The organism is Stappia taiwanensis (assembly GCF_014635285.1).
GTDB classification, from domain to species: domain Bacteria; phylum Pseudomonadota; class Alphaproteobacteria; order Rhizobiales; family Stappiaceae; genus Stappia; species Stappia taiwanensis.
In genome coordinates this window covers 1-57671 of the sequence record NZ_BMCR01000011.1, presented here as the reverse complement: position 1 = coordinate 57671, position 57671 = coordinate 1, and the positions used below count along the sequence as shown (strand labels likewise).

The following is a 57671-nucleotide window of genomic DNA, read 5'->3' as shown; positions in this document are numbered from 1 at the left end:
AAGCTGACCGGCAAGCTCAATGACGGCATCACCGCCACCGACCTGGTGCTGCGCGTCGTCGAGATGCTGCGTCAGAAGGGCGTGGTCGGCAAGTTCGTCGAATTCTACGGCCCGGGCCTCGACAACCTGTCGCTCGAAGACGCCGCGACGATCGCCAACATGGCACCGGAATATGGCGCGACCTGCGGCTTCTTCCCGGTCGATGGCGACACCATGCAGTACCTGCGCTCCACCGGCCGCGACGCCGACCGCATCGCGCTGGTCGAAGCCTATGCCAAGGCGCAGGGCATGTACCGCGAAGGCACCGAAGAGCCGGTCTTCACCGACACGCTGGAACTCGACATCTCCACCGTCGTTCCCTCGATCGCCGGCCCGAAGCGCCCGCAGGACCGTGTTGCCCTGACCGAAGCGGCGGCGAAATTCGCCGAGGCCCTGACCGAGATCAAGGGCGGCGGCAAGGACACCTCCGCACTTCCCACCTCCAATGGCGAAGCGCGCTACATCAACGAAGGCGCGACCGGCGTCCTCGACGCACCGCATCAGCGCTATGACGTCAATGGCAAGGAGCATGGTCTGGCCGATGGCGACGTGGTGATCGCGGCCATCACCTCCTGCACCAACACCTCGAACCCGAGCGTGCTGATCGGCGCCGGCCTCGTCGCCCGCAACGCGCTGAAGAAGGGCCTCAAGGTCAAGCCGTGGGTGAAGACCTCGCTCGCGCCGGGCTCGCAGGTGGTGACCGACTATCTGGAAAAGGCCGGTGTGCAGGGCGATCTCGACGCGCTCGGCTTCAACCTGACCGGCTACGGCTGCACCACCTGTATCGGCAACTCCGGTCCGCTCGACCCGGAGATTTCCAAGACGATCAACGACAACGATCTGGTCGCCTGTTCGGTGCTCTCGGGCAACCGTAACTTCGAAGGCCGCGTCAATCCGGACGTGCGGGCGAACTACCTCGCCTCGCCGCCGCTGGTCGTCGCCTACGCGCTTGCCGGTTCGATGAACGTCAACATCGCCACCGATCCGCTCGGCGAAGACCAGGACGGAAACCCGGTCTATCTCAAGGACATCTGGCCGACCAACGAGGAGATCACCGATCTCATCCGCTCGTCGATCACCGAAGAGATGTTCCGCGAGCGCTATTCCGACGTCTTCAAGGGCGACGAGCACTGGCAGGCGATCAAGGTCGAAGGCGGCATGACCTACGGCTGGCCGGCCGGCTCGACCTATGTCCAGAACCCGCCCTACTTCGAGGGCATGACCATGGAGCCGAAGCCGCTTGAGGATATCGAGAGCGCGGCGGTGCTGGGGCTGTTCCTCGACAGCATCACCACCGACCACATCTCGCCCGCCGGCTCGATCAAGGCCGACGCCCCGGCAGGCACCTACCTGCAGGAGCATCAGGTCGCGAGGAAGGACTTCAACTCCTACGGTTCGCGCCGTGGCAACCACGAAGTCATGATGCGCGGCACCTTCGCCAACATCCGCATCAAGAACCAGATGGTTCCGGGCGTCGAGGGCGGCGTGACCCTCAAAGACGGCGAGCAGAAGTGGATCTACGACGCGGCCATGGACTACAAGGCCGAGGGCACCCCGCTCGTCATCTTCGCCGGCAAGGAATACGGCACCGGCTCGTCCCGTGACTGGGCGGCGAAGGGCACCCGGCTTCTCGGCGTGCGCGCCGTGATCGCCCAGTCCTTCGAGCGTATCCACCGCTCCAACCTGGTCGGCATGGGCGTTCTGCCCTTCACCTTCAAGGACGGCGAGAGCTGGCAGAGCCACGGCATCACCGGCACCGAGAAGGTGACCATCAAGGGTGTCACCGAACTGAAGCCGCGCCAGATGGTCGATGTGGAAGTGACCTATGCCGATGGCACCACCAAGGTGATCGAGGTGCTGTGCCGCATCGACACCGAGGACGAGCTGGAATACGTCCGCTCCGGCGGCATCCTGCACTACGTGCTGCGCAACCTCGTCGCCAACTGATCCGGACCCGGCGGGATCTCCTCCCGCCGGTGCCGATCGAAACAGGAAAAGGCCGGCGGAGCGATCCACCGGCCTTTTTCTTTGAAATCATTAGTGAATTTTCCAGACCTTGGGCCAAAGCCCTCAGGTCGCGATCACCCGGCGAGGATCGCCTGCAGCAGCCGGGCATAGATCCGCTCGACCGTTTCCGCCGCAGCGCCGCCAAGCCGGTGCGCATAGGACAGGCCAGGCGCCGCATTCACCTCCAGCACCACCGCTGAGGGTCCCTCCACCAGGAGATCGACGCCGGCAAAACGCAGGCCCAGCGCCGCGGCTGCCCGCACCGCCGTCTCGGCAATCCCCGGCGCCAGCGCTTCCGTCACCTCCACCGCGCCGCCGCCGGTCGACAGATTGGCATTGGGCAGAAGCGCGATCCGCTCTCCGGCGCCCGGCACCATGTCGAGATGCAGGCTGTGTGCCGCAAGATGGGCGGAAATCCGGGGATCCTCGGGTGCAATCCGCGCACCATGACCGCCCTCGGCGAAGCCTGCTATTGCCGCGCCCGCCAGCGCCCGCAGCGAGCGGATGCCATCGCCGGTGACGGTGAAGGGGGTGCGATGGAACGCGGCCAGCACCGCGCCATCGAGCACCACAAGGCGGAAATCCTCGCCCACCACCGCCTTTTGCACCAGCACCCGGTCATGGACCTCAAAAAGATCGCCGAGCGCGGCGACAAGCGCGCGCTCCTCGCCGACCTTCACCACCCCATCGCCTTCCGACCCCTCGTTCGGCTTGACGAACAGCGGATAGCCGCAGGCCGCCGCGAAGGCGCGAGCTTGCGGAACGCCGGCCAGCCTTGCGGCCACCTGCGGGTTCTTCAGACCAAGCGCGGCGGTCCGGCGCGGGGCATGAACCAAAAGCGCCTGCGGCACCGCAAGACCTTCCGCCGCCAGAAAGCGGGCGGCGTAATCCTTGTCCTTTGCGAGCGCGGCGGCGCCGGCGCCGTTGATGTCGAAATTGGTGCCCTTGAACATGTGCCGCCGGCCATCGGCGCCGGTGATAGACCCGGCATAACCATACTCCGGCTCGACGGTCAGCACCGCGCCATGAGCCGTGCACAGGCGCTCCAGAATGGCCACCCAAAGCGGCGGGCGCACCGCCCCGGGGGAGGGGGCGGGCGCGGTCAGTTCGGTGACAATTTCGGCGGAATCGACGACAATTTCACGCATTTCCGTCGCGGTCGCGCCGTTATTTGCCGCGCCGCTGCATGGTGTTGGCGTTGTAGTCGATCTTGAACAGCTTCGGGTTGGTCGGGCCGTTGACCTTGGTGTTGTAGATCGCCACCGAGGTGTCATAGCCCTGCGCGTCGGTCACCGTCCATTGCTTCAGGGCGATGGTCTCCGCATCGAAGATCAGCGTCAGCTTGCCCGAGCCGAAGGTGCTGTCATCGGCCAGCACCACGGTGACCAGATCCGGCTCCACCGAGACACCGTAGACCTGCGCGTCCTTCTCCAGATTGATCTGATCCGCCAGGAGGAAGCGCAACGGGGTTTCCGACAGCGGCCAGATATCCTGGGTCGCCATCTTCCGGTCCTTCACCGACACCGACTTGCCATCGGCGACGATATCCACCTTTGACGGCGGATTGTAATAGAAGCGGATCCGCCCCGGCCGGGCCATGTAGAACTTGCCTTCCGCCCGTTCGCCATTCGGACCGAACTGGATGAAGTCGCCATGCATGGTCTTCAGCGAGTTGAAATAGGCGTTGACCTCGGCAAGCGAGCGCTTCTGCTCCGACGACAGCGACGCGGCCATGGCCGGGGCCAGACCGGCGACCGCCAAGAGGGCGGCACCTGCCGCCAGAGCGGCGGTCTTGCGAAGAAACGAACGGCGGGCGAGTGACATGCGGAAAACTCCGTCGATAGGGCGCGGCCCAATGAGAATGCCAGTTTCGGAAACGGCGCGCCAGTTGCAAGCCTGATCCGGGAAACCGGCGGAGAGATGGCACGGGACTGCGGCGAAAGCCTGTCCTGTCAGTGCCGAACCGGCTGGCCGGTGATCCGGCGGGCGGGCGGGGAGGGCCGCGGCTCCATGCCCCGCACCGGCTTCAGGTTACCTAACTCTAGCAAAGGCCTGTGGCGAAGTTGCGGCCAGCGGGATATCAAAAGTCGTCCTCGACCCCGTTCTTGACCAGGATTTCCCGCTTGCCGGCGTGATTGGCCGGGCTGACCAGCCCTTCCTGCTCCATCCGCTCGATGATCGAGGCGGCGCGGTTATAGCCGATCGACAGCCGGCGCTGGACATAGGAGGTGGAGGCCTTCTTGTCGCGCAGGACGATCGCCACCGCCTTGTCGTAAAGGTCGTTGGCGTCATCGCCACCACCGCCGCCGGACTGGTCATAGGGGCTGTCGGACGCATCGTCCTCCTCGGTCACCGCCTCCAGATACTGCGGCGTGCCCTGACGCTTCAGATGGGTGACGATATGCTCGACCTCATCGTCGGACACGAATGGACCGTGCACGCGCTGGATCCGGCCGCCGCCAGCCATGTAGAGCATGTCGCCCTGGCCCAGAAGCTGCTCCGCGCCCTGTTCGCCAAGGATCGTGCGGCTGTCGATCTTCGAGGTCACCTGGAAGGAGATCCGGGTCGGGAAGTTCGCCTTGATCGTGCCGGTGATGACGTCGACGGACGGACGCTGGGTCGCCATGATGAGATGGATGCCGGCGGCACGGGCCATCTGCGCCAGCCGCTGGATCGCCCCTTCGATGTCCTTGCCGGCGACCATCATCAGGTCGGCCATCTCGTCGACGATGACGACGATGTACGGCATCTTTTCGAGCGGCAGCTCCTCGTCCTCGAAGATCGGCTCGCCGGTCTCCCGGTCGAAGCCGGTCTGCACCGTGCGGGTGAACACCTCGCCCTTTTCCAGCGCCTGGGTGACCCGGGTGTTGTAGCCGTCGATGTTGCGAACGCCCATCTTCGACATTTTCTTGTAGCGCTCTTCCATCTCGCGGACGGTCCATTTGAGCGCCACCACCGCCTTTTTCGGATCGGTGACCACCGGCGTCAGCAGGTGGGGAATGCCATCATAGATCGACAGTTCCAGCATCTTCGGGTCGATCATGATCAGCTTGCACTGCTCCGGCTCCAGCCGGTAGAGCAGTGACATGATCATGGTGTTGATCGCCACCGACTTGCCCGAACCGGTGGTGCCGGCCACCAGCAGATGCGGCATCCGCGCCAGATCGGCGATCACCGGCTCGCCGCCAATGGTCTTGCCCAGGGTGAGCGCCAGCTTGGCCTTCGACTTCTCGTAGTCGCTCGCTGCCAGCAATTCGCGCAGGTAAACCGTCTCGCGCCGCTGGTTCGGCAGCTCGATGCCGATGGCGTTCTTGCCCGGGATCACCGCCACACGGGCGGAAATCGCGCTCATGGAGCGGGCAATGTCATCGGCGAGGCCAATCACCCGGCTCGACTTGATGCCCGGCGCCGGTTCCAGCTCATAGAGGGTGACGACCGGACCGGGTCGCACCTCGATGATCTCGCCGCGCACGCCGAAATCCTCCAGTACCCCTTCCAGGATTCGGGCGTTCTGTTCCAGCGCATCGGTGTTGATCGCGGTCTGCCGGCCACCGCCCTTGGGCTCCGCCAGCAGGCGCAGCGGCGGCAGTTCATAGCTTTCCGTCGGCCGCAGGAAGGAGGGCTGCGCCTCGACCGCCACCCGTTTGCCCGGCTTGGGCCGGGCCGCCGGCGGCACCACCCGGTTCGGCGTCTCGGCCCGGCTCGCCGGCCCGGCAATGCTCTTAGGTAGCGATGTGCCGAATTCGGCCAGCGGCCCCTCATCGTCAAGGTCGGGCAGATCGTCGATGGTTCCCCCGGAGGTGACCACACGCGGCCCACGCCGCTCCCCGGGCGCGTCCGGCGTTTCGTCCGGATAATAGTCATCGAGACCATCATCCTCCTTCGGCATCAGCCGTTCGGCCAGCCGCCGCCGCAAGGTGCCGAACCGCACCCGGCCGCCGCTCCGATGTGCATCCTCCGGCGCGTCATGGTCCTCCTCGGCGCCCTCTGGATAGTCATCCTCGGCGAAGTCCCGCTCCATGCGCGGGTCGTCGTTCTCCGCCGGATCCGCATAGTCCGGATAATCGTCGTCCTCATAAACCGGCTCCGCCGCGCGGGCCGGCCGGCGCAGACGCCGGCGCAGGGTCGCCCGCGCCAGCAAGCCCCAATGGGCCAAGGCCCCAGCGGCGGCGGCCCAGCGGCTGTCGCGCTCTTCCTCGTCCTCCTCATCGCCATAGTCGGGCACCGCACCGACGGAGCGGGCATGGCGCGAGGGTTCCGGAAGCGGTTCGAACACCGGCTCCGGATCGGCCCCAAGCCAGCCGGCTGCGCGCAACAGCAGAATCACCGCCGGCACACCCAGCCCGAGCCCGCCGACGATCATCGCCATGCCTTCGGTCAGCTCGCCGGTGACCATTTCCGGCAGCTTGTAGACAAAATCGCCGAGAAAGCCGCCAAGGCCGGTTGGCAACGGCCAGGAGGAGGGCACCGGCAGGGCGGCCAGCGCCCCGGCGCCGAGCAGCGTCCCGGCGATCCAGGCCACCAGCCGACGCAGGGCGATCCGCGTCGCCTTGGCCGAAAGAAGCCGCCAGCCCCACAGCACCACTGGCACCAGGAACACCGCGACCGACAGGCCAATCGCCTGCATCAGGATATCGGCGACCACCGCCCCCGGCAGGCCCAGCGCGTTGCGCACCGGTGCCGAGGTGGCATGGCTGAGGCTCGGGTCGGTCGCCGACCAGGTGGCCAGCGCCGCCGCCAGCGCCGCGCACAGGGCGATCAGGCCCAGACCACTGGCACCGATCAGATTGCGCTTCAGGAACCGCTTCAGCGGCGCTTCCGTGTCATCGAGCCCCAGGGCCGCGGCCCGTCCGCTGCGCATGGTGGTGGCGCGTCGCATGGCTTAGTCTCCCAACACCGCGAGAACACAGGCAAGCCCTGCCTCGACCGTCGCCGCATCATCGACCAGCGCCAGCCGGATATAGGCCTCACCCGGATTGCCGCCGGGCTGGTCCATCGACAGGAAGGCGCCGGGCAGCACCTTCACCCCGGCCTCGGCCCACAGGCGCCGGCTGACCGTGACGCCGCCGCCCCAGCGGGAGACATCGAGCCACAGGAAGAACCCGCCGGCCGGGGTCACCGGGCCGAACAGCGGCGCCAGCTCGCGCTCGGCAATGGCGAATTTCTCATTGTAGAGCCGGCGGTTTTCCTCAACATGCGCCTCGTCGCGATAGGCAGCGGCGGCCACCGCCTGCAGCGGCATCGACACCTGCGGCGCGCTGAGGCCCCGGAACCGGGTCCAGGCGGTCAGGAACGCCGGATCGCCTGCGGCGATGCCACAGCGCAGCCCGGCCAGGTTCGAGCGTTTCGACAGCGAATTGATCGACAGCACATTGGCAAAGCCCTCGCCCATGGCAAGGGCCGCTTCCAGCACGCCAGGCGGCGGCGTGTCGCGGTAGATCTCCGAGTAACACTCATCGGCGATCAGCAGGAACCGATGCCTGCGGGCCAGCTCGATCAGCTTGCTCCACATCTCAAGATCCACCGCCGCCCCTTGCGGGTTGGCGGGCGAGGCCAGGAAGAACGCAACGGTGCGGTCCAGCAGAGCCGGATCGAGTTGGTCGAGATCGGGCAGGAACCCGGTCTGCGGCCCCGCATCCAGATAAACCGCTTCCGCCCCGGCCACATGCGCCGCCGCCGCATAGGTCTGGTAGAACGGGTTCGGCATCAGTACCGCCGGCCGCGCGTCGGTCTTGGCGAAATAGTCGCGTGCGCCCAGCGCGGCGAAGGTCAGCCCCTCGCGCGAGCCATTGAGCGCCACCACGCCCTTCGACGCAGGCAGCGCACCGCCGAGCCGATAGCGGGCATCGAGCCAGGCGGCGGCGGCGGCACGGAAGTCCTCGGTGCCGGTGATCGCCGGATAGCGGCTGAATTCGGCCAGATGCGCCTGCAGCACCTCACCGGTGAAGCCGGGGATCGGATGGCGCGGTTCGCCGATCGTCATCACGATCGGATCGGCGCCGGGGGTAATGCCCTCCAGCACCGCGGCCAGCCGCTGGAACGGGTTGTCCGAGGGCAGGGCGGAGGCAGGGGAACGCGGGGCGATGGTGGCGGTATCGGACATGCGAACCAAAATTCTCCCTAGATCCGAAGGCCTTGGCCCGGATCGTCCAGAATATCTGCCGCAAGCCTATCGCCGGTTGGTAAATCCCTCATTAACCATCGGGCATTTGCCGGGGTCAGACCGGGGCCAATCCCGCCGCGCCACCGCACCGCCGCTCAGAAGTCGCAGGCGATGCCCTTGATTTCCCAATCGTCGTAGCGGGCCGGATCAAGCCCGCCGCGCCCGTCGATTTCCCGGGCCATCGCCTGTTGCCTTGCATCGATCTCCGCCCGCCGGGCCTCAGCTTCCGCCAACGCCCGCTGCGCCGCCGGCGGCAGATCCTCAAGTCGGCGTCCCGTGGGGGCTGCCTGATCCTCGCTCAGGGGGGAAATGTCCGTATCGCTCGTCACTGCCGCTCTCCATTTGCCGCGCGTCGCACCGCTTCCATCTTGCATAGCGGCCACCTCCCGCCAACATATAAGACCAACGCCCACGCCGGCGAAGCCCCTTGAGCGGATGCCGGGGACCAAATGCCGCGGGGCAGACTTTCGCAAGGGGCGGCGCTTGCGCGCGCCGCGCCACACCGCACCAGGATCGAACCGGACAGGATCGCGAACCGACATGAGCTACTTCCGCACCGCGTTGCTTCTCGCGGCCATGACCGCACTCTTCATGGGGATCGGCTTCCTGATCGGCGGCCAGAGCGGCATGGTGATCGCCTTCCTGATCGCCGCCGCGATGAATGTCTTCAGCTACTGGAACTCCGACAAGATGGTGCTGCGCATGCACCATGCCATCGAGGCGCACGAGCATCAGGCGCCGGAGCTGTTCCACATGGTGCGCCAGCTCGCCGCCAATGCCGGCCTGCCGATGCCCAAGGTCTATCTGATCGACAATCCGCAACCGAATGCGTTTGCCACCGGCCGCAATCCGCAAAACGCCGCCGTCGCGGCGACCACCGGCCTGCTCGACACCCTCAGTGCCGAGGAGGTGGCCGCCGTGATGGCCCATGAGCTGGCCCATGTGAAGAACCACGACACCCTGATCATGACGATCACCGCGACCCTCGCCGGCGCGATCTCCATGCTGGCCAATTTCGCCTTCTTCTTCGGCGGCAACCGCGACAACAACAATCCGCTCGGCTTCATCGGCGTGCTGCTGGCGATGATCGTCGCGCCGCTCGCCGCCATGCTGGTGCAGATGGCGATCAGCCGCACCCGGGAATACGCCGCCGACCGCATGGGCGCGGAAATCTGCGGCAATCCCATGTGGCTCGCCTCGGCGCTCGCCAAGATCGCCGGCGGCGCGGCACGGATCCCCAACGAGGATGCCGAGCGCAACCCGGCGACCGCGCATATGTTCATCATCAACCCGCTGTCGGGCCAGCGGATGGACAACCTGTTCTCCACCCACCCGAACACCGAAAACCGCATCGCCGCCCTGCGCGATCTGGCCGGCCACATGGCGCCGGCGGGCGCCGGCGGGTTCGCCGGAACCGGGCTGCATGAGGACCGGGCGCCGCGCACCGACCCGCCCGGCCCCTGGGGCCGGCGCGAGCGCTCCGACCGTCATCCGCCATCGCGCGGTCCCTCCAAACGTGGACCATGGGGCTGACGACGCCGGGGACGGATAGCCCGCCAACGCAAGGGCGATGGCATTTTCGCTTGTCCTGCAGGGCGCTGAGGGGCATATCCGGTCCCTCGCACCGTCGCAGAACAAGGATATAACGACCGTGGCCCGCTCGCCCCATCCGCCGAAACGCCCGCCCAGGAAGGACGCGCAGCGCCCTGCGAGAGAGGCAGCACGTCCGGGTAGCCCGCATGCGAAGGCCGAGCAGCCCAGCGGTCTGGCCGTGCGCAAGGCAGCCGCCGATATTCTCGGCCGGGTGCTGCGTGCCCAGCGCCCGCTCGATGAGGAGCTGGACGCCGAGCACGGCCATCCGGGGGTACGCGAGCTCGACGCCCAGGATCGGGGCCTGCTGCGCGCGCTTCTCGGCACCGCCCTGCGCCATCGCGGCCAGATCGCCGCCATCCTCGATCATCTGCTCGACCGGCCGATCCCGGACAAGAGCGGCGCGGCGATGGATATCCTGCATATCGCCGCCGCGCAGATCCTGTTCATGGAGGTGGCCGATCACGCCGCTGTCTCCCTCGCCGTGACCCTGGCCGATCAGGACCGCAAGGCCCGGACCTACAAGGGGCTCGTCAATGCGGTGCTGCGCCGGATCGCGCGCGACGCCGAGGAGCTGCGCGCCCGCTTCAACGAGCCCTGGCGCAACACGCCGGTCTGGCTCTTTGCTGCCTGGCAGAAGGCCTATGGCGAGGAACGGGCGTTGCAGACCGCCGCCATGCACCTTCACACCCCCAATCTCGACCTCACCGTGAAGCGCGATCCGGACGATTGGGCCGCGCGGCTCGGCGGCCGGCGGATCGCCGGCAACAGCATCCGTCTTGCCGATCATGCGGGCCGGGTCGACCGGCTGGAGGGGTTCGAGGAGGGGGCCTGGTGGGTGCAGGATGCCGCCGCCGCGCTGCCCGCCCGGCTGCTGGGCGACGTCACCGGCCTGCGGGTTGCCGACCTGTGTGCGGCCCCCGGCGGCAAGACCGCCCAGCTCGCCGCCGCCGGGGCGAATGTCACCGCCGTTGATATCTCCGCCCGCCGGCTCGCCCGGCTGCGCGCCAATCTCGACCGGCTGTCTCTTGGCGCCGAGATCCGCGTCGGCGATCTGCGCAGCTTCGAGCCGGAGGCGCCGTTCGATGCGATCCTGCTGGACGCGCCCTGTTCGGCCACCGGCACCATTCGCCGGCATCCGGATGTGGCCTGGAGCAAGCGCCCGGAAGACATCGCCGCCCTGACGCAGATCCAGGCGGAGCTGCTCCAGCGGGTCAGCGGCTGGCTGGTGCCGGGCGGCACCCTCGTCTATTGCACCTGCTCCCTGCAGCCGGAGGAGGGGGAAGCGCAGATCGCCGCGTTCCTTGCCGCCAATCCCGGCTTTGCCCGCCTGCCGGTCAGCGAAGACGAGATCGGCATTCCCGGCGCCATCACTGCGGATGGGGACCTGCGCACGCTGCCATGCCTGCTGCCGAGCACGCCGCCGGGCGAGCCTGAGCGGCTGGGTGGCCTCGACGGTTTTTTCGCCGCCCGTCTGAAGCGCCTGTAACCGGCGTTTTCGGTGGACGGACGAGCATCTCCGGGCATCTCCGTCCGCCAATCGTAACGAAACGCTAACGTTAATCCCCGAAAGTCGGCACAGGACACAACGCGGATCGCGGTGGGGTGCCGGCACGGATTCAGGTTTTCGGAGGGTAATTGGCGGCGATGACGCTTGGCTCGGTGACCGAGCGGGCTCGGGTATGGCATCTTCTTGCGCATACAGCCTGGCAATCGGTACTGCGATGGGTCCATGGGGGGCCGCTGTTTCGCTGGAGCCCCTTCACGGGCGCGCCCGCGCGCCTGCTCATCGCCCCGCAGGACCTGCGCACCGCCGACGGCACCAATGCCGCCGATATCTATGCCGGACGCTTCCTGTTCGCCGGACAGCTCGTCGAGGCCAACGGCCAGTCGCCCTTCGAGGTGATCCCGCCCTCCGCCGACTGGGAACGGGCGCTGCACGGCTTCGGCTGGCTGCGTCACCTCAAGGCCGCCGACACCATCGTCGCCCGTCAGAACGCCCGCGCACTGGTCGAGGACTGGATCCGCTATTGCGGCTACTGGCACGAAACCGGCTGGGAAGAGCAGGTGGTGTCGCGCCGGGTGATGGCCTGGCTGTCGCAATCGCCACTGATCCTGGAAGGCTGCGACCACGATTTCTACCGCCGCTTCCTGCGCTCGCTCGCCCGTCAGGTGCGCTATCTGCGCCGGACGCTGAACGAGGTTCCGGACGGGCTGCCCCGTCTCAGCGCCGCCATCGCGGTGGCCGCCGCCACTGTGTCCCTGTCCGGGCAGGGGCGCTACGTGCGCCAGAGCCTGCGCCGGCTCGACCAGGAACTGGCGCGGCAGATCCTCGCCGACGGCGGCCACATCACCCGCAACCCGGCAGCACTGCTGGACATTCTCGTCGACCTGTTGCCGATCCGCCAGGCGCTGACCATGCAGGGCCTGCCGTCCTCGCAGGCGGTGATGCAGGCCATCGACCGGATGATGCCGATGGTGCGGTTCTTCCGCCATGGCGACGGCACCTTCGCCCATTTCAACGGCATGGGCTCGACGCCGGCCGATCTGGTCGCCACCATCCTGGCCTATGACGATGCCCGTGGCGCCCCGCCGGGCAATGCGCCCCATTCCGGCTACCAGCGGCTCGCCCACAACGACACCGTTGTGCTGATCGATGTCGGCCCGCCGCCGCCAGCCGCCCTCAGCCAGAACGCCCATGCCGGCTGTCTGTCGTTCGAGCTGTCGTCCCGGCGCAACCGCATCATCGTCAACTGCGGCGTCACCCATAGCGACCGCGGCGTCTGGCGCGCGGTCTCCCGCTCCACCGCCGCCCATTCGACCGCCGTCATCGACGACACTTCCTCGGCCCATTTCATCGCCGAGGAGCGCTATCGCGGCTGGCTCGGCGCGCCGATCGTCGCCGGACCGACCCAGGTGCCGGTCGAGCGGGAAGAGGACACCGCCGGAACCCGTGTCGTCGCCAGCCACAACGGCTATCAGGACAGCCACCGCATCATTCACGAACGCGACCTGACGCTGGCCTCAGACGGGACCGTGCTCGACGGCATCGACCGGTTCCGCAAGACCGGCAAGCTCGGCCCCCGCGACCGCTACGCCATCCGCTTTCACCTGCACCCATCGGTCAAGACCAGCTCGATCCGCGCCGGCACCGCCGTTCTTCTGGTCGCCGCCGATGGCGAGGCCTGGGAGTTCGTGGCGCCGGGCTGCGAGATGACGGTCGAGGAATCGATCTATCTGTCCGACACCTACGGCCATCGCCGCACGGCCCAGATCGTGCTGCATGGCCGGGTTTCGCTGCGCGACGAGGTGACCTGGCAGCTGCGCCGCACGGTCAGCGCCAAAACCAGCCGCAAACGGGTCAGCAGCCCGAACGCAGAGGAACTCGACCTCTGACGACGCCTGACGGCTCGGGGCCATCACACGCGGCCCGCAGGCCTTATCACGGGGTGTGGCACGCAGCCACGAGCGCCGATTTCCGCCGCTGCCGCCTTCCGATATGCCGCCATTCGTGCTAGGGCGCGGGCGAACTCCCGTTCCTCACCAGCTCGAAGGATATTGCGATGGCCGTGGCGTCAAAACGCATTCCCGTTCCCGATCTTGTCCCCGTCAAGCGCGCGCTCCTGTCGGTTTCCGACAAGACCGGTCTTGTCGCCTTCGCCGCCGCGCTCGCGTCCCGTGGCGTGGCGCTGATCTCGACCGGAGGAACCCGGGCGGCGCTGGCCGAGGCCGGCCTTGAGGTCACCGACATTTCCGACGTGACCGGCTTTCCCGAAATCATGGATGGCCGGGTCAAGACGCTGCACCCCAATGTGCATGGCGGCCTTCTGGCGATCCGCGATGATGCGGAGCACCGCGCGGCCATGGAGACCCATGGCATCGAGGGCATCGACCTGGTCTGCGTCAATCTCTACCCGTTCGAGGAAACCGTGGCCGGCGGCGCCGACTATGCCACCGGCATCGAGAACATCGACATCGGCGGGCCGGCGATGACCCGCGCCGCCGCCAAGAACCACGCCTATGTGACCATGGTCAGCGATCCCGCCGACTATGACGCGGTGATCGCCGCCCTTGAGGAAAATGACGGCCAGGTGCCGCTGTCCCTGCGCAAGCAGCTGGCGCAGAAGGCCTTTGCCCGCACCGCCGCCTATGACGCCGCCGTCTCCAACTGGTTTGCCGGCGAAATCGGCGAGTCCGCACCGGCCCACCGGGCCATCGGCGGCACCCTGGCCGAGGTGATGCGCTATGGCGAGAACCCGCATCAGCAGGCTGCCTTCTACAAGACCGGCGAGCACCGCTTCGGCGTTGCCACCGCCCGGCAGATCCAGGGCAAGGCGCTCTCCTACAACAACATCAACGACACCGATGCCGCCTTCGAGCTGGTCAGCGAGTTCGATCCCGTCCGCACCCGCGCGGTGGCGATCATCAAACATGCCAACCCGTGCGGTGTTGCCGAAGGGGAGACACTGAAGGCCGCCTATGAAAAGGCGCTGGCCTGCGATCCGGTGTCCGCCTTCGGTGGCATCGTCGCCCTCAACGCCCCGCTGGACGCGGAAGCCGCCGAGGAGATCGTCAAGATCTTCACCGAGGTGATCATCGCGCCCGATGCCAGCCAGGAAGCGATCGACATCGTCGCCCGCAAGAAGAACCTGCGGCTGCTCCTGACCGGCGGTCTCGCCGATCCGCGCGCACCGGGCCTGGCGGTCAAGACCGTGGCCGGCGGCCTCTTGGTGCAGGGACGCGATTCCGGTGTCGTCGACGATCTGGATCTGAAGGTGGTGACCAAGCGGGCGCCGAGCGCGCAGGAACTGGCCGATCTGAAATTCGCCTTCCGCGTCGCCAAGCACGTCAAGTCGAACGCCATCGTCTACGTCAAGGACGGCACCACGGTGGGCGTCGGCGCCGGCCAGATGAGCCGGGTCGACAGCGCCCGCATCGCCGCGCGCAAGGCCGAGGATGCCGCCGAGGCGGCCGGTGCGGCCACGCCGCTGACCCGCGGCTCGGTGGTTGCCTCCGACGCCTTCTTCCCCTTCGCCGATGGCCTGATGGCCGCCGTCGAGGCGGGCGCCACGGCGGTGATCCAGCCGGGCGGCTCCATGCGTGACGATGAGGTGATCAAGGCCGCCGACGAGGCCGGCCTTGCCATGGTCTTCACCGGCATGCGCCACTTCCGGCACTGATCGCGATCACGCCCGAGACACCTCCCGGCGCGAGCTTCGGCTGGCGCCGGAAGGGCTTCTCTTCCCCGGAAAGCTTTGAAATCGGCACGGCACCGCCCCACATGAAGGGAACCAGCCGGCGCCAGATTTGTTGGGCGCCAGCGCAGGCTCACGCAAAGGGGGAGGAGGCTTCCGCATGACATCCCGCTTCGACGATCTCGGCTTCGATGCCGAATTCCTCGGCCCCGAGGAGGAGCAGAAGGCCCGCGTCTCCGAGCGGATCTTCACCGTTGCCCGCAAGGCCATGCGGCAGATCCCGTTCATGGAGGATGTGCTGGCGGCCTATTACTGCGCCCTCGATCCGGCCACCCCGTCACGGGTGCGCGGGGCGATCTTCGCCGCTCTTGCCTATTTCGTCATGCCGTTTGATGCGGTGCCCGACATGCTGGTCGGCATCGGCTTCGGCGACGATGCCAGCATCCTGCTTGGCGTGCTGGCGCTGGTGCGCGCCCATGTGCGCGACGAACATCTCGCCGCCGCCCGCAAGGCGCTGCATCCGGAGACGGACAGCACCGCCGAGTGATCCGGCGAAAAGGTGATCGGGAAGGTCAGGCCCCGGTCAGTTCCGGCCGGGATCGCCATTCATGCCGGCATCCCCGGACACGGCGCGGGACAGCCGCCAGCGGCCGGCACAGCGCCCGGCGATCAGCCAGTAAACGAAGCCGGCAAGGAACCCCGCGGCAGCGGCCACCGTCGAGCCGGGTGGCAAGCCGCCCATGGCAGCCCGTGCCGGATCCGCCGGCGCTGCATCCCCCAGCATCCACAGACCGAAGCCGATCGCCCCACCGGCGGCCAGATGGAAGATCACACCGCGCAACCGCAGCGCCTCCGACAGCAAGATGGCGAGACATGCGGGCAGGAAGGCGAAGCCGCCAATGACGCTGGCACCGATGATGCCTGTGCCGAACGCGGCACCGGCGGCCACCGGATCCTGCTGCAGGTCCACCCCTTGCACAAAGCCGTAGGCCAGGAACAGGCCCGCCGCCAGCATGGCGCAGATGAAGCCGGCGACGATGCGGATCACCTGAAGGACGAAGCCGCCACCGTCGATCATGAAGCGGCCGGCGTCGCGGCTTCGAGCGCGGCCCGTTCCTTGGCGCGCATGCGTTCGGATTCCGACTTGAGCTGGCCGCAGGCGGCGAAGATGTCGCGGCCGCGCGGGGTACGGATCGGCGAGGCATAGCCGGCCCGGTTGACCACATCGGCGAAGGTCTCGATCTGCTCCCAGTCAGAGCATTCATAGGCCGAGCCGGGCCAGGGGTTGAACGGGATCAGGTTGATCTTCGCCGGAATGCCCTTCAACAGGCGCACCAACTCGCGCGCATCGGCGAGACTGTCGTTCACGCCCTTCAGCATCACGTATTCGAAGGTGATGCGGCGGGCGTTGTTGAGCCCCGGATAGGCGCGGCAGGCATCGAGCAGTTCGGTGATGTTCCACTTCTTGTTGATCGGCACCAGTTCATCGCGCAACTCGTCGCGCACCGCGTGCAGCGAGATCGCCAGCATGCAGCCGATTTCCGCGCCGGTGCGCTCGATCATCGGCACCACGCCGGAGGTCGACAGGGTGATCCGCCGCTTCGACAGGGACAGCCCGTCGCCATCGGAGGCGATCAACAGCGCCTTCTTCACATTGTCGAAATTGTACAGCGGCTCGCCCATGCCCATCATCACGATATTGGTGACGAGCCGGCCTTCGGACGGCACGGCGGCATTGGCCGGCGTCTCGCCCTTGGGAAAATCGCCAAGCCGGTCCCGGGCGATCAGCACCTGGGAGAGGATTTCCTCCGCCGTCAGGTTGCGCACCAAGCGCTGGGTGCCGGTGTGGCAGAAGGTACAGGTGAGGGTGCAGCCGACCTGGGAGGAGACGCAGAGCGTGCCGCGTCCTTCCTCCGGAATGTAGACGGTTTCGATCTCCACCGGCCGGCCGGCGCCGCGCGGAGGAAAGCGGAACAGCCACTTGCGCGTGCCGTCGTTGGAGATCTGTTCGGAAACGATTTCCGGGCGGGCAATGGTGTAATGCTCGGCAAGCAGGGCCCGAAGGTCCTTGGACACATTGGTCATGTCGGCGAAATCGGACACGCCGCGCACGTAGAACCAGTGCCAGAGCTGGGCCACCCGCATCCGGATCTGTCGGTCGGGCACGCCGATGGCGCCAAGCGCTTCGGCAAGCTCCTCCCGGTCCAGGCCGATCAGCGACGGCTTTTCCGCCGCCGCCGGGGCCTTGGGCGGCCGAACCGGCCCGGGAGCGGGGGCCGTCTGTGTGTCACTGTCGCGCATGCTCATGGTCTTCGTCGTCTTCATCAGGGGCCTAGGGGCGGTTTCATGGGTCGGGGTCGGGACGCGCCCGGACCCTGTCCGGCCTCAACGTGCGGCAATGCCAGTCTTAGTGCCAATCTCAGTGCCAGCGCCAACGCGAAAAGGCGGCGGCCGCTGCCACCGCCTTTCGGCGCGTTGCGCAAAAGCCTCCTCTACGCCCCCGAACATGGGGAGGCGCACAGGAGGCTTCAGGCCTTGATCCGGCCATGCGAGCACACAGCCATTCCGCCGCGCTGGTCAGCCGGACGCCCTCCAGTATACCCGCTGGCGCCAGCTTTGTGAGCCCCTTGTATCGGCTGCACAGGATATAGCGCAGGCGCAAACGCGAAAAAAGCCCGACAAAGCGGGCTTTTCCGAGGCAATACGACCGGCAATCAACCTGCGGGGGGAGGCCCGCCGGATCGCCGATCAGCGACAGGCCTTGTCCGCGGCGTTGATCGACGCGGTCACTCCCGACAGGGAGAAGTCATAGACCGTCTGGGTGCCGCGCTTGGAAACGCCGGACACCTGCATCTTGCTGCCCGCCTTCATGGCGGCGATCAGCTGACGCTCCTCGGCCGGGTTCGACATCCACGCACCGTCGTTCTTGGTGAACAGCGTGAATTTCCGGCCGTCCACATCGACCGAAACGGAGGAATTGTCCTTGAATGGATACCCGACGATAACGCTGGGTTCGTTCGTGACGTTCTCGCCTGGACGGTTGGACACGAAGAAGAACACATCTCCGTGGTTCCGGTCGGTCGGCGCCATTCTGGTGGGCTGCGACAAGGCGTAGCACACCTTTCCCTTGGCACCGCCGTAGGAAAACGCACGCCACTGTTTGAACTCGCCAATCGGGGTCGGCGTCTGGGCCGAAGCCGCCACGCTCGACAAGACGACTGCGATGAGGGCTGGAATTAGCGTTCGTGCCTGCATGATCTCCTGACCGCTACTGCTCGCGCTTCGACATCTGATCAAATCTGCTGCAGATTTGTCACCTTGTTTTAAGGTTACTGCATTGCAAGTTACGAAAGGGTTGATAGATCCACTCGCACATGGTGCCCCTGCGAAAACCCGCTATGATCAATCGGAGGGTGCACGCTGCGAGCACAAATCGGGCAACAGTGTGACATCGACCAGGGACCGGCGTCCGAACCGGGCCGGGACCTCCGCTGGGTCGCGCTATCGGGCCAAGGCCTGTGGATCCGGGTGGAAGATCGGGGGATGGGGATCGCAATGCAGCCCAGGCGACAGCAGCGGCCGAACCCGGCAGGCGCGAAGGAGCCTCAACCGTGACAGATCAGCTCCATCACGCCCGCCTGATCGCCCGGGTCGCCGAAGCGCGCGACAAGACCGCCTTCGCCGAGCTGTTCGATCACTTCGCCCCCCGGATCAAGGCCTATCTGATCCGGCTCGGCGCCGAACCGGGCGCGGCCGAGGACATCGTTCAGGACGCGATGGTCACGCTCTGGCGCAAGGCGCATATGTTCGACGCGCGCCGAGCGTCGGCCGCCACCTGGCTGTTTCGCATCGCCCGCAACCGGCGCATCGACACCCTGCGCCGCGACCGGTCCGACCGGCTCGATCCGGAAGAGCCAATGCTGCGACCGCCCGCACCGGACGCCCAGGACGACAGTCTGGATGCACGCATCCGTGATGACCGGGTGCGCCACGCGCTGAAGGATTTGCCGCCGGATCAGGTCGAGCTGATCCGCCGGGCGTTTTATTCCGGCCTGTCGCACAGCCAGATCGCCGAGGAGAGCGGCATCCCGCTCGGCACGGTCAAATCCCGCATCCGGCTCGCCTTCACCAAGCTGCGCAAGACCCTGGAAGCCGACAGCGCGGTCGACCGGCCCTGACGCCGCCGCGATCCGCGAAGGACCCGGACCGCAACGCCCACCGCCCCCATCATCTGCCGCTGCCATCTGCCGCCGTCATCTGCCGCTGCCATCTCCTGCGACCAGACCCTGATGGAACCGGCGGTCAATGGTTGACCCACGAACAAACCGACTGGTAGGTATGTTTCATGAGCACCGCCCACCATCGCCGCAAGGATCCGGAAAAGGTCCGCAAAACCCTGCTTGTCGCCGCGCGTCAGATGGCCAGCGACAAGGGACTGGCCGCGCTCAGCCTCCAGGCGGTCGCGGCTACCGCCGGCGTCACCAAGGGCGCGTTGTTCCACCACTTCACCAACAAGCAGGCGCTGGTCGACGCGGTGTTCGCCGATCTTCTGGAAAGCCTCGACCGGGACATCGATGCACGGATCGCCGCCGACGGCCAGGCGCATGGCTGTTTCACCCGCGCCTATGCGGATGTGGTCTGCCGCCTTGGCGCGGACGAACCCGCCGACCCGCATGCAGCGCTCTGGGTCTCGGCGATTTCCGACCCCAAGCTGCGCGAACGGTGGGCCGACTGGATGACACAGCGGCTCGACCGGCACCGCCGCACCGACGATGCACCGCCGCTCGCCATCGTCCGCCACGCCGCAGATGGCGTCTGGCTCGCCGATCTCGCCGGTATCGACATTCCCGACCGGGCCGCACTGCGCGACCGCCTGATCGCCGCGACCCATCCCACACCCACCACCGAGCCGAAAGCGCCCTGAGCCATGCAGACCTACCTGTTCCTCGGCATTGCCATCCTCGGCGAGGTGATTGCCACCTCCGCGCTGAAAGCCTCCGCCGGGTTCACCCAACTGGTGCCCTCGGTGATCGTCGCGCTCGGCTATCTGGTGGCCTTCTATTTCCTGTCGCTGACCCTCAAGGTCATGCCGGTCGGCATCGCCTATGGCGTCTGGTCCGGCGCCGGCATCATTCTGGTCTCCGGCATCGGCTGGGCGCTGTTCGGCCAGCGGCTCGATGCCTGGGGCGCCATCGGCATCGGCTTCATCCTGCTCGGCGTGCTGATCGTCAATCTCCTGTCCAAGACGACGATGCACTGACGGGCACCGCAGCCGCCTTCGCACACGCCCCGGGGAAAAACAAAGCCGGCGCAGTTTCCCGCACCGGCTCTCATTCTTCAACAAGATCAGATGGATCCTAGATCCAGGCCCGCGCCGCTCAGTCGGAAATGCCGAGAAGCCGGCAGATCTCGTCGAGCTGTTCCACCGAGGCGTATTTGATCTTCAGCTCGCCGGAGCCACGCTCCTTCTTGTGGGCAATGGCGATCTTCAGGCCAAGGCTGTCGGCCAGACGCTTTTCCAGCGCCCGCGTGTCCGCGTCCTTCTCCGCCTTGCGGGCCGGGCTCGCCCCCTTGCGGGTCAGCGCTTCCGGATCCTGCGCCAGCTTTTCCGCCTCGCGCACATTGAGGCCCTTTTCCACGATCAGCTCGGCCAGCGCCGCCGGATCGGCGGCGGTGATCAGCGCCCGTGCATGGCCGGCGGTCAAGAGCCCCTCGGCGAGGTAGTCCTTCACCGAGTTCGGCAGCTTCAGGAGACGCAGCGTGTTGGCCACATGGCTGCGGCTCTTGCCGATGACCTTGGCCAGTTCGCTCTGGCTGTAGGAGAACTCCTGCACCAGCTGGTCGTAGCCAAGCCCTTCCTCGATCGGATTGAGATCGGCCCGCTGCACGTTCTCGATGATCGCCAGTTCCAGCGCTTCCTGGTCGGTGACATCGCGCACGACAATCGGCACCATGTGCAAGCCGGCCCGCTGCGCCGCCCGCCAGCGCCGCTCGCCGGCGATGATCTCATAGGCGTTGTCGCGGCTTGCCACCGGACGCACCAGGAGCGGCTGCACCACTCCCTTCTCGCGCACGGACTCTGTCAGGTCCTCAAGGTCCCGTTCGCCGAAGTTCTTGCGCGGGTTGCGCGGATTGGCGGTCAGGAACTCGATCGGCACCCGGCGGGTGTCGCGCGGCGGCCGGGGATCGGCGGGCGGTTCGGTTCCAACCTCGCCAATCAGCGCCGCGAGCCCGCGCCCCAGCCGCTTCTTCTTGCTGCCGTCCTCATCCGCCATGTCGTTCATACCCGTTGCTCGCGCCATTCAGGCTGTCTGTTCTTTGCCATGAGCCCCCTCCCCTTCCGATCATGCGAAAGCAAGGCGGAAACCCCGGGCCCCGTTGCACATTCATCCGGCGCCAGCCGCGCCTCGGCCGGCCTGCCATTTGGTCAAAACAGGTTGTTGCGCATCCGAATCGGAGCGTCTCCGAATCGAAATTCGCGCCTCACGCGGCAACGCCCCGCAAGGTCCGCTCACGCTGAATGATTTCCGACGCCAGCCGCAAGTAGGCCTGGCTGCCGGTACATTTGAGATCGTAAAGCAATGCCGGCTTGCCATAGGACGGGGCCTCCGACACCCGCACATTGCGCGGGATCACCGTCTCATAGACCGCATCGCCCATGGTCTCGCGCACATCCGCCACCACCTGGCTCGACAGGTTGTTGCGGCTGTCGAACATGGTCAGCACGATGCCGTGGATCGACAGCTCCGGATTGAGCGCCGCCTTGACCTGCTCCACCGTGCTGAGAAGCTGGCTCAGCCCCTCCAGCGCGAAGAACTCGCATTGCAGCGGCACCAGGATCGAATGGGAGGCGGACAGCGCGTTGATGGTCAGCAGGTTGAGCGAGGGAGGACAATCGATCAGCACATAGGAGAAGTCCGGGATCGTCTCGTCCCGGCTCTGCGCCAGTGTGGAAATGGCATTGCGCAGGCGATGCGCCCGATCCGGACGGGCCGCAATCTCCAGCTCGACCCCGAGCAGATCCATGGTCGACGGCGCCACCCACAGGCGCGGCACATCGGTGTCCAGGATCGTTTCGGCAAGCGAACACTCGCCGGTCATCACATCATAGGTTGACAGATCGCGGTCGCGGCGGTCGATCCCCAACCCGGTCGAGGCATTGCCCTGCGGATCGAGATCGATGACCAGAACCCGTTCCCCGATCGCCGCCAAAGCGGTTCCCAGATTGATCGCGGTGGTGGTCTTTCCGACCCCGCCTTTCTGGTTGGCGAGGGCCAACACGCGGGGAGACTGCGGCAGAATGCTCATCCGGATCTAGCCTTTCCCTGATGAACGACGTGGCCGGATGTGCCTGATCATCAGGAGCCGGCTGTCAGGATCAATCAGACTGTCTGTTTGTACCAGATCCAGATCCCAAGCGTGAGACGCTTGCGCGATCTCCTCGCGGAAATTCTTTCCTTTGTGGAAAATGGCCGAAGCGCCCCGGGCGACAAAGGGTTCCGCATAGCCGCACAGCACGGTCAGATCCGCCAATGCCCGGGCCGAGACCGCCTCCACCGGCGCATCGAAGTCTTGCGCCATGTCCTCAATCCGCACCGCATGGACCTCCGCCGGGCAGCCGGTTTCCCGGATCACCGCCCGCAGGAACCCCGCCTTGCGCTGGTTGCTCTCCACCAGATGCACCCGGCCTGGCGCGTCCTCTTCCATCAGGAGGATCGCCGTGACCAGACCTGGAAACCCGGCACCGCTGCCGAAATCGACCCAGTGCCGCGCCTCCGGCAACAGCCGCGCGACCTGAATGCTGTCGCCCACATGCCGGCGCCAGACCTCGCGAAGGGTCGAGGGCGCGACCAGGTTCTGCGCCCGCTGCCAGCGCAACAGCAAGGCCACATAGGCGGACAAGCGCTCTTGTGTTTCACGTGAAACGGCCAGAGGTCCGTGAAGCACCTCCGGCCCATCGACCGCCGATGGCGGTATCGGTCGGCTCATGCCGCCCCCCTGTCGTTGTCCTGGCCCCTGCCCTCGCCGCGGCGCACATGCGCCAAAAGCAGGGTCAGCGCCGCCGGCGTCACCCCGTCGATCCGCGCCGCCTGGCCAAGGGTCTCCGGCCGCACCGCTTCCAGCTTCTGCCGCGCCTCATTCGACAGGCCGCGCAAGGCGCCATAGTCGAGATCGGCCGGCAATGCCAGCGCCTCATCGCGCCGCAGGGCCTCAATATCCGCCGACTGCCGCTTCAGATAGACCGCATAGAGCGCGTCGATCGCCACCTGTCCGGCGATCTTCGGATCGAGCCCGGAAAGCGCCTCCGGCCAGACAGCGCGCAGCCGCTCAAGATCGATGTCCGGATAGGAGAGAAGCTCAAAGGCCGAGCGCCGCACCCCATCCTGGTTGATCGGCAGACCGGCGCGGCGCCCTTCTTCCGGCGTCACCGTCAATGCCTTGAGCTGTGCGGTCGTTGCCTCCAGCGCCCGGCATTTCGTTTCGAAGGCGACTCGACGCTCCGAGCCGATGCAACCAACCTCAAGGCCGATGGGCGTCAGCCGCTGATCGGCGTTGTCCGCCCGCAGCGACAGCCGGTACTCGGCGCGCGAGGTGAACATCCGATAGGGCTCGGACACGCCGCAGGTCACCAGATCGTCGATCATCACGCCGATGTATCCATCGGCCCGGCCGAACACCAGCGGCGCGCCACCACCAACCTTGAGCGCGGCATTGAGCCCGGCGACCAGCCCCTGTGCCGCCGCCTCCTCATATCCGGTGGTGCCGTTGATCTGCCCGGCAAGATAAAGCCCCGGCAGCTTCTGCGTCTCCAGCGTCCGGTTCAACTCGCGCGGATCGATGTGATCGTATTCGATGGCGTATCCCGGGCGGAACACCGCCACCTGCTCCAAACCGGGAATGGTGCGCAAGAAGGCATGCTGCACATCCTCCGGCAACGAAGTCGAAATGCCGTTCGGATAGACGGTGGGATCGTTGAGCCCCTCCGGCTCCAGGAAGATCTGATGACCATCCCGCTCGCCGAAGCGAACCACCTTGTCCTCGATCGAGGGGCAGTAGCGCGGCCCCTGCCCGGTGATCCCGCCGGAGTACATCGCCGAGCGCTGCAGGTTGTCGCGAATGATCTCATGGGTCTTCGCGGTGGTGCGGGTGATGTGGCAGGAGATCTGCGGCGTCTCGATGGCGGTCGACAGGGTCGAAAATGGTTCCGGATCCGAATCCCCTGGCTGTTCGGCCAGCCGCGCCCAATCGATGGTGCGTCCATCGAGCCGCGCCGGCGTGCCGGTCTTCAGCCGTCCGAGCGAAAAGCCCACCGCCAGCAGCGACTCCGCCAGCCGCACCGCCGGCGCCTCATCGGCCCGGCCCGCCGGGATCTGACGGTCGCCCAGATGGATGACGCCGCGCAGGAAGGTGCCGGTGGTCAGCACCACCGCGCCCGCAGTAAGCGCCGTGCCATCCACCAGCCGGATGCCGGAGATCCGGCCACCGTCCACCAGAAGCTCGGCGGCCTCCCCCTCGATCACCGTGAGATTGTCGGTCTCGCGGATCGCGGCCTGCATGCCGGCGCGGTAGAGCGCGCGGTCGGCCTGGGCGCGGGGGCCGCGCACTGCCGGTCCCTTGCGCCGGTTGAGCAGGCGAAACTGGATGCCGGCGCGATCCGCCACCCGGCCCATCAGCCCGTCGAGTGCGTCTACCTCGCGCACCAGATGCCCCTTGCCGAGACCGCCGATGGCCGGGTTGCAGGACATCACGCCGATGGTGTCGAAGCGATGGGTCACCAGGGCGGTGGCCGCGCCGAGCCGACCGCTTGCCGCCGCCGCCTCGCAGCCCGCATGGCCGCCGCCGATGACGATCACGTCATATGCGCGATTGAAGCCGGACACCCTCTACTCCTTCATTGCTCATCCCAGAGCCTGCCGTGGTTTGGCGGCGGGATGGCCGGACCGGTCGCCGGTCCAACTCACCTGATCTAGCGCAATCGGGCCGCCGAGGACCAAAGCACACCGGCACATGACAGCCACCTCCCCTGCGGGGGTGGGCTACAAAACGGTGGGTCCTGTGCGCGAAAAGCCTTTTCTGATTATCCAATCCCCGGCGAAGGGTCAAAGCCATTCCTGCGCCGCCCGGCGCGAAAATGGCGAAGGCCATGCACGGCGATCCGTTCATCGCGGCGCTGGCGGAAGGCCCCGCAGTGCGCCGACGGCAGCGGATCTGACCCCGGTTTTTGATGATCATTTCGCAGGAGTCTTCATTCCGGGAGGGAATCGAGCGAGGATTCCCCTGTTTCACGTGAAACAGTTTGTTTACTTTCCGATACAAAATTCCCGGAAAATCACGTCGAGCAGATCCTCCACCCCGACCCGCCCGGCGATGCGGCCGAGCGCATCGGCGGCGCGGCGCAGATCCTCTGCTCGAATTTCCAGCGGTCGATTGTCATCGAGCGACAGGGTCAGCGCCTGCCGGCAAGCCTCGAGATGCGTCCGATGACGCTCACGGGTGGCCAGCGGATCGGCGAGGCTGCCCGCGCTCGCCTCGGCGAAATCGCCGAGCGCGTCGATCAACCCATCGAGCCCGCCGGGCGCGACCACCGATACGTGATGCCGCGCGGCGGGCGTGAGCCCCTTCGACGCCGCACCCTGCTCCAGAGCTGCATCAGCCAGATCGGCCTTGGTGTCCACCTGCCAGACCGGCGCGGTCAGCCCAGTCACTTCCGCCGGCAAGGCCATCTCCGGCGCCGCATCCTCTGGCGCGCACAACAGCAGCACCAGATCGGCAGCCGTCGCCCGGGCGAGCCCCCGGCGAATGCCTTCCGCCTCCACCAGGCCTTCGGTCTCACGCAGACCCGCCGTGTCGATCAGCGTCACCGGAAAGCCGCGCAGATCGAGATGCACTTCCAGGAGATCGCGGGTGGTCCCCGCCTCCGGGGTGACGATGGCCACATCCCGTCGCGCCAGCGCATTGAGCAGGCTGGACTTGCCCGCATTGGGCCGGCCGAGCAGCACCACCTGCAAGCCGCCGCGCACCCGCTCCGCGCCGCGCGAGCGATCGAGGTGCCTGTCCAGGGTGGCAAGCAGATCCGCGACCTCCGGCCAGATCGTCGCTGACACGCCCTCGGGCACATCTTCCTCGTCGGCGAAATCGAAATCCGCCTCGATCAGCGCGCGAATGCGCACGATCCGCCGGCGCCATTCGTCATAGAGCCGGCCAAGCTCACCGCTCATCTGCCGCATGGCCAGCTTGCGCTGCGCCTCGGTCTCGGCCGCGATCAAATCGGCGAGCCCCTCCACCTCGGTGAGATCCAGCCGGTTGTTGTCGAAGGCGCGTCGCGTGAAGGCACCGGCCTCCGCCGGCTGCAACCCTGGCAATCGCGCCAGCGCGGCCAGCACGGCGGTCACCACCGCCCGGCCGCCATGGCAATGAAACTCAACCACATCCTCGCCGGTGAAGCTGGCCGGACCGGGAAACCACAGCACCAGAACCTGGTCGATCACCTCGCCATCCAGCCCGTCCCGCAAGGCGCGCAAGGCCGCACGTCGCGGGGCAGGCAAGGCCCCGGTCAAGGTTTCGCAGGCGAATCGAGCCTTCGGCCCGGACACACGGATCACCGCAACGCCGGCCGGAACCGGCCCGCTGGAAAGGGCGAAAATCGTCTCGTTGGCCAAGCGGCTCACTCACATCGTACCGGCAACTGCACGGGTCCTTGACCCGGATCATCATCGGGCCTTGCTGTACCGCCGTCATGCCTTAGGTTCGGGACATGTCCCGCTTTTCCTCCTGATACCCGGGAAGCCCATGTCCGACAACCGCCTTGCCGATACCACCAGCCCCTACCTGCTCCAGCACAAGGACAATCCGGTCGCCTGGCGCCCCTGGGGCCGGGAGGCGCTGGAAGAGGCCCGCGCCGCAGACAAGCCGATCCTTCTGTCCATCGGCTACGCCTCCTGCCACTGGTGCCATGTGATGGCCCACGAGAGCTTCGAGGATGAAGCGGTGGCGGAGGTGATGAACCGGCATTTCATCAACATCAAGGTGGACCGGGAGGAGCGGCCTGACGTCGACCAGATCTACATGAGCGCGCTGCATGCCCTTGGCGAACAGGGCGGCTGGCCGCTGACCATGTTCCTCACCTCCGAGGCAGAGCCCTTCTGGGGCGGTACCTACTTCCCGCGCCATGCCCGCTGGGGACGGCCCGGTTTCATTGATGTGCTGGAAGCGGTGGCCCGCGCCTACAGAACGGATCGGAAGCGAATCGACGGCAACCGGACCGCCCTGATGACCGAGCTGACCCGAACCGCGGAGCGAAGCGGCGCCCCTGCCCTGCCTCGGGGCCTGGTGGCGCAAGCCAGCGCGCGGCTCGCGGCGATGATCGACCCGCAGCATGGCGGCATTCGCGGTGCACCGAAATTTCCGCAAAGCGCGGTGATGGAGCTGATCTGGCGCGGAGGCCTTCGCCAGGACAGCCCCGATCACAAGGCTCTGTGCCTCACCAGCCTGGTGCAGATGAGCCAGGGCGGCATCTACGATCACATCGGCGGTGGCTTGGCCCGCTACTCGGTGGACGAGCGTTGGCTGGTGCCCCACTTCGAGAAGATGCTCTACGACAACGCCCAATATCTCAGCGATCTCGCCCGGGCTCACAATGCCACCGGCCAGGACTTGTTCCGAAGGCGAATCGAGGAAACCATCGGCTGGCTAGAGCGGGAAATGGCGGTGGAGGGCGGCTTCGCTGCCAGCCTCGATGCGGACAGCGAGGGGGAGGAAGGCAAATACTACGTCTGGACGCCGACCGAGATCTCCGACCTGCTCGGAGAAAAAGCGGCGATTGCCTTCAAGCGGATCTATGACATCACACCGGCGGGCAATTTCGAGGGGTGCAACATCCCAAACCGGCTCGACACCGACCAGATTCCCTCGCCGCCGATTGATGAGGACACGCTCGCCGAGTGGCGCCAGACCCTTCTGCGGGCGCGGCAGACACGGATCGCACCGGCCCGCGATGACAAGATCCTTACCGACTGGAACGGCCTGACCATTGCCGGCCTCGCGGAGGCGGCAAACAGTGTTTCACGTGAATCCTGGCGTGATCTGGCCATGTCCGCCTATCGCTTCATCATGACCACCATGAGCGACCGGCAAGGCCGCCTAGCCCATGCCTACCGGGACGGACGGAAGACCCGCCCGGGCTTTGCCAGCGATCACGCCGCCATGATGAAGGCGGCGATTGCGCTCGCGGAAACCGCCACCGACGACGCCGAGGCAGAAGCCCTGATCAACGATGCGACGAGCCTCGCCGACCGGCTGCAGCAGGACTACGCCCATGCACAGGGTGGATATTATCTGACGGCCGCCGCGGCCGACGATCTGATCCTTCGCCCCTATACGGCCAATGACGAGGCGACACCGAATGCCAATGCGGTGGCCGCCGAGGCCCTGATCCGGCTGTGGCACCTGACCGGCGACGACATCTACAGGGCCCGCGCCGATGCGATCTTCGCCGCCTTCGCCAGCGGCATCACCCGCAATGTCTTTGCCACCGCCGCCCTGCTCAACGCGCTCGACACGCGCGAAAACGGGATGCTGGCGGTGATCGTTGCAGGCGAAGAGGCGACGGCAGCGGACATCGTGCAATCACCCCTCCACGCCGCCCTGAGGGCATTGGCGGACCCTTCCATAATCCGGCGGCAGGTGACCGGCACCATCGCCTTCCCCTTCTCTCACCCGCTGCACGGCAAGACCGCTGTCGAGGGGCGGGAAACCCTCTATCTTTGCCGCGAAGGCCTGTGCTCCCCGCCACTGACCGATCCGGCCCGGATCCCGGAGACCGTCAACGCTCTGCGACGTGGCTGAACGCGCCGCCACGCCAGGCGGCCCGCGAGAGCCGGTAAAGCACATGGGAGGCCAGCGGATGATCGGCCGCGAGCATCGGGTGGAGGAAATCCTCCGCCGGATCGCGGGTCATGCCGAGCCGCTCCATCACCTTGCGCGACCTGTCGTTGCCGGTGAAGGTGAAGGAGACGATCTCCTCAAGGCCCAGCGTTTCGAAGCCGAATCGGAGCCAGGCGCGCGCCGCCTCGCTGGCATAGCCCTTTCCCCAGGCCGCGCGCGACAGGCGCCAGCCGATCTCCACGCACGGATCGAACGGCAGCGGCACCGGATAGGCCGGCCGGTTCAGACCGACAAAGCCGAGAAACCGCCCGCTCCGCTTTTCCTCTATCGGCTGGAAGCAGAGACCGGCTTCCGCCGTCCGTTGCCGCGCCCGCGCGATCAACGCATCGCTTTCAGCGGGGGTCAGCGGAGCGGGAAAATAGCGCATCACCTCTGCATCCGCGTTGAGCCGGGCAAAGGGCTCGCGATCGCTCTCCCGCCACGGCCGCAGCCGCAAACGCTCGGTTATCAGCTCCATCGCGTGATCCTCATTTCCTTCCGCATCCGAATCCAGTTGATTCACGTGAAACAGCGGACACAAAAACACCCGCACCAGAGGACCCGGCGCGGGTGTTTCACGTGAATCTTCAAACACGCTGATATTAAGCCGGCCGTACCTTCCTCCGCCAGAGGAAATCAGGCGCGGCGGGTCGTGCCTCAGGTGTTCATGCTGTCGAAGAAATCCTCGTTCGACTTGGTCTGGCGCAGCTTGTCGAGCAGGAACTCGATGGCGTCCACTGTCCCCATCGGATTGAGGATCCGGCGCAGCACATACATCTTCTTGAGCTGCTGCGGTTCGACCAGCAGCTCCTCCTTGCGGGTGCCGGAGCGCTGAATGTCGATGGCCGGGAAGACGCGCTTGTCGGAGATCTTGCGGTCAAGGATGATCTCCGAGTTGCCGGTTCCCTTGAACTCCTCGAAAATCACCTCGTCCATGCGGCTGCCGGTGTCGATCAGCGCCGTGGCGATGATGGTGAGCGAACCGCCCTCCTCGATGTTCCGGGCAGCACCGAAGAACCGCTTCGGCCGCTGCAGGGCATTGGCGTCGACACCACCGGTCAGCACCTTGCCCGAGGACGGAACAACCGTGTTGTAGGCGCGGCCAAGACGGGTGATGGAATCCAAGAGGATCACAACATCGCGCCCGTGCTCCACCAGCCGCTTGGCTTTTTCGATCACCATCTCGGCGACCTGAACGTGACGCACCGCCGGTTCGTCGAAGGTCGAGGAAACGACCTCGCCGTTCACCGTGCGCTGCATGTCGGTCACCTCTTCGGGCCGCTCGTCGATCAGCAGCACGATGAGATAGCATTCGGGATGATTGGTGGTGATCGCCTTGGCGATGTTCTGCAAAAAGACCGTCTTGCCGGTCCGCGGCGGCGCCGTGATCAGCCCGCGCTGCCCCTTGCCGAGCGGGGCGACCAGATCGATGACCCTGGCCGAGTAATCCTTGCCGTTCGGGCTTTCAACTTCCATTTTCAGCCGCTCATCCGGATAGAGCGGGGTCAGATTGTCGAAATGCACCTTGTGGCGCGCTTTGTCCGGATCCTCGAAATTGATCTTGTTGACCTTGAGCAGCGCGAAGTAGCGTTCGCCATCCTTCGGGCTGCGGATCTCCCCCTCGACCGTGTCACCCGTACGCAGCGAAAACCGCCGGATCTGGGAGGGGGAAATATAGATATCGTCCGGCCCGGGAAGATAGTTGGCATCCGGTGAGCGGAGGAAGCCAAATCCGTCCTGAAGAACCTCGACCACCCCTTCGCCGATAATATCGACATCCTGGGCTGCAAGCTGTTTCAGGATCGCAAACATCAGCTCCTGCTTGCGCATGGTGCTTGCGTTCTCGACTTCATGCTCCTCGGCAAAGCTGAGCAGCTCGGTCGGTGTTTTGATCTTCAGATCAGAGAGTTTCATTTCCCGCATGGGCAAGGGATGGTCTTCTGTTGGAGGGATGCTTGATCGCCGGGCCCAACGCCGCACTGCGGGTCGGGTTCATGGAATAGGGATCGGAAGTATCTGCGGATTTTCAGCCGACGCCAAATCGGGTCAACCTGACTTCCGTTACGTCCTTTGCCAGGAGCAGGAAACCATTTCCGCAGGATGTGAGGATGCTGGAATTTACAGTTATTCAGAATGAAGCGCAAGCGGCATTTACAGCGCTTTTAGATATGAATGCGGTTTCGTGACAGATGTGTTGGGGGAAAACCGTCATTTTCCCCCAACAGGATCAAAAAGGCTTCAGGACCACCAGTATCACGACACCGATCATCAGCACAGTCGGCACTTCGTTGATGATCCGGTAATGCCGGTCGGCGCGCTGATTCGCGTCTGTCGCGAACACGCCGACGCATTTTGCCAGGTAAGTATGATAGAGGGTCATCAGGACGACGAGGGTCAGCTTGGCGTGAAACCAGCCATCGCTGAGGAACCCGCCCTCATAGGCGACCCACAGGCCGAAGATCCAGCTCGCCATCATCGCCGGCCGCATGATCGCCTTCAGAAGGCGCCGTTCCATCACCTTGAACAATTCGCTCTGCGGCGAACCCACCGCGACCTGTGCGTGATAGACGAACAGGCGCGGCAGATAGAACAGCGCCGCCATCCAGGCGATCACCGACATGATGTGAAAGGCTTTCAGCCACAGATACAGCATGGTCCGCTCACATGGGATCCGGCGCGGACCGCACCTGATCGATCATCCGCGCAACATTGTCCGGATCCGCATCCGGTGTCACCCCATGACCCAGATTGAAGACGAGCGGCCCCTTGCCCAGGTTGGCAAGCACCTGATCGACCCCTTCCCGCAAGGCCTCGCCGCCGGCCACCAACCGCATCGGATCGAGATTCCCCTGCACCGCAACCTTGCTCTGGACCTGGCGCGCCAGATCCGCCGGCACCGTCCAGTCGAGGCCGACCGCATCCACACCGGTCCCAGTGATGAATGTCTCAAGCCGGGCGGCCGACGCCTTTGGAAAACCGATGATGCGTGCATCGGGGACTTCCTTGCGGACCCCTTCGACGATCCGCCGGGTCGGTTCGATCGACCAGCGCTTGAACCCGGCATCATCGAGAACGCCGGCCCAGGTGTCGAAGATCTGCACCGCATCGGCACCGGCCTTCAACTGGCGCACCAGATAGCGGATCGAGGCCGGCACCAATGCGTCAATGAAGGACTGCATCAATGCCGGATCGCGATAGGCCCCGACCCGGGCCGCGGTCTGATCGGCGGTGGTGTGACCGGCGACCGAGTAACAGGCCACCGTCCAGGGCGCACCGCAGAAGCCAAGAAGGGTCGTCTCCTCGGGCAATTCGCTGCGCAGCCGGCGCACGGTCTCGATGACCGGATCGAGATGACCCACCGCCCGCTCCTGGTCGAGCCGCGAAACAAGCTCTGAGGACAGCGGCTCCAGAACCGGACCGCGTCCTTCCTCAAAGCGCACCGGATACCCAAGCGCATCGGGAACGACAAAAATGTCGGAGAAAAGAATGGCGGCATCGAAGCCATAGCGCCGGATCGGCTGCAACGTGACTTCGGTGGCGAGATCCGTGTCGTAGCAGAACTCGAGGAAATTGCTCTTGTTCGCGCGGGTCGCACGATACTCGGGTAGGTATCTGCCGGCCTGTCGCATCATCCAGACCGGAGGCGGCCAGAGCCTTTCTCCAGCCAGAACCCGCATCACTCTCCGCGATCTGGAGTCAGTCACAGATAACTCCCTTTTAAAAAGAAAGAATCCTTGAAAAGGATTCTGTTTATTCTGTTTGTCACTGGACAACCGGGATTACCGATTATCGACACTGGTCCACATGACTCATTCAAGTCGGGACTGTCGAGCATTTTTCGGGACGGCGTTTCGTCGCAATTCGGTGATATCGTCATAATCGCAATAAAATCAGCCGTTTGAAACTTCGTTAACCATCTGTTAACGATTTGTCGTCTGTTGATGAGCTGGGGAGTGGCGCGGAACAATCGCGTCATCCACACAAATGAAAATCGTTTCGGCGAAGCGGCGTCCGCGCCTGTGCGCTGTTGATTGTTTTCGTGGTTCACGCATCCTGACCAGGCTGCCTGGGCAAAAAGAGGGAGTTATCGACTCCCGAACGGCGAAAGGCTGACGACGCGGGGATAATATCTTGGGTAAGAGCCGTAACTTCTTCCATTTGCACCTGGTTTCGGACTCCACCGGCGAAACCCTGATGACGGTCGCGCGTGCAGCGACGGCGCAATACGAAGACGTCGAAGCGATCGAACATGTCTATCCGCTGGTCCGCTCGGCGCGGCAGCTCGAACAGGTGATCAGCGAGATCGAGGCCTCCCCCGGGATCGTGCTCTACACGCTGGTGGACACGGAGCTGGCTGAGCGGCTGGAACAGGCCGGACGCCGCAGCGCTTCCCCATGCGTCAACATCCTGTCGCCGGTGTTTTCGGTGTTTCAGTCCTATCTCAACGTGCAACTGACCGGCCGGGTCGGCGGCCAGCACGCGCTGGATGCGGATTATTTCCACCGCATCGATGCGCTGAATTTCACCATGCTGCACGATGATGGCCAGATTCCGGGGAATCTGGACGAGGCGGATGTGGTGTTGCTGGGCATCAGCCGGACCTCCAAGACGCCGACCTGCATCTATCTCGCCAATCGCGGCCTCAAGGCGGCGAACATCCCGATCGTGCCCGATATTCCGCTGCCGCCGCAGCTTTTCAGCGTGCGCCGGGCGATGGTGGTGGCGGTTATCGCCTCGGTGGAGCGGATCCAGCAGGTGCGTCAGAACCGGATTCTGTCGCTGAACGCGGGCAGTTTCGCCAATGACACCTATCTCGACCGCCGCCAGATCGCCCGGGAGATCGCCACCACCCGCAAACTCTGCGCCGAGCGCGGCTGGCCGGTGATCGATGTCACCCGCCGCTCGATCGAGGAGACGGCAGCGGAGATCATGAGCCTTTACCGGGCGCATAAATCGGCCCTGGTCGATCAGCTCACCTCCTGAGAGATGCGAGGGGAAAGCGTTGCCTGCGCCCTTCCCTCGTTCTGCACATCACCTTCGCGAAAACCGGGGTTTTCTCATGACAGAACTCGTTCTTGCCAGCGGCAGCCAGATCCGCGCCGAGCTATTGCAAAATGCCGGTCTGACCTTTGACATCGATCCGGCCCGGGTCGACGAACGGGCGATTGAGGCGCCCTTGCTGGAAAGTGATTTCTCGCCGGAGGATATCGCCCAGGTTCTGGCCGAGGCAAAAGCGCAGGAGGTGAGCGAACGCCGGCCCGGCGCATTGGTCATCGGGGCGGATCAAGTGCTTGATTTCGAAGGAGAACGCCTGACAAAACCGGCGGATATGGAGGCTGCCCGGCGCCAGCTCCTGGCCATGTCCGGCAAGACCCATGCGCTGCATTCGGCGGTGGCGATCGCCCGCGACGGCCAAACCCTGTGGCGCAATGTCGGCACCGTGCGGCTGACCATGCGGCCGTTCGGTCCGGAGTTCGTCGGCCGCTATCTTGCCGGGGTGGGCGAAGTTGCCCTGACCAGCGTCGGCGCCTATCAGCTCGAAGGGCCGGGCATTCAGCTCTTCAGCGCCATCGACGGCGACTATTTCACCGTTCTTGGCCTGCCGCTGCTGCCGCTTCTGGGGGAATTGCGGGTGCTCGGGGCGCTCGAGGGATGACCCGGCGGGCTGCGATCACCGGCTATCCGGTCACTCATTCCCGCTCGCCGCTGGTGCATGGCTACTGGCTGAAGCTGCATGGCATCGACGGAACGTATGAACGTGTGGGCGTGCCGCCGGAAAGCGCGGAGGCGTTTTACCGTGATTTCGCGTCGTCCGGGCTTGTCGGCTGCAATGTGACGGTTCCGAACAAGGAGGTTGCCGCGCAGGCTTGCGATGATCTCGATGAGGCGGCAAAGGCCATGGGCGCGGCCAATACGCTTTGGCTGGACGAGGCAGGCCGGCTGTGTGGCGCCAACACCGATGGCATCGGCTTTCTCGGCAATCTCGATCAGATGGCGCCGGGATGGGATGAAAACTGCGGCGCGGCGCTGGTGCTCGGCGCCGGCGGGGCGGCGCGCGCGATTGTGTGGGCATTGTTATCCCGGGGCATCGCACCTGTATATATCGCCAACCGAACCGAGCAAAAGGCGAAGGATCTTGCGGCTCATTTCGAGGGCGACTCGAAAGTGCTTTCCTGGGATAACACCGGGACAGTGCTGGAAAACGTCTCGCTCCTGGTCAACACCACCTCGCTGGGGATGGAGGGGCAACCGCCGCTTGAGATCGATCTTAGCCCTCTGCCGACCGACGCGCTTGTCACCGATATCGTCTATGCGCCGCTGGAAACCCCCTTGCTGGCGGCGGCGCGGGCGCGGGGCAACAAGGTGGTCGATGGGCTCGGCATGCTGCTGCATCAGGCCGTGCCCGGTTTCGAACGCTGGTTCGGGGTCAAGCCACAGGTGACCGACGAGCTGCGCCGACTGGTGCTGGCCGATCTGGGGATCGCGCCATGATCGTGCTCGGCCTCACCGGCTCCATCGGCATGGGCAAGTCGACGACGGCGACGATGTTCGCCGAGGCGGGGGCTGCCGTCTATGACGCCGATGCGGCGGTTCATGCGCTCTATCGCGGTGCTGCGGTGCCCTTGATCGAGGCGGCGTTTCCCGGCACCACCCGGGACGGGGCGGTCGATCGCAAGGCGCTGTCGGCAAAGGTGATGGGCGATGGCGCGGCTATGACCCGGCTGGAGGGGATCGTCCATCCGCTGGTGCGCGGCAGCGAAACCGCGTTTCTCGACAGCGCCCGGGCGGCGGGCGCGCGGGTGGCGGTGCTGGACATTCCGCTGTTGTTCGAGACCGGCGGCGAAGCGCGGGTGCATGCCAGCGTGGTGGTCACCGCCGCGCCTGAGGTTCAGCGCCAGCGGGTCCTGGCCCGTCCGAACATGACGCCGGAGAGCTTTGCCGCGATCCTGTCGCGGCAGATGGCGGATGCGGACAAACGCCGGCGCGCGCATTTCCTGGTGGATACCGGACGAGGATTGGAGCCCGCCCGCCGCGCCGTCCAGGGGATCCTGCGGGCGCTGTCCGCATGTGAATAACCAGGTGCCCGTTGTGGGCAAGCTGGGGATAAGGCCGGGGACGCGGGGTGCCGGCTTGTCTTCACCGGTGTGAGGGCCAAAAGTCGGCGCACGCCCTGCCACCCGCCATCAGCCGAAAGATCCCGGATGACCCGCGAAATCTCCTTCGATACGGAAACCACCGGCCTCAATCCCAGGGGCGGTGATCGTCTTGTCGAAATCGGCGGCGTGGAGCTGATCAACCATGTGCCGACCGGCCGCTCCTACCACGTCTATCTGAATCCCGAACGGGACATGCCGATCGAGGCGTTCAACGTGCATGGCCTGTCGGAGGAGTTTCTGGCCGACAAGCCGCTGTTCGTCGATGTGGCCGATGAGTTCCTCGAATTCGTCGGCGACGGCTTGTTGGTGATTCACAACGCCTCGTTTGACATGGGTTTCATCAACATGGAGTTGGAGCGGGTCGGCCGGCCGCCAATCCCGGACGAGCAGGTGCTCGATACGCTGGCGCTGGCCCGGCGCAAGCATCCCGGCTCGCCGGCCTCGCTCGATGCCCTGTGTTCGCGCTATGGCATCGACAACTCGCGCCGGACCAAGCACGGCGCCCTGCTCGACGCGGAAATTCTCGCCGAGGTTTATCTCGAACTGATCGGCGGCAAGCAGGCTGGTCTGGCGCTGATGGCGGAGGATGATGGCGCTGCCGGTGGCGACGGGACCCAGGACCGGGTGGCCGGTCCGGCGCTGCAGCGGCCGCAGCCGCTCCCCTCGCGTCTCACCGAAGCGGCGTTGGAGCAGCACAAGGCGTTCATCGCCGGCATGGGTGAGAACGCGCTCTGGCGTGGTTATGAGGCGGACTAGCGGGCGTGGAAAAGAACCGGTAGCGACTCGAACCGGAGCCGAATCCATTCGGCAGGACGCCCGGAAGCTCATGAAAACAATGTGGTAATAAAAAACCCGCGCGGACCATCGGTCGGCGCGGGTTCTTTGCGATTACAGCATGGAGGGCAGCACCCGGTCCGGCGGCCGGTGTCCATCCATGAAGGTCTTGATGTTGATGATGACCTTCTCGCCCATGTCGATGCGACCTTCGATGGTCGCCGAGCCCATATGCGGCAACAGAACCACATTGTCGGAGTTGAGCAGCTTGGGATTGACGGCCGGCTCATGTTCGAACACGTCGAGGCCGGCGCCGGCAAGCGCGCCGCTTTCAAGCTGCCGAATGAGGGCGTTTTCGTCGATCACCTCGCCGCGGGCGGTGTTGACGATATAGGCGCCCGGCTTCATCAGCTTGAGCCGGCGGCCGGAGAGAAGGTGATAGGTCGCCGGCGTGTGCGGGCAATGTACCGACACCACATCCATGCGCGCCAGCATCTGGTCGAGGCTGTCCCAATAGGTTGCCTCCAGCCCCTCTTCCACCTGCTCGGGCAGGCGCCGCCGGTTGTGATAGTGGATCGACATGCCGAAGGCCTTGGCGCGGCGGGCGACGGCCTGACCGATACGGCCCATGCCGATGATGCCCAGGCGCTTGCCCCAGATCCGGTGGCCGAGCATCCAGGTCGGCGACCAGCCGCTCCACTCGCCTTGCTCCATCACCTTGATCCCCTCGGCGAGCCGTCGGGGAACGCTGAGGATCAGCGCCATGGTCATGTCGGCGGTATCCTCGGTGAGGACGCCGGGGGTGTTGGTGACGGCGATGCCACGGTTGTTGGCGGTGACGACATCGATGTTGTCGACGCCATTGCCGAAATTGGCGATCAGTTTGAGATTGGGTCCAGCCTGGGACAGGATCGCGGCATCGATACGGTCGGTAACCGTCGGTACGATGACATCGGCGGTTTTCACCGCCTCGACCATATCGGCCTGGCTGAAGGGCCGGTCGACCTCGTTGAGGCGCGTTTCGAACAGTTCACGCATCCGTGTCTCGACGACATCCGGCAGTTTGCGTGTCACGACGACCAGCGGCTTTTTCTTGGGCATACTCCTCGCCTTCCGCGCTGTATTGAGGGCTCCTTAACCCTGTCTGTCCCACAATGGCATCGCCTCCGGACGGTTGGACCGATGCGTTTGTTCTCCTTAGCAGATGGTCCGCTCAAAACAAGGGAGACCGGCCGATTGATTTCCGTTGACGGGGGGCAAATTCCGCATTTTTCGCCATCAAAAGGAACGAGTTGGGGCACAGACCGACGGTGCGGCCGCTACGGAAACCAGCCTGTTTCGGCGGAATTGACGCAAGGCTTTGACGACGGCGTCCGGGAGACGTATTCCGGGCGCAACGGGCTTGCTGGCGGGGCCGGATGGCCGGACCCGGCCGGCGTGAACACGAAACCGTCTCCAGCATCGCCGGGTCGATGCGAAGGGACATTCCGGAAAAGAGGAAGCGCACAATGGCGGGATACCGGATGGGCAAGGCATTTTGGGGTCTTCTGACCATCATGCTGGTCGCCCTTGCCCAGGGATCCGCACCGGCCCTTTCCCAAACGTCGACCATCGGTCAGAGCGGATTTCCGGTGCCGCGCTTCGTCAGCCTGAAATCCGACCGGGTCAACGTGCGGGTCGGGCCGAGCCGGGAACACCGCATCGAATGGACCTTCGTGCGCGCCGGTCTGCCGGTCGAGATCGTGCAGGAATTCGACAACTGGCGCCGGATCCGCGACTGGGAAGGCGCCGAGGGCTGGGTGTTTCATTCGCTGCTGACCGGCCGCCGCACGGGCCTGGTGACCCCGTGGGAAGCCGGCGGGACCACGCCGCTGCGCGCCGATGCACGCTCCGACGCGGCCATCCTGGCCGAACTCTCGCCCAATGTGCTGGTGGACGTGGACAGCTGCGAGGGCGGCTGGTGTTCGGTGTCCGCACGCGGATATTCCGGTTGGATCGATCAGACCCGGCTGTTCGGGGTCTATCCGGACGAAACCTTCGACTGAGGCCTTTGCCGGCGTCCTCTCCCCAAAACCCTACACATATGAAAAACGGCCGCGCGAAGGCGGCCGTTTTGCTAAGATTCAATTCAGCGCTTTGAAGCGAAAAGCGGTCAGTCCGCTTCCTTGGCCTGCCGTGCCTGCGCTTCCTGCGCCTTCAGGGCATCGAGCCGGGGCATCGACACCGTGTTGTAGCCGGAATCCACGAAGTGGATTTCGCCGGTGACGCCATTCGACAGATCCGACAGCAGGTAGAGGGCCGAGCCGCCCACCTCGTCGATCGTCACCGTCCGTCCAAGCGGCGAATGCTGCTTCTGGTAGTTGAACATCACCCGGGCATCGGACACACCGGAGCCGGCAAGCGTACGCACCGGTCCGGCGGAAATCGCGTTGACCCGGATGTTGTCGCTGCCGAAATCCATTGCCAGATAGCGCACCGAGGATTCCAGCGCCGCCTTGGCCACGCCCATCACGTTGTAATTCGGCATGACCTTGGTCGACCCGCCATAGGTCAGCGTGATCATCGAGCCGCCATCGGTCATCAGATCGGCGGCGCGCTTGGCGATTTCCGTGAAGGAGAAACAGGAAATCATCATGGTGCGCGCGAAGTTCTCGCGGGTGGTGTCCGCATAGCGGCCGCGCAGCTCCGACTTGTCGGAAAAGGCGATCGCATGCACCAGGAAGTCGATCGAACCCCATTTTTCCTTCAGCGTGTCGAACACCGCATCGACCGTGGCGATGTCTTCCACGTCACAGGGAAGCAGGAGATCGGCGCCAACGCTGTCGGCAAGCGGGCGAACCCGGCGGCCAAAGGCTTCGCCCTGATAGGTAAAGGCCAGTTCGGCGCCCTGATCGGCCAGCGCCTTGGCAATTCCCCAGGCGATCGAATGATCGTTGGCGACGCCCATGACAAGACCGCGCTTGCCCTTCATAAGTCCGGACATTCTGGGCCCCTTAGCCGTGATAGCGCGAGAGCGCGAGGGAGGCATTGGTGCCCCCGAAACCGAAACTGTTGGACAGCACCGTGTCGAGCCCTGCGTTATCGATCCGCTTCATCGCGATCTCGTCGGGGCTGAGCGCCGGATCGAGCTCCGTGATGTTGGCGGAGGCGGTGATGAAATCGTTCTGCATCATCAACAGGCAGTAGATCGCCTCATGCACGCCGGTGGCGCCAAGGCTGTGCCCCGTCAGCGACTTGGTTGAGGAGGCCACCGGCTGATCGTCGCCGAACACACGGCGGATCGCCTCGATCTCGCCGACGTCGCCAACCGGCGTCGAGGTGCCGTGGGTGTTGACGTAGTTGACCTTCCGGTCGCCGAGGGTCTCGGTGGCAAGGCGCATGCAGCGCTCGCCGCCCTCGCCCGAGGGGGCAACCATGTCGTAACCGTCGGAATTCGCCGCATAACCGGTGATCTCGGCATAGATCTTGGCGCCGCGCGCCTTGGCATGCTCCAGCTCTTCCAGCACCACGACACCGCCACCGCCGGCGATGACGAAGCCGTCGCGGGTGGCGTCATAGGGACGCGAGGCGGTGGTCGGCGTGTCGTTGTATTTCGACGACATGGCGCCCATGGCGTCGAACAGGCAGGACAGGGTCCAGTCCAGTTCCTCGCCGCCGCCGGCAAACACAATGTCCTGCTTGCCCCACTGGATCTGCTCCGCGGCATTGCCGATGCAATGGGCCGAGGTGGAGCAGGCCGAGGTGATCGAGTAGTTGATGCCCTTGATCTTGAAGGGCGTGGCGAGACAGGCCGAATTGGTCGAGCTCATGCCGCGGGTGACCATGAAGGGGCCCATCCGCTTGGGCGAGCCCTTCTCGACCACGATCTTGTGCGCCTGGAACAGGTTCTTGGTGGACGGACCGCCCGAGCCCATGATGAGGCCGGTGCGCGGATGGGAGACCTCGCTCTCCTCAAGACCGCTGTCGGCGATTGCCTGCTGCATGGCCAGATAGTTATAGGCCGCGCCATCGCCCATGAAACGCAACTGGCGCTTGTCGATCTCGGCCGCCAGATCGATGTTCGGCATGCCGTGCACCTGGCTGCGGAAGCCGTGTTCCACATAGTCCGGTGCGGCGCAGATGCCGGATTTGCCCTCGCGCAGGCTTTCCGTCACTTCCTGTGCCGAGTTGCCGATCGAGGAAATGATCCCCAGTCCGGTTACAACCACCCGCCTCATCGCGGTCTCCCGTCTGTTTCGGACCGGGGCCACGATAGGGCACGACCCGGTCTCGTCTTCCTTGCCGGACCGATCCGCGCCGCGAAAGGCTGCGGGAACCGCTCCGGTGTTGTTGCTTCGCGCGGCCAAGCGACCGTCGTCCGCACACCGCGAGGGCGTGCCGGTGGACCGGCGCACCTCCCCCAGATAGGAGGGCGAATGCCTGCGATCAATCGCGTATCCGGCGCGCGGTTATTCGGCGCGGAACAGGCCGACCCGCAGGTCCTTCGCCTGATAAATCGTCTCGCCATCGGCCTTCAGCCAGCCGTCGGCAATGCCGAGCACCAGGCGGCCGCGCCGCAGCTTCTTGATGTCGATGCCGTATTCCACCAGCTTCACATCCGGCGTCACCATCTTGGAGAACTTGATTTCGCCGGTGGAAATGGCACGTCCCCGTCCCGGCTCGCCGAGCCAGCCGAGGAAGAAGCCGGTCATCTGCCACATGGCGTCGAGGCCGAGGCAGCCCGGCATCACCGGATCGCCCTGGAAATGGCACCCGAAGAACCACAGGTCGGACTTGATATCGAACTCCGCGCGCACGCAGCCCTTGCCATGCTCGCCGCCATCTTCCGAAATTTCGGTGATCCGGTCGAACATCAGCATCGGCGGCAGCGGCAGCTGCGCGTTGCCAGGGCCAAACAGCTCGCCGCGTCCACAGGCAAGCAGGTCTTCGTATGAGTAGCTCGATTGCCGCACTTTGGTTCCAATCCCGAAGTTCAAGGTTCGCTTCGCCTCCCGTCCCGCATTTCGGGACGGGGGAAAGTCTGTTTCTGCCCGCTTACTATCATAGGCCCTGACGCTCCGAAAGCCCGTGTGACCGCTGACATGGCAGCCCTCCGCCGGGCGTGGCGACCCAGGGTCGCCGCCCCTCTTGTCACGGCGATCGGGACTTCCCACATCAGCACCGTTTGCTATACTGTTTTTGCGAATGGTTCCCAACAACTTGGAGCCAGGTCGGCGCCAGGACGTTCGGTGCTTGCATTTCATGCCTCGGGTATGGCAGAAAACTGCCATTACGCAGGGTATGCTGCCGTGTCCGGCTGGCTTATCATCTTCAGCGGTGTTTCCCGCAGCGATGGCGGGGGCAACATACGGTGGGGGAAAAGGCATTCAGGGCACATCGCTTTGCCGCTTGGCAGACCTGTCTTGAGCCGTTTTGTAAGGAAGACACGTGACACAGACCCAGCTTCCGCATGACGTTCTGGAAATGCTTCGCGTCGCGGGCCTGCGGCCGACGCGGCAGCGTGTCGCATTGGCCGAATTGCTCTATTCGAAGGGCAACCGGCATATTTCCGCCGAGCGCCTGCATGAGGAAGCCGAGGCCGCCGATGTTCCGGTGTCGCTGGCCACGGTCTACAACACCCTGCATCAGTTCACCGAGGCCGGCCTTTTGCGCGAAGTCGCGGTCGAAGGCACCAAGACCTATTTCGACACCAACACCGACGACCACCACCATTTCTTCATCGAGGGCGAGAACCGGGTGATCGACATTCCCGGATCGGGCGTTGCCATGACGGCGCTGCCGGCGGCGCCGGAGGGCATGGAGATCGTGCGGGTCGATGTGGTGGTGCGCCTGCGCCGCAAGGACGAGGACGGCGACCTGAGCGCCTGAGGCGCCAGTGATCCGCGCGGGCCCCGCGCGGATCAGTCCGTTTTCTTCGCCGCTTTCCCTGTCTTTCGGGTGGTATTCTCCGGGCTCTTGCACAGATCGGCGATCAGGCAGCGCTCGCACAAGGGCTTGCGCGCCTTGCAGATGTAGCGCCCATGCAGGATCAGCCAGTGATGGGCGTGCAGCAGGAATTCCGGCGGCACCACCTTTTCCAGCGCAGTCTCCACCTCCAGCGGCGTCTTGCCCGGGGCGATGCCGATGCGGTTCGCCAGCCGGAACAGATGGGTATCGACGGCAATCGTCGGTTCGCCGAAGGCAATGTTCAGCACCACATTCGCGGTCTTGCGGCCAACGCCGGGAAGCTCTTCCAGGGCCGCCCGGTCGCGCGGTACCTCGCCGCCATGGCGCTCGATCAGCATCTGCGACAGGGCGATCACGTTCTTCGCCTTGTTGCGGTAAAGACCGATGGTCTTGATCGCATCGCGCAAGGCGTCCTCTCCGAGCGCCACCATTTTCTCCGGCGTGTCGACTTTTGCGAACAGCGGACGGGTCGCCTTGTTGACCCCCACATCGGTGGCCTGGGCGGAGAGCGCAACCGCAACCAGCAGGGTGTAGGGGTTGACGTAGTAAAGCTCGCCCTGCGGCTCCGGATTGGCGGCGTGGAAGCGGGCGAACAGCGCATGAAGTTCCGCGCGGGTGTAGCGGGACCGGCGCGCGCGCGGCTTTTTCCCGCGCGCCGGCTTTGCTGCCGCCGGCGTCTTGGCCGGCGCGCTGGCCGTGGTCTTGCCCGGGCTTGCAGCGGTTGCCGGCGGCGGCGTTTCGGAAAATTTCTGGTTCTCGCTCATGCCTTCTCTATACTTTCCCGTCATGAGCAACGGCAATCCGAAAACAGAGCGGGACATGTCGGGAAACGGCTCGGCGGAGGGGGTGGACGCTCCCTTCTTCGACGCGCTGCTGACCCCTTACCGCTCGCTCGGCACCACCGGCTTCAGCGTGCTGATGGCGGTGACCGGCGGTGTCTGCCTGATCGCCGGGCTGGGGTTTCTGGCGCTCGGCGCCTGGCCGGTGTTCGGTTTTCTTGGGCTGGATATCCTGCTCATTTATCTGGCGTTCCGCTGGAACTACAAGGCGGCGAACGCCTATGAGGAGGTGCGGGTCTCGCGCACCGAAATTCTCGTTCGCAAGGTCAATCCCCGGGGCGGGCACCGGGAGTATCGCTTCAATCCGTTCTGGGCGCGGCTTCATGTGCGCAAGGAAGAGGATGAAGGGGTGGTGCGGATCACCCTCGCCATGCGCGGTCAGAAGGTGGATATCGGCGGGTTTCTCAACCCGGAGGATCGCACCAGCTTTGCCGGGGCCTTGCAGGCGGCGCTTGCCGTCGCCCGCTCGGGCGGTCCCCTGCCCCCATCGCTGCCGCCGCCCCTGCCAACTGGCGCCGCCGGATAACCGGCGACGCGCGGTGGTCATCAGCGCAGACGATCAGAACACGCGGCAATATTGCGGCGGTGCGCCCGGGCGCTGCCAGACCGCCCGATTGCCGTCACCCGACAGAACATACCCGCGGCCGGCGTAGTAGAAACCGGGGCCGGAGCCTCGGTCTGCCAGGGTCACCGGCGAGCGGCCGGCTTCATGCACCGTCGCCAGCCGGCGATCGTTGTCGATGGTCACCGTCAGATAGGCACCGCTGTCGCAGTCATAACCGATGTCGAGCAGATCCGGCCCCGGCGCGATATTGGCCGGCGGCAACAGCGGCTCGGGTGCGCGATAGATCGGGTCCGGCACCGGGGCGACCCGGCCCGGCCGCAGGGTGACGGTGCGGTTGCGGTCGCCGGCGAGATAGATGCCGATGCAGCGCCCGTCGGTGGTCGACACCAGCCAGGGATGGCCGGAAAGAGTCCGCTGCACCATTTCCCCGCCGGGCGGGATCCGCGCTTGGGTCTCCCGGTTCCCATCGAAGTTGATCCAGTGCACGACCACCGGCCGCCGCCGGGTGTTGTTGAAGACCAGTGTCGAAGGCCTGTCGCTGGGAATGGAGGTGATGAAGCCTTCATCGGCGCAGGTGGGGCCAGTCGCCCCGCCCGCCGGCCTGTCTCCGCCGACCGGTGCCGGGCGTGCCACCACCGGCGCGGGCCGGGCGCAAGCGCTCTGGAACTGGCGCACATGGCGGGCGCTGCCCTTCAGCGAAAGGCCGAAGCGCCAGGTTCCGTCGACGGCCACTTTCAGGGTCTGGCCGCGGATCAGCCCGGACCAGATCGGATCCTCGGCGGACAGGCTGACCAGCGGATGGGACAGGCCGGTTTCCGCCCGTGGCGATCCCTTGCCGGTGTAGCTGCGGGTAATGTCGTTGGCCGAAAGCGTGACGTCGACCGGCGCGCCTTCGGCCAGCTCCGACCGGGTTTCCGCCGAGCGGAAGGTCATTTGCCCGGAACCCGCCCGGCAACTGGCCACCAGGGTCCGGTCATGGGTCGTTGCCAGCCCGTAGTAGAGCCGCAGCTCGCCGCCCTCGCGCGCGACGTTCCAGCTTCGTCCCTCGATCACCGGTCCGAAATCCGTCGGCAGCGCGTTGCCTGCCACCGGTTCGGCTCCGCTCTGCGGCGTTGCGGCCATGTCGGTTGCCGGGGCCTGGGGTGCCGGCTCAGGGCTTTCCATCTTGCCGGCGGGCACCGGCGCGGAGGTCGCCGGAGCGGCATCGGTGCTGCCGCGCAGGGCGTCCTTGCCGCCGGAGCCGGTTTCCGGACGGCGGATGCCGCCGGCAAGCGGCGGTGCGGAGGGGCTGGCGGTGGAGGGAACCGCCGGGCGAACCGTGCGGGCGGTGCCCCCCGCCTGGTTGGCGCTGCGCACCGTGGCGCTGGCCTTGACCGTGACTTTCCAGTCGCCGCAGATGTCGACCGGCTCTTCCAGAATGCGTCCATCGGCAAGCACCAGCCGTACCCGGCGCCGGCAGCGGATCTGACCGTCATTGTCCGGATCGCCGGCCACCTCGACGAACACCCGGGCCTTGGAGCGCCGCCGCACCTCCATCGCCGTGCCGTCGATCAGCACCTCGCGGATCGGTGCATCGTCATCGGTGGTGATCATCACCAGCTTGCGTTCGGGGGGTGTTTCCGCATGGGCCGGCGCGGTGACCAGCAGCCCCAGTCCGGCAAGGACAGCGGCGCCGATCCGGAACGTGGATCCCGATCGCGGAAAGCCCGCGGATCGCGCTGGTCGTTCGGTCCGTGTGGGCCTTGAAAGGGTCATCAATTCATCCAGATGTTCGCAATCAGATCAAAATCGCCGCCAGAGTGGCCCGGGTTTTTGGCCGAAGCAAGACGGGTCGGGGCCCTCGGGCTGGGCCCGTCCTCGGGAAACGGGTGGCGGCGGGAGGGGGCACGCCCTAGGGTACGGCCAAACCGGAGGCCCGTTCCATGACAGTTTCCTCATCCCCCGCCCGGATCGCGGCACGTGCGGTGATCCCTTGCGCCACCGGCGAGGAGGCGGCGCGCGATTATCAGGTGGTTCGTCAGACCCTTGAGGCGATCACCGGCGACTGGCGCAGTCAGCCCTCGCTGGAGGAGCTTGCGGCCCGGGTCGGCCTGCAGCCGATCCAGTTGCAGCGGGTGTTCTCGCGTTGGGCCGGCATCACGCCGAAGCAGTTCCTGCAGGCGATCACCCTGGACTATGCACGAGCGCTTTTAAAGGACGCCGCCACGGTGCTGGACACCAGCTTTGAAGTCGGCCTGTCCGGCCCGGCCCGGCTGCATGATCTGTTCATCGCCCATGAGGCGATGACCCCGGGCGCCTACCGGGCGCGCGGCGCCGGGGTGACCATGACCTATGGCTTCCACCCCTCGCCTTTCGGGCGCGCGCTGGTGATGACCACGGAGCATGGCCTGGCGGGCCTTGCCTTCGCCGATCCGGGCGAGGAGACGGCGGCGCTGGAGGATATGACGGGGCGTTGGCCGCGCGCGGCCTATCGGGAAGACGCGGCGAAGACCGCCGAGACCGCGCGGCGCATCTTCGACCCCGCCGCTTGGTCGCCGGAGCAGCCGCTGAAGATCGTCTTCATCGGCACCGATTTCGAGATCCGCGTCTGGGAGACCTTGTTGCATATCCCCTTTGGCCGGGCCTCGACCTACTCGGAAATTGCCAGCCATCTGGGCAAGCCGCGCGCCGCCCGCGCCGTGGGCAGCGCCGTCGGCCGCAACCCGATGTCCTTCGTGGTGCCCTGCCACCGGGTCCTCGGCAGCAGCGGATCCTTATGCGGTTATCATTGGGGTTTGACGCGCAAACGCGCCATTCTCGGCTGGGAGGCAGGCCTTTCCGGTCCGGTGCTGGAGACAGTCTGAACGGGTGTCCATTCAGACTGCTCCTCAATTATTTAGCCGGCTTCCTTACTCGCCCGCGCCCGTTTCAAGGCGTAGAGCGCCTCCAGCGCCTCGCGCGGGGTGAGGTCGTCCGGGTCGAGCCCGTCGAGGGTCTCAAGAACCGGGTCCGGTGCCGCCGGTGCAGTCGCCGGGGCCGGGCTCGGCGACATGGCCGCGAACAGCGGCAGATCGTCGATCAGTGCTTCGGCTGGTGCCCGCCGGTCCTGCTCTTCCAGCTGCGACAGCACCTGCCGCGCCCGTTCGACCACCGCCGCCGGCAGACCGGCGAGTTTGGCCACCTGAATGCCATAGGACCGGTCGGCGGCGCCGGGCGCGATCTCATGCAGGAACACCACATCGCCCTGCCATTCCTTGACCCGCACGGTGGCGTTGGCCAGGCGCGGCAGGCGGGCGGAAAGCGCGGTCAACTCATGGTAGTGGGTGGCGAACAGCGCCCGCGACCGGTTGACCTCATGCAGGTTCTCGATGGCCGCCCAGGCGATCGACAGCCCGTCGAAGGTGGAGGTGCCACGGCCGATCTCATCGAGAATGACCAGCGAACGCGGGCCCGCCTGATTGAGAATGGCGGCGGTTTCCACCATTTCCACCATGAAGGTGGAGCGCCCGCGCGCCAGATCGTCGGCCGCGCCCACCCGGGAGAACAGCCGGTCGACAATGCCGATCCGCGCCCGGCGCGCCGGCACGAAGGCGCCCATCTGCGCCAGGATGGCGATCAGCGCGTTCTGCCGCAGGAAGGTGGATTTACCGGCCATGTTCGGGCCGGTGATCAGCCAGATATGCCCGCTTTCCTCGCCCTCGCCCGGGCCGAGATTGGCGTCGTTGGCGACGAAGGTCTCGCCGCCGCTGCGCTTCAGGGCCTCTTCGACCACCGGATGCCGCCCGCCTTCGATCTCAAAGGCGAGGCTGTCATCCACCAGCGGACAGACATGGTCCTCCGCCTCCGCCAGCACGGCCAGCGCGCTGGCGACATCGAGAACGGCCAGCGCCGCCGCCACCGTCTTGATCGCCGCGCCAACGGCAACCACCTCGGCGGTGAGTCGGTCGAAGGTCTCCAGCTCCAGCGCGAGCGCGCGGCCGGCGGCATTGGCGATCCGGCTTTCCAGATCGGCCAGATCCGGAGTGGTGAAGCGCATGGCGCCGGCCATGGTTTGCCGGTGAATGAACCGGGCCGGGTCGCTTGTCAGCTTGTCCGCATGAGCCGCCGGCACCTCGATGAACCAGCCAAGCACGTTGTTGTGCTTGATCTTCAGGGCACGAATGGCGAGTTCTTCGCACAGGTCCCCTTGCATCTTGGCGATCACCTTGCGGCTGTCGTCGCGCAGCCGCCGGACTTCGTCCAGCTCCTCCAGATACCCGCTCGCGACAAAGCCGCCATCGCGTTTCAGCAGCGGCGGGTTGTCGTCGATGGCCCGGGCCAGGTCGGCGGCCAGCGTCATAGGCGCGGCCCTGAGGTCGGCCAGCGCGGCGGCGAGCTCCGCCGGCAGTTCCGCGCCCTCGGCAAACAGCGCGGCGATATCGCCTGCCGCCGTCAGCCCTTCGGCCAGCGCCAGAAGATCGCGCGGACCGCCGCGCTGCAGGGCCAGCCGCGACAAAGCGCGGGCGATGTCCGGTACGGATTTCAGCGCCCCGCGCAGCCGTTCGCGCAGATAGGTGTCCTGATGGAGATGGGCGATGGCCGCCTGGCGGGCATGGATCGCGGCAAGATCGGTGAGCGGGCTGGCGAGCCGGCTGGCCAGGAGCCGCGAACCGGCGCCGGAGACGGTGCGGTCGATCACCGACAGCAGCGAGCCGCTACGTTCGCCGGACAGGGTGCGCATCAGCTCCAGATTGGCCCGGGTAGCCGGGTCGATCAGCATCCGCTGGCCATCGCCCTCGCGTGACGGCGGATCGAGCGGTGGCCGTTCGCCGAACTGGGTGCGCTCCACATAGCCGAGCGCACCGGCCGCCGCCGTCAACTCCGCCCGGGAGAACTGGCCGAAACTGTCGAGGGTCGCGACACCGAAATAGCGGGCGAGCCGGTCGGCGGCGGTGGCGCCGTCGAACAGGCTGCGCGGCACTGGCGACAGCGCCGCCCGGCTGTCGGCGATCCGGCCCTTCAGCCCTTCGTCCTCCAGCAGATTGTCGGCGACGACCACCTCGCGCGGGTCGATCCGGGCAAGATCGGCGGCAAGCCGCGCCTCGTCGCTGCTGGCGACACGAAAAACGCCGGTGGAAATGTCGATCCAGGCGAGGCCGTACACGGTCTCGCCATCGAGCGAGCCGCCGCGTGCGCGGTGCAGCGCCAGGAGGTAGTTGTTGCGAGCCGCGTCGAGCAGCCGGTCCTCGGTCAGGGTGCCGGGGGTAACGAGACGCACCACGTCCCGCCGCACCACCGACTTGGCGCCGCGCTTCTTGGCTTCGGCCGGATTTTCGGTCTGTTCGCACACGGCAACGCGAAAACCCAGGGCAATCAGCTTTTGCAGGTAGTCGTCGGCGGAGACCACCGGCACGCCACACATGGGAATGTCTTCGCCCAGATGCTTGCCGCGCTTGGTCAGGGTGATGCCGAGCGCCCGCGAGGCCGCTTCCGCGTCCTCGAAGAACAGCTCGTAGAAATCGCCCATCCGGTAGAACAGCAGGCAATCCGGATTGGCCGTCTTGATTTCGATATACTGCGCCATCATCGGGGTCAGGCGCGGTGCGGCTTTTTGCTCCGGCGCGTCGCTGTCCCGAGGGCGGGTTTCCGCTGGTTTCGTCGACATGCGCGCGACCCTATCAAAAGGGATCGGGGGTTTCAGCCCGCCCGATCCGCATGGCGGGTTGAGTGCTGTATTTTCAGGGGATAATGTCTGCGTCCGCCAGCGGAGGCGGACCGCAACTGGAGGGCTACATGCCGACGACGGACAAATCTGGCAAGAGCAACGTGAGCTTCACCGATCAGGAGGCGTTGCAATTCCATCAGCAGGGGCGTCCGGGCAAGCTGGAAATCACCCCGACCAAACCGATGGCGACCCAGCGCGACCTGTCGCTGGCCTATTCGCCGGGCGTTGCCGTGCCGGTGCGTGCCATCGCCGAGGATCCCACCCGCGCCTTCGACTACACCACGCGCGGCAACCTCGTTGCGGTGATCACCAACGGCACCGCCATTCTCGGCCTGGGCAATCTCGGCGCGCTCGCCTCCAAGCCGGTGATGGAAGGCAAGGCGGTTCTGTTCAAGCGCTTCGCCGATGTGGACAGCATCGACCTGGAGATCGACACCCAGGACGTGGATGCCTTCGTCGATTCCGTGCGCTACCTCGGCCCGTCCTTCGGCGGCATCAACCTGGAAGACATCAAGGCGCCGGACTGTTTCATCATCGAGCAGCGCCTGCGCGAGCTGATGGACATTCCGGTGTTCCACGACGACCAGCATGGCACGGCGATCATCGCCGCCGCCGGCCTGATCAACGCGGTGCATCTCACCGGCCGGTCGATGTCCGAGGTCAAGGTGGTGTGCAACGGCGCCGGCGCGGCCGGCATCGCCTGCATCGAACTGGTCAAGGCCATGGGCGTGCCGCATGAGAACGTGATTTTGTGCGACACCAAGGGCGTGATCTACAAGGACCGCGCCGAGGGGATGAACCAATGGAAGTCCGCCCATGCGGTGGAGACCGAGGCACGCAGTCTCTATGACGCGCTGAAGGGCGCCGATGTGTTCCTCGGTGTCTCCGCCAAGGGCGCGCTGACCGAGGACATGCTGAAGGCGATGGCGCCGAACCCGATCATCTTCGCCATGGCCAACCCGGATCCGGAAATCACCCCGGAGGAAGCACATCAGGTGCGCGAGGACGCCATCGTCGCCACGGGCCGCTCGGATTATCCCAATCAGGTCAACAACGTCCTCGGCTTCCCCTATATCTTCCGTGGCGCGCTCGACGTGCAGGCCACCACCATCAACGATGCGATGAAGGTCGCCTGCGCCGAGGCGCTGGCCCAGCTCGCCCGTGAGGAGGTGCCGGACGAGGTGGCCGCCGCCTATCGCGGCAAGCGGCCGAAGTTCGGCCCCGAATACATTATTCCCGTGCCCTTCGACCCGCGTCTGATCTCGGTGGTGCCGCCAGCGGTTGCCCAGGCGGCGATGGACAGCGGCGTTGCCCGCCGGCCGATCGTCGACATGGACGCCTACCGTCACCAGCTCTCCGCCCGCCGCGATCCGGTGGCCGGCACGCTGCAGCGGATCTTCTCCAAGGTGCGGCAGCAGCCCAAGCGGGTGGTGTTTGCGGAAGGCGAGGAAGAGCCGGTCATTCGCGCCGCCGCCAGCTTCGTGGCGCAAGGGCTGGGCGAGGCAATCTTGATCGGCCGCGAGGACGAGGTGCGTGCAACCGCCACCGCCGCCGGCATCGACGTCGACCGGGCCGGGATTTCCGTGCACAACGCCCGCCTGTCGACCCGCAACGCCGATTACGCCGACTTCCTCTATGGCCGGATGCAGCGGCGCGGCTATCTGCAGCGCGACTGCCAGCGGCTGGTCAACAACGACCGCAACTACTGGGGCGCGATCATGGTGGCGCGCGGCGATGCCGATGCCATGGTGACGGGCCTCACTCGGAACTATTCGGTGGCGCTCGACACGGTGCGCAACTGCATCGACATCAAGCCCGGACATCGGGTGATCGGCGTGTCGCTGGCCCTGTGCCGGGGCCGTACGGTGCTGGTCGCCGATACGGCGGTGATCGACATGCCGACCTCCGAGGAACTGGCCGATATCGCCGAGGAAGCGGCCCATGTGGCCCGCCGGCTCGGCTACGAGCCGCGCGTTGCGCTCCTGGCCTATTCCACCTTCGGCCATCCGCGCAGTGAGCGGTCGGACAAGGTGATCGAAGCGGTGAAGATCCTCGACCGGCGCCGGGTCGACTTCGAGTATGACGGCGAGATGGGGGCCGACGTGGCGCTCAACCCGGACAAGATGGCGGCCTATCCGTTCTGCCGCCTGACCGGTCCGGCCAATGTGCTCGTGATGCCGGCGTTCCACTCCGCCTCGATCGCCACCAAGATGCTGCAGGAACTGGGCGGCTCGACCGTGATCGGCCCGCTGCTGGTCGGCCTCGACAAGCCGGTGCAGATCCTGCCGATCGGCGCCAAGGACAGCGATATCGTCAACATGGCGGCTATCGCGGCCTATAATATCACGTGACCCCTTCGGCCTTCGGGCCGAAGGACACTCCGCCGGACGAGCTGCGGTGCATGGCCTTCATGCGCGGCGGCGGCCCGCCCGCCGGGGATCGCTCACGTGACTTACTGGAAAGGAACGACGATGCCCCGCCGGCAAATCGTCAAGATCTGCGGTCTTTCGACCGAAGCGACGCTGGATGCCGCGCTGGATGCGGGCGCGGAGATGATCGGTCTGGTGTTCTTCGAAAAGAGCCCGCGCCATGTCTCGATGGAGACCGCCGCCGCGCTCGCCGCGCGGGCGCGTGGGCGTGCAGAGATCGTCGCCCTTACCGTCAATGCCGATGATGCGCTGATCAAGGAGATCGTGCAGAAGGTCCGGCCCGACTGGCTGCAGTTGCACGGTGGGGAAAGCCCCGGGCGCTGCGCCGCGCTGCGCGCCGCCCATGGCATCCGCGTCATGAAGGCGCTGGGCATATCGGCGCCGGAGGATATTAAGGCCGCTCGCGCCTATGTCGGTCATGTGGACCGGCTGCTGTTCGACGCCAAGCCGCCGAAGGGGGCGGAGCTTCCCGGCGGCAACGGCCTTGCCTTCGACTGGACGCTTCTCAAGGGCCTTGACCTTGGCCCGCCGCTCATGCTTTCCGGTGGCCTGGCCGTCGGCACGGTTGCGGATGCGATCCGCATCAGCGGCATTGCGGCCGTCGACGTCTCCTCCGGCGTGGAGCGCGCCCGCGGGGAAAAGGATCCGGACTTGATCAGGGAATTCGTGGCGGCGGCACGCTCCGCTGCAAAAGAGGAATTGGGCGCATGACCATGCAGCAGAACACCTATCGCTCCGGTCCGGACGAGCGGGGGCATTTCGGGATCTTCGGCGGACGCTATGTGGCCGAAACCCTGATGCCGCTGATCCTGGAGCTGGAAAAGGCCTATGCCGATGCCAAGGCCGATCCGGCGTTTCAGGGCGAGATCGACACGCTTAACACCCATTACACCGGCCGGCCCTCGCCGCTTTATTTCGCCGAGCGGATGACGGCGGAACTGGGCGGCGCAAAAATCTATTTCAAGCGTGACGAGCTGAACCACACTGGCAGCCACAAGATCAACAACTGCCTCGGCCAGATCCTTTTGGCCAAGCGCATGGGCAAGACCCGGATCATCGCCGAGACCGGCGCTGGCCAGCATGGGGTGGCGACGGCAACGGTCTGCGCCCGCTTCGGCCTCCCTTGCGTTGTCTACATGGGCGCCACCGATGTGGAGCGGCAGAAGCCCAACGTCTTCCGCATGAAGCTCCTGGGTGCGGAGATCGTGCCGGTGACCGCCGGAGCCGGCACCCTGAAGGACGCCATGAACGAGGCCCTGCGCGACTGGGTGACCAATGTGGCGGACACCTATTACCTGATCGGCACCGCCGCCGGGCCCCATCCCTATCCGGAGATGGTGCGCGATTTTCAGTCGGTGATCGGCGCGGAAACGCGCACGCAGATTCTGGAAGCCGAAGGCCGGCTGCCCGATGCGCTGGTCGCGGCGGTGGGCGGCGGCTCCAATGCCATCGGCCTGTTCCACCCCTTCCTCGATGACAGCGACGTGGCGATCTACGGCGTCGAGGCGGGCGGCAAGGGGCTTGAGGGCGAGGAGCATTGCGCCTCGCTGAATGCCGGCAAGCCCGGGGTGCTGCATGGCAACCGCACCTACCTCCTGCAGGACGACGACGGCCAGATCCTGGAGGGGCACTCGGTCTCCGCCGGGCTCGACTATCCGGGCATCGGCCCGGAGCACTCCTGGCTGAAGGACATTGGCCGGGCGCAGTATGTGCCGGTCACCGACGCCGAGGCGCTGGAGGCGTTTCAGTTGCTGACCCGGGTGGAAGGCATCATTCCGGCGCTGGAGCCGGCCCATGCCTTTGCCCAGGTGATGAAGCTGGCGCCGACCATGGACAAGGATCAGATCATCGTCATGAACCTGTGCGGGCGCGGCGACAAGGACGTGTTCACCGTCGGCAACCTGCTCGGCTTCGATCTCTGACGCCCGGACCGGTGCCGCGCCCGACAGGCGCTGCGGCACCGGGTTTTCCCACCTGTGGCGGAAGCTGTTGGCGACGTACTGGTCTTTGCATAAAAACCGTTGCGTCGCCGGATCGGATCGGCTATCCCTGCCGCGTTATCCGGCGCCCGTCGCCGCGAAGCACCCGTAGCTCAGCTGGATAGAGCGCTGCCCTCCGAAGGCAGAGGTCAGAGGTTCGAATCCTCTCGGGTGCGCCAATGTTTTCAATGGCTTAGCGAAATTTCTACGGTGAAAATTTGTTCCTTTCATAGGTTTGGGACAAATTTGGGACAAATCCTATTTCAAGGAACCAAAGTCCCGTGCCGACCAAACGTCTCAAGAATCACCGTCACGTCTATGAACGAATTTCCTCTGACGGCCGTCTCACGGGCTATCAGGTGAAAATTCGTCAAAAAGGCTTTCCCGTTTACACGAAAACGTTCGACCGGCTGGCGGATGCCGATGCCGCCGTCGTCCAGGTCCTCAATGACCGCAACCATGGCAGCCGTCGCGACCACCGGGCTCCGGAGCGGATCACCCTCGGTGAAGTGCTGGAGAATGCCATTAGGGAAGTCCAGCAAAGCGAGAAAAAGGGCAAAGACGGCGAAGCCGCACGTCTCTCCACTTTCATCAAACGGCATCCGGCGTTTTGCCATATGAGCATGGCGAACATTACCCGCCACGACTGGGAGGACTGGAAGTCACTGCGGCTGGAAGAGGTGAAATCCAGCACCGTCCGCCGGGAAATGAATTTGCTGATGCCGGTCATGAGACAGGCAGCGATTGATCTTGAGATGGTTGGCTCTCCGTTGGACCAGGTCAGTCGCCCCCAGGTACGGGACGAGCGCATTATCCGGCTCGAACCGGATGAGGAGGACCGGCTCTTCCACGAGTTCGCCTGCGCACGAAACAAGCTTCTTCTACCGGCCGCCCGGTTCGCACTGGAGACCGGGTGCAGGCGGTCCGAACTGCTGCGCCTTCGCTGGAGTGATTACAGCCACAACGGCGGGACGATTTATCTGCACGACGCCAAGAACGGGCGCGGAAGGGATATTCTGCTTACCTACGCCGCGCAGGTCATCATCGAAGAGCTTCCCGGCCGCGAGAAAAGGGAAGGACATATCTTCCCGATTTCCGCTGAGGCATTGAAGAACGCGTTCGAGCGGGCACGTCTACGTGCTGGTGTCGCCCATTGGCGTTGGCACGATTTCAGGCATGAGGCGATTTCGCGTTGTTTTGATCATGGCTGGACCGCTGAGCAGGTGATGGACTTTTCCGGCCACGTCGATATCAAGTCGCTGCTGCGCTATCGACACCCGCGGGTGAGCGATGCAGTGGCGCGCCTACGCAAAATGGAGAGCGAGCGTCAAGCAGCCGGTAGCCTGCGCATTGCGGTATGAGCATCCTGGCTCCGGCAGCAACCCCTTATTGATGATCGGGATTGTTTCGGAGCCAGGAATTGGCTGACGGCACCAAGCTCTTGCGCCGCCTCCCGCGCTTCTTGCCTTTTTGCGCTCCCACCTTTTTAGGCTCTTCCTGGATGGGCTCTCGTCGAGTGGTTTCCGCCTTTGGCCCGGGAGCTTGTTGCAGCGTGACAGGTTTCTCCTCGATGAACTTGCGTGATCTCAGCATCGGGCGCGACCGCGCAATGACAGCATGTGCCTCGATCCACTCCTCCACGTCCTCGGCAAGGTAAAGGGCGCGGTTCTGAGGCATGAAATATCGTGGCCCCTCGCCCCTCATCGCGAGTTGCGCAAGGGAGCTTTCCGAAATCGGATAGATTTCCGCGACCTCCCGCCGTGTCAAATATCTCTTCATGGGCGGCCCGAGGGTTGCGGCGTGCTGGTTTGGTCCTCCAAGTATCGGTCGGCATTCTGGACAGTGAGGGCCGCATATCCGGCTGCCTTTTCCGGCCGGCGCATCCTGAGCCAGGCCTCCAGCATCGGTCTGGGCACGCCCTCACAGAGGGCAACCACCACCGCGGCGAAGTCGATTTCCGATGCAGAAAAGGCATCCATTGGCCGACTGCCACGTTTGGCTTCAGCCCGAATGCGCTCCTCTTGCGCTTGGCGGATCCTGTCGAGCGCATCGAAATCCTCCATGGCGGGAGGACGGCTAGACACCGCCGCCACCGGCGGCGTTTCAGAGGCAGCGCCTTGGGCGCGGCCGCGCTGTGCCGGGAGGTTCGCCTTTATCTCGTCAACCAAGTTTGTTCCAGCGGCAGCGATACAGCCACTGGCATCCACCAGACGGACAAACGGGAAATGTCCGTCTGCCTGGCGGTGTTTTGGCTTGCGATTGGTGAAGCCCGGCAACCGGCCCGGTTGCATTGGGCTGACGGCTCTCGGGTCCCCGCCATAAAGTTCAGCCAGGCGCTTGATCGCAACACGAACAACGGGGTACGGCAGTTCGCCAGCGGCGATGAGCCTGATCCAAATTTGAAAATTCCCCGGTGACGTCTCAACGGTCAAAGCTGGCTGAAAGCCGTCAAGCTCAATGCGCGTTGCAGCTTCAGCATTCAGATCATCAAGCATAACGGTTCCGGGATGCCCGTCCCGGGCCGATGGCCCGAGACGCATAAATATGGCGGCACCCTGGGCGTTTGCGGCTGCCGCCCGGGGAAGCAGTTCCCCGACATCTGCTGGCATCAGATCACGACCTGTCCAGATGCCTCGTCCCCGATCCTCGGTAGCCCGAGGAGTAAAGACAAAACCGATGTCGACTGATGCCCCCACTGCCATTGCGGCGTTCAAAGCAGCCCGCCTTGTTGCTGGATGGACCATCTCTCCCCCCCCCCTATCGAAGTGATGTGGGGCCAATGATGGCCAAGCAGTGCTTGGTGATTGCCCGGGCAAGCGCTGGCGCTGGCAGATTGGCCCATCCGGTGGGCATCGGCGCCGGCAAATGGTCGAGTAGCTCAAGACCACGAAGAGCCTTTTCCATTAAGCGCAACACGGATCCTACCTCATCGACGGCATCGTCGACGTAAGCTGACATCTTTCCCTGCCGGGCAAGCTCTAAAGCTTTCAGGAAGTGATTGTTATCGGAAATCTCAATGGGAAAGCGTTCCCCGATGGCGACCGCTGCAATCGCAACATATGCATCGCTTTCAGTTGGCAGCTTTGCCCCATTCTGTAGTGCAGACAGCTGCTCTGCAGCTTGCTTTGTAACGCCCGCACAGACGCGTAGTGTTCTTCGTAGATTAATTACCGAGATTGGATGTGTTGCAGCCAGCCCTTGATGCAAAGGCGCACCGGATTGATGTTCATTCATATGAGTGTCTCGCATTCACCGTTTCGAGACTCCCCATTGTTCACACAACGATGCAAGGAACAAAATCTTTCTGGGGCCGCTTGTTCTGACCTGCTCCCCTGAATGTACCCGTTCATAGGCTAGCGCCGTTCACGTTGTGGTCCATTCG

At 65.4% G+C, this 57671-nt stretch carries 50 protein-coding genes and 1 tRNA gene (1 of these 51 running past the window's edge); 24 read left to right on the top strand and 27 right to left on the bottom strand.

Annotated elements, in window-relative coordinates:
- A protein-coding gene (gene acnA / locus IEV83_RS19085; protein WP_181761128.1) for an aconitate hydratase AcnA crosses the window boundary here: on the top strand, positions 1–1986 show its 3' portion. 762 nt of this gene lie to the left of the window's left edge; 1986 of the gene's 2748 nt are visible here — the last part of the coding sequence; its start codon lies beyond the left edge, outside the window; the stop codon is at positions 1984–1986.
- Between the two features lie 134 nt (positions 1987–2120).
- Here the strand turns inward: acnA and IEV83_RS19080 are convergent, their stop codons facing one another.
- From IEV83_RS19080 to IEV83_RS19060, 5 genes are all read right to left on the bottom strand, one after another.
- A complete protein-coding gene (locus IEV83_RS19080; RefSeq protein ID WP_209003252.1) occupies positions 2121–3194 on the bottom strand; it encodes a hypothetical protein in 1074 nt (357 codons plus the stop codon).
- Positions 3195–3213: 19 nt separating this feature from the next.
- Positions 3214–3870, bottom strand: coding sequence for an outer-membrane lipoprotein carrier protein LolA (locus tag IEV83_RS19075; protein ID WP_181761129.1), 657 nt, complete (start codon positions 3868–3870; stop codon positions 3214–3216).
- 256 nt (positions 3871–4126) lie between these two features.
- The gene (locus tag IEV83_RS19070; RefSeq protein WP_181761130.1) at positions 4127–6925 is read right to left on the bottom strand and encodes an FtsK/SpoIIIE family DNA translocase; all 2799 of its coding nucleotides are present in this window, start codon (positions 6923–6925) and stop codon (positions 4127–4129) included.
- A 3-nt stretch (positions 6926–6928) separates the two neighbouring features.
- Positions 6929–8149 (bottom strand): aminotransferase class I/II-fold pyridoxal phosphate-dependent enzyme, encoded by a 1221-nt coding sequence (locus IEV83_RS19065; RefSeq protein WP_181761131.1) that lies wholly within the window; start codon positions 8147–8149, stop codon positions 6929–6931.
- Positions 8150–8304: 155 nt separating this feature from the next.
- On the bottom strand, positions 8305–8520 hold the full coding sequence (locus tag IEV83_RS19060) for a DUF1674 domain-containing protein (RefSeq protein WP_244628258.1): 216 nt from the start codon (positions 8518–8520) through the stop codon (positions 8305–8307).
- Positions 8521–8749: 229 nt separating this feature from the next.
- Here IEV83_RS19060 and htpX point away from each other — a divergent pair, with 229 nt between their 5' ends.
- The 5 genes from htpX (at position 8750) to IEV83_RS19035 (ending at position 15541) form a co-directional block, all read left to right on the top strand.
- The gene (gene htpX, locus IEV83_RS19055) at positions 8750–9742 is read left to right on the top strand and encodes a zinc metalloprotease HtpX (protein WP_181761133.1); all 993 of its coding nucleotides are present in this window, start codon (positions 8750–8752) and stop codon (positions 9740–9742) included.
- Positions 9743–9980: 238 nt separating this feature from the next.
- Positions 9981–11288 (top strand): RsmB/NOP family class I SAM-dependent RNA methyltransferase, encoded by a 1308-nt coding sequence (locus IEV83_RS19050; RefSeq protein ID WP_308683746.1) that lies wholly within the window; start codon positions 9981–9983, stop codon positions 11286–11288.
- A gap of 158 nt (positions 11289–11446) precedes the next feature.
- Positions 11447–13195 (top strand): heparinase II/III family protein, encoded by a 1749-nt coding sequence (locus tag IEV83_RS19045; RefSeq protein WP_181761182.1) that lies wholly within the window; start codon positions 11447–11449, stop codon positions 13193–13195.
- Between the two features lie 167 nt (positions 13196–13362).
- Positions 13363–14979, top strand: a complete 1617-nt coding sequence (gene purH, locus IEV83_RS19040) for a bifunctional phosphoribosylaminoimidazolecarboxamide formyltransferase/IMP cyclohydrolase (protein ID WP_181761135.1) — start codon at positions 13363–13365, stop codon at positions 14977–14979.
- 175 nt (positions 14980–15154) lie between these two features.
- Positions 15155–15541, top strand: coding sequence for a YkvA family protein (locus IEV83_RS19035; protein ID WP_181761136.1), 387 nt, complete (start codon positions 15155–15157; stop codon positions 15539–15541).
- A 36-nt stretch (positions 15542–15577) separates the two neighbouring features.
- Here the strand turns inward: IEV83_RS19035 and IEV83_RS19030 are convergent, their stop codons facing one another.
- From IEV83_RS19030 to IEV83_RS19020, 3 genes are all read right to left on the bottom strand, one after another.
- Positions 15578–16072 (bottom strand): translation initiation factor IF-3, encoded by a 495-nt coding sequence (locus IEV83_RS19030; protein WP_181761137.1) that lies wholly within the window; start codon positions 16070–16072, stop codon positions 15578–15580.
- Positions 16069–17301: a dual-specificity RNA methyltransferase RlmN gene (rlmN, locus tag IEV83_RS19025; RefSeq protein ID WP_181761138.1), complete on the bottom strand. Its 1233-nt coding sequence runs from the start codon at positions 17299–17301 to the stop codon at positions 16069–16071. Before rlmN ends, IEV83_RS19030 begins: the two co-directional genes overlap by 4 nt.
- Positions 17302–17742: 441 nt before the next feature.
- Positions 17743–18249: an invasion associated locus B family protein gene (locus IEV83_RS19020; protein ID WP_181761139.1), complete on the bottom strand. Its 507-nt coding sequence runs from the start codon at positions 18247–18249 to the stop codon at positions 17743–17745.
- Positions 18250–18605: 356 nt separating this feature from the next.
- Between IEV83_RS19020 and IEV83_RS19015 the strand changes: the two genes are divergently transcribed.
- The 3 genes from IEV83_RS19015 (at position 18606) to IEV83_RS19005 (ending at position 20254) form a co-directional block, all read left to right on the top strand.
- Positions 18606–19172, top strand: a complete 567-nt coding sequence (locus tag IEV83_RS19015; RefSeq protein ID WP_181761140.1) for a sigma-70 family RNA polymerase sigma factor — start codon at positions 18606–18608, stop codon at positions 19170–19172.
- Positions 19173–19339: 167 nt separating this feature from the next.
- A complete protein-coding gene (locus IEV83_RS19010) occupies positions 19340–19918 on the top strand; it encodes a TetR/AcrR family transcriptional regulator (RefSeq protein ID WP_181761141.1) in 579 nt (192 codons plus the stop codon).
- 3 nt (positions 19919–19921) lie between these two features.
- The gene (locus tag IEV83_RS19005; protein ID WP_181761142.1) at positions 19922–20254 is read left to right on the top strand and encodes an SMR family transporter; all 333 of its coding nucleotides are present in this window, start codon (positions 19922–19924) and stop codon (positions 20252–20254) included.
- A gap of 118 nt (positions 20255–20372) precedes the next feature.
- Here IEV83_RS19005 and IEV83_RS19000 read toward each other — a convergent pair whose 3' ends face one another.
- The 5 genes from IEV83_RS19000 to mnmE all read right to left on the bottom strand — a co-directional run bounded on the left by IEV83_RS19000 (position 20373) and on the right by mnmE (position 26663).
- Entirely contained in the window at positions 20373–21269 is an 897-nt protein-coding gene (locus tag IEV83_RS19000) for a ParB/RepB/Spo0J family partition protein (protein ID WP_181761183.1), read from the bottom strand.
- 208 nt (positions 21270–21477) lie between these two features.
- Positions 21478–22302 (bottom strand): ParA family protein, encoded by an 825-nt coding sequence (locus tag IEV83_RS18995; RefSeq protein WP_181761143.1) that lies wholly within the window; start codon positions 22300–22302, stop codon positions 21478–21480.
- Between the two features lie 6 nt (positions 22303–22308).
- The gene (gene rsmG, locus IEV83_RS18990; RefSeq protein ID WP_181761144.1) at positions 22309–22983 is read right to left on the bottom strand and encodes a 16S rRNA (guanine(527)-N(7))-methyltransferase RsmG; all 675 of its coding nucleotides are present in this window, start codon (positions 22981–22983) and stop codon (positions 22309–22311) included.
- On the bottom strand, positions 22980–24875 hold the full coding sequence (gene mnmG, locus IEV83_RS18985) for a tRNA uridine-5-carboxymethylaminomethyl(34) synthesis enzyme MnmG (RefSeq protein WP_181761145.1): 1896 nt from the start codon (positions 24873–24875) through the stop codon (positions 22980–22982). Before mnmG ends, rsmG begins: the two co-directional genes overlap by 4 nt.
- A 420-nt stretch (positions 24876–25295) precedes the next feature.
- Positions 25296–26663, bottom strand: a complete 1368-nt coding sequence (gene mnmE / locus IEV83_RS18980; RefSeq protein WP_181761146.1) for a tRNA uridine-5-carboxymethylaminomethyl(34) synthesis GTPase MnmE — start codon at positions 26661–26663, stop codon at positions 25296–25298.
- Positions 26664–26784: 121 nt separating this feature from the next.
- Between mnmE and IEV83_RS18975 the strand changes: the two genes are divergently transcribed.
- Positions 26785–28839 carry a thioredoxin domain-containing protein gene (locus IEV83_RS18975; RefSeq protein WP_181761147.1) on the top strand — a complete coding sequence of 685 codons (2055 nt, stop codon included), beginning with the start codon at positions 26785–26787 and terminating at the stop codon, positions 28837–28839.
- Here the strand turns inward: IEV83_RS18975 and IEV83_RS18970 are convergent.
- The 4 genes from IEV83_RS18970 to hemE form a co-directional block, all read right to left on the bottom strand.
- A complete protein-coding gene (locus IEV83_RS18970) occupies positions 28817–29395 on the bottom strand; it encodes a GNAT family N-acetyltransferase (protein ID WP_181761148.1) in 579 nt (192 codons plus the stop codon). The genes IEV83_RS18975 and IEV83_RS18970 overlap by 23 nt on opposite strands.
- Positions 29396–29574: 179 nt before the next feature.
- Complete coding sequence (rho, locus tag IEV83_RS18965; RefSeq protein WP_181761149.1) at positions 29575–30840, bottom strand: transcription termination factor Rho; 1266 nt, start codon at positions 30838–30840, stop codon at positions 29575–29577.
- A 304-nt stretch (positions 30841–31144) separates the two neighbouring features.
- Entirely contained in the window at positions 31145–31570 is a 426-nt protein-coding gene (hemJ, locus tag IEV83_RS18960) for a protoporphyrinogen oxidase HemJ (RefSeq protein ID WP_181761150.1), read from the bottom strand.
- 7 nt (positions 31571–31577) lie between these two features.
- The gene (hemE, locus tag IEV83_RS18955; RefSeq protein ID WP_181761151.1) at positions 31578–32594 is read right to left on the bottom strand and encodes a uroporphyrinogen decarboxylase; all 1017 of its coding nucleotides are present in this window, start codon (positions 32592–32594) and stop codon (positions 31578–31580) included.
- 454 nt (positions 32595–33048) lie between these two features.
- Between hemE and IEV83_RS18950 the strand changes: the two genes are divergently transcribed.
- From IEV83_RS18950 to dnaQ, 5 genes are all read left to right on the top strand, one after another.
- Positions 33049–33900 (top strand): pyruvate, water dikinase regulatory protein, encoded by an 852-nt coding sequence (locus tag IEV83_RS18950; RefSeq protein ID WP_181761152.1) that lies wholly within the window; start codon positions 33049–33051, stop codon positions 33898–33900.
- A gap of 76 nt (positions 33901–33976) precedes the next feature.
- Positions 33977–34573: a Maf-like protein gene (locus IEV83_RS18945; RefSeq protein ID WP_181761153.1), complete on the top strand. Its 597-nt coding sequence runs from the start codon at positions 33977–33979 to the stop codon at positions 34571–34573.
- Entirely contained in the window at positions 34570–35409 is an 840-nt protein-coding gene (locus IEV83_RS18940; protein ID WP_181761154.1) for a shikimate dehydrogenase, read from the top strand. The genes IEV83_RS18945 and IEV83_RS18940 overlap by 4 nt, the downstream gene beginning before the upstream one ends.
- A complete protein-coding gene (gene coaE, locus IEV83_RS18935; protein ID WP_181761155.1) occupies positions 35406–35993 on the top strand; it encodes a dephospho-CoA kinase in 588 nt (195 codons plus the stop codon). Before IEV83_RS18940 ends, coaE begins: the two co-directional genes overlap by 4 nt.
- Positions 35994–36119: 126 nt before the next feature.
- Positions 36120–36830: a DNA polymerase III subunit epsilon gene (gene dnaQ / locus IEV83_RS18930; RefSeq protein ID WP_181761156.1), complete on the top strand. Its 711-nt coding sequence runs from the start codon at positions 36120–36122 to the stop codon at positions 36828–36830.
- A 132-nt stretch (positions 36831–36962) separates the two neighbouring features.
- Here the strand turns inward: dnaQ and IEV83_RS18925 are convergent, their stop codons facing one another.
- The gene (locus tag IEV83_RS18925; protein WP_181761157.1) at positions 36963–37949 is read right to left on the bottom strand and encodes a 2-hydroxyacid dehydrogenase; all 987 of its coding nucleotides are present in this window, start codon (positions 37947–37949) and stop codon (positions 36963–36965) included.
- 422 nt (positions 37950–38371) lie between these two features.
- Here IEV83_RS18925 and IEV83_RS18920 point away from each other — a divergent pair, with 422 nt between their 5' ends.
- The gene (locus tag IEV83_RS18920) at positions 38372–38893 is read left to right on the top strand and encodes an SH3 domain-containing protein (protein ID WP_181761158.1); all 522 of its coding nucleotides are present in this window, start codon (positions 38372–38374) and stop codon (positions 38891–38893) included.
- 107 nt (positions 38894–39000) lie between these two features.
- Here IEV83_RS18920 and fabI read toward each other — a convergent pair whose 3' ends face one another.
- The 3 genes from fabI to fabA form a co-directional block, all read right to left on the bottom strand.
- Positions 39001–39831 carry an enoyl-ACP reductase FabI gene (gene fabI / locus IEV83_RS18915; RefSeq protein WP_181761159.1) on the bottom strand — a complete coding sequence of 277 codons (831 nt, stop codon included), beginning with the start codon at positions 39829–39831 and terminating at the stop codon, positions 39001–39003.
- Between the two features lie 10 nt (positions 39832–39841).
- Positions 39842–41065, bottom strand: coding sequence for a beta-ketoacyl-ACP synthase I (gene fabB / locus IEV83_RS18910; RefSeq protein ID WP_181761160.1), 1224 nt, complete (start codon positions 41063–41065; stop codon positions 39842–39844).
- Positions 41066–41296: 231 nt separating this feature from the next.
- On the bottom strand, positions 41297–41800 hold the full coding sequence (gene fabA, locus IEV83_RS18905) for a 3-hydroxyacyl-[acyl-carrier-protein] dehydratase FabA (RefSeq protein WP_181761184.1): 504 nt from the start codon (positions 41798–41800) through the stop codon (positions 41297–41299).
- Between the two features lie 475 nt (positions 41801–42275).
- Here fabA and irrA point away from each other — a divergent pair, with 475 nt between their 5' ends.
- A complete protein-coding gene (gene irrA, locus IEV83_RS18900) occupies positions 42276–42716 on the top strand; it encodes an iron response transcriptional regulator IrrA (RefSeq protein WP_342366166.1) in 441 nt (146 codons plus the stop codon).
- 32 nt (positions 42717–42748) lie between these two features.
- On the opposite strand, the gene nth is transcribed toward irrA, so the two are convergent.
- Positions 42749–43558 (bottom strand): endonuclease III, encoded by an 810-nt coding sequence (gene nth / locus IEV83_RS18895; RefSeq protein ID WP_244628250.1) that lies wholly within the window; start codon positions 43556–43558, stop codon positions 42749–42751.
- 55 nt (positions 43559–43613) lie between these two features.
- On the opposite strand from nth, the gene IEV83_RS18890 reads away from it, so the two are divergent.
- Positions 43614–44159, top strand: a complete 546-nt coding sequence (locus tag IEV83_RS18890; protein ID WP_209003249.1) for a DUF2244 domain-containing protein — start codon at positions 43614–43616, stop codon at positions 44157–44159.
- Between the two features lie 33 nt (positions 44160–44192).
- Here IEV83_RS18890 and IEV83_RS18885 read toward each other — a convergent pair whose 3' ends face one another.
- Positions 44193–45953 (bottom strand): VHL beta domain-containing protein, encoded by a 1761-nt coding sequence (locus tag IEV83_RS18885; RefSeq protein WP_181761162.1) that lies wholly within the window; start codon positions 45951–45953, stop codon positions 44193–44195.
- Between the two features lie 167 nt (positions 45954–46120).
- Between IEV83_RS18885 and IEV83_RS18880 the strand changes: the two genes are divergently transcribed.
- On the top strand, positions 46121–47041 hold the full coding sequence (locus tag IEV83_RS18880; protein ID WP_181761163.1) for a methylated-DNA--[protein]-cysteine S-methyltransferase: 921 nt from the start codon (positions 46121–46123) through the stop codon (positions 47039–47041).
- 32 nt (positions 47042–47073) lie between these two features.
- Here the strand turns inward: IEV83_RS18880 and mutS are convergent, their stop codons facing one another.
- Complete coding sequence (mutS, locus tag IEV83_RS18875) at positions 47074–49821, bottom strand: DNA mismatch repair protein MutS (protein ID WP_181761164.1); 2748 nt, start codon at positions 49819–49821, stop codon at positions 47074–47076.
- Between the two features lie 128 nt (positions 49822–49949).
- Here mutS and IEV83_RS18870 point away from each other — a divergent pair, with 128 nt between their 5' ends.
- The 5 genes from IEV83_RS18870 (at position 49950) to IEV83_RS18850 (ending at position 55650) form a co-directional block, all read left to right on the top strand.
- A complete protein-coding gene (locus IEV83_RS18870) occupies positions 49950–52232 on the top strand; it encodes an NADP-dependent malic enzyme (RefSeq protein ID WP_181761165.1) in 2283 nt (760 codons plus the stop codon).
- Positions 52233–52352: 120 nt separating this feature from the next.
- Positions 52353–53021 (top strand): phosphoribosylanthranilate isomerase, encoded by a 669-nt coding sequence (locus tag IEV83_RS18865; protein WP_181761166.1) that lies wholly within the window; start codon positions 52353–52355, stop codon positions 53019–53021.
- Positions 53018–54232, top strand: a complete 1215-nt coding sequence (trpB, locus tag IEV83_RS18860) for a tryptophan synthase subunit beta (protein WP_181761167.1) — start codon at positions 53018–53020, stop codon at positions 54230–54232. The genes IEV83_RS18865 and trpB overlap by 4 nt, the downstream gene beginning before the upstream one ends.
- A gap of 159 nt (positions 54233–54391) precedes the next feature.
- Positions 54392–54468, top strand: a tRNA-Arg gene (locus IEV83_RS18855).
- A 102-nt stretch (positions 54469–54570) separates the two neighbouring features.
- Positions 54571–55650, top strand: a complete 1080-nt coding sequence (locus IEV83_RS18850; protein ID WP_181761168.1) for a tyrosine-type recombinase/integrase — start codon at positions 54571–54573, stop codon at positions 55648–55650.
- A 25-nt stretch (positions 55651–55675) separates the two neighbouring features.
- On the opposite strand, the gene IEV83_RS18845 is transcribed toward IEV83_RS18850, so the two are convergent.
- The 3 genes from IEV83_RS18845 to IEV83_RS18835 form a co-directional block, all read right to left on the bottom strand.
- Positions 55676–56068 carry a helix-turn-helix transcriptional regulator gene (locus IEV83_RS18845; RefSeq protein ID WP_342366167.1) on the bottom strand — a complete coding sequence of 131 codons (393 nt, stop codon included), beginning with the start codon at positions 56066–56068 and terminating at the stop codon, positions 55676–55678.
- The gene (locus IEV83_RS18840; protein ID WP_371873499.1) at positions 56065–56784 is read right to left on the bottom strand and encodes a DNA-primase RepB domain-containing protein; all 720 of its coding nucleotides are present in this window, start codon (positions 56782–56784) and stop codon (positions 56065–56067) included. Before IEV83_RS18840 ends, IEV83_RS18845 begins: the two co-directional genes overlap by 4 nt.
- 262 nt (positions 56785–57046) lie before the next feature.
- Complete coding sequence (locus IEV83_RS18835) at positions 57047–57523, bottom strand: hypothetical protein (protein ID WP_181761171.1); 477 nt, start codon at positions 57521–57523, stop codon at positions 57047–57049.
- Positions 57524–57671: the final 148 nt, after the last annotated feature.

Coding starts and splice junctions, on each gene's coding strand:
- IEV83_RS19080 (WP_209003252.1), bottom strand. CDS start 3,194: ATGCGTGAAATTGTCGTCGATTCCGCCGAAATTGTCACCGAACTGACC.
- IEV83_RS19075 (WP_181761129.1), bottom strand. CDS start 3,870: ATGTCACTCGCCCGCCGTTCGTTTCTTCGCAAGACCGCCGCTCTGGCG.
- IEV83_RS19070 (WP_181761130.1), bottom strand. CDS start 6,925: ATGCGACGCGCCACCACCATGCGCAGCGGACGGGCCGCGGCCCTGGGG.
- IEV83_RS19065 (WP_181761131.1), bottom strand. CDS start 8,149: ATGTCCGATACCGCCACCATCGCCCCGCGTTCCCCTGCCTCCGCCCTG.
- htpX (WP_181761133.1), top strand. CDS start 8,750: ATGAGCTACTTCCGCACCGCGTTGCTTCTCGCGGCCATGACCGCACTC.
- IEV83_RS19045 (WP_181761182.1), top strand. CDS start 11,447: ATGACGCTTGGCTCGGTGACCGAGCGGGCTCGGGTATGGCATCTTCTT.
- purH (WP_181761135.1), top strand. CDS start 13,363: ATGGCCGTGGCGTCAAAACGCATTCCCGTTCCCGATCTTGTCCCCGTC.
- IEV83_RS19035 (WP_181761136.1), top strand. CDS start 15,155: ATGACATCCCGCTTCGACGATCTCGGCTTCGATGCCGAATTCCTCGGC.
- IEV83_RS19030 (WP_181761137.1), bottom strand. CDS start 16,072: ATGATCGACGGTGGCGGCTTCGTCCTTCAGGTGATCCGCATCGTCGCC.
- rlmN (WP_181761138.1), bottom strand. CDS start 17,301: ATGAGCATGCGCGACAGTGACACACAGACGGCCCCCGCTCCCGGGCCG.
- IEV83_RS19020 (WP_181761139.1), bottom strand. CDS start 18,249: ATGCAGGCACGAACGCTAATTCCAGCCCTCATCGCAGTCGTCTTGTCG.
- IEV83_RS19010 (WP_181761141.1), top strand. CDS start 19,340: ATGAGCACCGCCCACCATCGCCGCAAGGATCCGGAAAAGGTCCGCAAA.
- IEV83_RS19005 (WP_181761142.1), top strand. CDS start 19,922: ATGCAGACCTACCTGTTCCTCGGCATTGCCATCCTCGGCGAGGTGATT.
- IEV83_RS19000 (WP_181761183.1), bottom strand. CDS start 21,269: ATGGCGGATGAGGACGGCAGCAAGAAGAAGCGGCTGGGGCGCGGGCTC.
- IEV83_RS18995 (WP_181761143.1), bottom strand. CDS start 22,302: ATGAGCATTCTGCCGCAGTCTCCCCGCGTGTTGGCCCTCGCCAACCAG.
- rsmG (WP_181761144.1), bottom strand. CDS start 22,983: ATGAGCCGACCGATACCGCCATCGGCGGTCGATGGGCCGGAGGTGCTT.
- IEV83_RS18975 (WP_181761147.1), top strand. CDS start 26,785: ATGTCCGACAACCGCCTTGCCGATACCACCAGCCCCTACCTGCTCCAG.
- IEV83_RS18970 (WP_181761148.1), bottom strand. CDS start 29,395: ATGGAGCTGATAACCGAGCGTTTGCGGCTGCGGCCGTGGCGGGAGAGC.
- rho (WP_181761149.1), bottom strand. CDS start 30,840: ATGCGGGAAATGAAACTCTCTGATCTGAAGATCAAAACACCGACCGAG.
- hemJ (WP_181761150.1), bottom strand. CDS start 31,570: ATGCTGTATCTGTGGCTGAAAGCCTTTCACATCATGTCGGTGATCGCC.
- hemE (WP_181761151.1), bottom strand. CDS start 32,594: ATGCGGGTTCTGGCTGGAGAAAGGCTCTGGCCGCCTCCGGTCTGGATG.
- IEV83_RS18945 (WP_181761153.1), top strand. CDS start 33,977: ATGACAGAACTCGTTCTTGCCAGCGGCAGCCAGATCCGCGCCGAGCTA.
- IEV83_RS18940 (WP_181761154.1), top strand. CDS start 34,570: ATGACCCGGCGGGCTGCGATCACCGGCTATCCGGTCACTCATTCCCGC.
- coaE (WP_181761155.1), top strand. CDS start 35,406: ATGATCGTGCTCGGCCTCACCGGCTCCATCGGCATGGGCAAGTCGACG.
- dnaQ (WP_181761156.1), top strand. CDS start 36,120: ATGACCCGCGAAATCTCCTTCGATACGGAAACCACCGGCCTCAATCCC.
- IEV83_RS18925 (WP_181761157.1), bottom strand. CDS start 37,949: ATGCCCAAGAAAAAGCCGCTGGTCGTCGTGACACGCAAACTGCCGGAT.
- IEV83_RS18920 (WP_181761158.1), top strand. CDS start 38,372: ATGGGCAAGGCATTTTGGGGTCTTCTGACCATCATGCTGGTCGCCCTT.
- fabI (WP_181761159.1), bottom strand. CDS start 39,831: ATGTCCGGACTTATGAAGGGCAAGCGCGGTCTTGTCATGGGCGTCGCC.
- fabB (WP_181761160.1), bottom strand. CDS start 41,065: ATGAGGCGGGTGGTTGTAACCGGACTGGGGATCATTTCCTCGATCGGC.
- nth (WP_244628250.1), bottom strand. CDS start 43,558: ATGAGCGAGAACCAGAAATTTTCCGAAACGCCGCCGCCGGCAACCGCT.
- IEV83_RS18890 (WP_209003249.1), top strand. CDS start 43,614: ATGTCGGGAAACGGCTCGGCGGAGGGGGTGGACGCTCCCTTCTTCGAC.
- IEV83_RS18885 (WP_181761162.1), bottom strand. CDS start 45,953: ATGACCCTTTCAAGGCCCACACGGACCGAACGACCAGCGCGATCCGCG.
- IEV83_RS18880 (WP_181761163.1), top strand. CDS start 46,121: ATGACAGTTTCCTCATCCCCCGCCCGGATCGCGGCACGTGCGGTGATC.
- mutS (WP_181761164.1), bottom strand. CDS start 49,821: ATGTCGACGAAACCAGCGGAAACCCGCCCTCGGGACAGCGACGCGCCG.
- IEV83_RS18870 (WP_181761165.1), top strand. CDS start 49,950: ATGCCGACGACGGACAAATCTGGCAAGAGCAACGTGAGCTTCACCGAT.
- IEV83_RS18865 (WP_181761166.1), top strand. CDS start 52,353: ATGCCCCGCCGGCAAATCGTCAAGATCTGCGGTCTTTCGACCGAAGCG.
- trpB (WP_181761167.1), top strand. CDS start 53,018: ATGACCATGCAGCAGAACACCTATCGCTCCGGTCCGGACGAGCGGGGG.
- IEV83_RS18845 (WP_342366167.1), bottom strand. CDS start 56,068: ATGAAGAGATATTTGACACGGCGGGAGGTCGCGGAAATCTATCCGATT.
- IEV83_RS18840 (WP_371873499.1), bottom strand. CDS start 56,784: ATGCTTGATGATCTGAATGCTGAAGCTGCAACGCGCATTGAGCTTGAC.
- IEV83_RS18835 (WP_181761171.1), bottom strand. CDS start 57,523: ATGAATGAACATCAATCCGGTGCGCCTTTGCATCAAGGGCTGGCTGCA.